This window comes from Rhodopirellula sp. UH5 (genome assembly GCF_056839225.1).
This window is the reverse complement of sequence record NZ_CM166390.1, coordinates 3,573,701-3,631,371: the sequence shown is the minus strand read 5'-3', so window position 1 is coordinate 3,631,371 and position 57,671 is coordinate 3,573,701. Positions and strand designations below refer to the sequence as shown.

At 57.4% G+C, this 57,671-nt stretch carries 38 protein-coding genes, 5 tRNA genes and 1 pseudogene (2 of these 44 running past the window's edge); 20 read left to right on the top strand and 24 right to left on the bottom strand.

Features of this window, described 5'->3' with window-relative positions; translation table 11 throughout:
• Positions 1–165, bottom strand: partial view of a hypothetical protein gene (locus tag UH5x_RS12950; RefSeq protein WP_482635874.1) — the start only. 447 nt of this gene lie to the left of the window's left edge; the window shows 165 of its 612 coding nt (coding positions 1–165); it begins with the start codon at positions 163–165; its stop codon lies beyond the left edge, outside the window.
• 341 nt (positions 166–506) lie between these two features.
• Positions 507–977 (bottom strand): hypothetical protein, encoded by a 471-nt coding sequence (locus UH5x_RS12945; protein ID WP_482635873.1) that lies wholly within the window; start codon positions 975–977, stop codon positions 507–509.
• Positions 978–1,288: 311 nt separating this feature from the next.
• Here UH5x_RS12945 and UH5x_RS12940 point away from each other — a divergent pair, with 311 nt between their 5' ends.
• Positions 1,289–5,239, top strand: a complete 3,951-nt coding sequence (locus UH5x_RS12940) for a PVC-type heme-binding CxxCH protein (RefSeq protein ID WP_482635872.1) — start codon at positions 1,289–1,291, stop codon at positions 5,237–5,239.
• A 610-nt stretch (positions 5,240–5,849) separates the two neighbouring features.
• Here UH5x_RS12940 and UH5x_RS12935 read toward each other — a convergent pair.
• The gene (locus tag UH5x_RS12935; RefSeq protein WP_482635871.1) at positions 5,850–6,341 is read right to left on the bottom strand and encodes a DUF2314 domain-containing protein; all 492 of its coding nucleotides are present in this window, start codon (positions 6,339–6,341) and stop codon (positions 5,850–5,852) included.
• Positions 6,342–6,552: 211 nt separating this feature from the next.
• The gene (trpE, locus tag UH5x_RS12930; protein ID WP_482635870.1) at positions 6,553–8,088 is read right to left on the bottom strand and encodes an anthranilate synthase component I; all 1,536 of its coding nucleotides are present in this window, start codon (positions 8,086–8,088) and stop codon (positions 6,553–6,555) included.
• Positions 8,089–8,328: 240 nt separating this feature from the next.
• On the opposite strand from trpE, the gene UH5x_RS12925 reads away from it, so the two are divergent.
• The 12 genes and pseudogenes from UH5x_RS12925 (at position 8,329) to UH5x_RS12870 (ending at position 30,639) form a co-directional block, all read left to right on the top strand.
• Complete coding sequence (locus tag UH5x_RS12925) at positions 8,329–8,850, top strand: UvrB/UvrC motif-containing protein (protein ID WP_047812882.1); 522 nt, start codon at positions 8,329–8,331, stop codon at positions 8,848–8,850.
• Entirely contained in the window at positions 8,847–9,938 is a 1,092-nt protein-coding gene (locus UH5x_RS12920) for a protein arginine kinase (RefSeq protein ID WP_047812881.1), read from the top strand. Before UH5x_RS12925 ends, UH5x_RS12920 begins: the two co-directional genes overlap by 4 nt.
• 53 nt (positions 9,939–9,991) lie before the next feature.
• Positions 9,992–16,627, top strand: a complete 6,636-nt coding sequence (gene uvrA, locus UH5x_RS12915) for an excinuclease ABC subunit UvrA (RefSeq protein WP_482635869.1) — start codon at positions 9,992–9,994, stop codon at positions 16,625–16,627.
• A 93-nt stretch (positions 16,628–16,720) separates the two neighbouring features.
• Positions 16,721–19,258: pseudogene (gene topA / locus UH5x_RS12910) on the top strand (type I DNA topoisomerase); the annotation flags it as partial.
• A gap of 1,135 nt (positions 19,259–20,393) precedes the next feature.
• Positions 20,394–21,668: a tetratricopeptide repeat protein gene (locus UH5x_RS12905; protein ID WP_047815974.1), complete on the top strand. Its 1,275-nt coding sequence runs from the start codon at positions 20,394–20,396 to the stop codon at positions 21,666–21,668.
• Positions 21,669–21,850: 182 nt separating this feature from the next.
• Positions 21,851–22,546, top strand: coding sequence for a 16S rRNA (guanine(527)-N(7))-methyltransferase RsmG (gene rsmG, locus UH5x_RS12900; RefSeq protein ID WP_047815973.1), 696 nt, complete (start codon positions 21,851–21,853; stop codon positions 22,544–22,546).
• Between the two features lie 106 nt (positions 22,547–22,652).
• Positions 22,653–23,564 (top strand): sulfate adenylyltransferase subunit CysD, encoded by a 912-nt coding sequence (gene cysD, locus UH5x_RS12895; RefSeq protein ID WP_047815972.1) that lies wholly within the window; start codon positions 22,653–22,655, stop codon positions 23,562–23,564.
• A gap of 155 nt (positions 23,565–23,719) precedes the next feature.
• A complete protein-coding gene (gene cysN / locus UH5x_RS12890) occupies positions 23,720–25,663 on the top strand; it encodes a sulfate adenylyltransferase subunit CysN (protein WP_047815971.1) in 1,944 nt (647 codons plus the stop codon).
• A complete protein-coding gene (locus tag UH5x_RS12885) occupies positions 25,660–27,852 on the top strand; it encodes a M3 family metallopeptidase (RefSeq protein WP_482635868.1) in 2,193 nt (730 codons plus the stop codon). Before cysN ends, UH5x_RS12885 begins: the two co-directional genes overlap by 4 nt.
• A complete protein-coding gene (locus UH5x_RS12880) occupies positions 27,849–28,655 on the top strand; it encodes a glycoside hydrolase family 16 protein (RefSeq protein WP_482635867.1) in 807 nt (268 codons plus the stop codon). Before UH5x_RS12885 ends, UH5x_RS12880 begins: the two co-directional genes overlap by 4 nt.
• A 196-nt stretch (positions 28,656–28,851) precedes the next feature.
• A complete protein-coding gene (locus UH5x_RS12875; protein WP_482635866.1) occupies positions 28,852–30,012 on the top strand; it encodes a transposase in 1,161 nt (386 codons plus the stop codon).
• A 408-nt stretch (positions 30,013–30,420) separates the two neighbouring features.
• Positions 30,421–30,639, top strand: coding sequence for an addiction module protein (locus UH5x_RS12870; RefSeq protein WP_083434710.1), 219 nt, complete (start codon positions 30,421–30,423; stop codon positions 30,637–30,639).
• A gap of 357 nt (positions 30,640–30,996) precedes the next feature.
• Here the strand turns inward: UH5x_RS12870 and UH5x_RS12865 are convergent, their stop codons facing one another.
• On the bottom strand, positions 30,997–31,650 hold the full coding sequence (locus tag UH5x_RS12865; protein ID WP_047812363.1) for an RNA polymerase sigma factor: 654 nt from the start codon (positions 31,648–31,650) through the stop codon (positions 30,997–30,999).
• Between the two features lie 148 nt (positions 31,651–31,798).
• Between UH5x_RS12865 and UH5x_RS12860 the strand changes: the two genes are divergently transcribed.
• Positions 31,799–34,078 (top strand): serine/threonine protein kinase, encoded by a 2,280-nt coding sequence (locus UH5x_RS12860; protein WP_482635865.1) that lies wholly within the window; start codon positions 31,799–31,801, stop codon positions 34,076–34,078.
• A gap of 40 nt (positions 34,079–34,118) precedes the next feature.
• Here UH5x_RS12860 and UH5x_RS12855 read toward each other — a convergent pair whose 3' ends face one another.
• Positions 34,119–34,832, bottom strand: a complete 714-nt coding sequence (locus UH5x_RS12855; protein ID WP_482635864.1) for a hypothetical protein — start codon at positions 34,830–34,832, stop codon at positions 34,119–34,121.
• 128 nt (positions 34,833–34,960) lie between these two features.
• Positions 34,961–35,395, bottom strand: coding sequence for a hypothetical protein (locus tag UH5x_RS12850; protein ID WP_047812366.1), 435 nt, complete (start codon positions 35,393–35,395; stop codon positions 34,961–34,963).
• 247 nt (positions 35,396–35,642) lie between these two features.
• Between UH5x_RS12850 and UH5x_RS12845 the strand changes: the two genes are divergently transcribed.
• From UH5x_RS12845 to UH5x_RS12830, 4 genes are all read left to right on the top strand, one after another.
• The gene (locus UH5x_RS12845; protein ID WP_482635863.1) at positions 35,643–36,572 is read left to right on the top strand and encodes a hypothetical protein; all 930 of its coding nucleotides are present in this window, start codon (positions 35,643–35,645) and stop codon (positions 36,570–36,572) included.
• A gap of 82 nt (positions 36,573–36,654) precedes the next feature.
• On the top strand, positions 36,655–37,881 hold the full coding sequence (locus UH5x_RS12840) for a S1 family peptidase (RefSeq protein WP_047812367.1): 1,227 nt from the start codon (positions 36,655–36,657) through the stop codon (positions 37,879–37,881).
• 128 nt (positions 37,882–38,009) lie between these two features.
• Positions 38,010–39,011 (top strand): hypothetical protein, encoded by a 1,002-nt coding sequence (locus tag UH5x_RS12835; protein ID WP_482635862.1) that lies wholly within the window; start codon positions 38,010–38,012, stop codon positions 39,009–39,011.
• A 56-nt stretch (positions 39,012–39,067) separates the two neighbouring features.
• Positions 39,068–39,910, top strand: coding sequence for an alpha/beta hydrolase (locus UH5x_RS12830; protein WP_482635861.1), 843 nt, complete (start codon positions 39,068–39,070; stop codon positions 39,908–39,910).
• Here UH5x_RS12830 and UH5x_RS12825 read toward each other — a convergent pair.
• On the bottom strand, positions 39,885–40,583 hold the full coding sequence (locus UH5x_RS12825) for an RsmD family RNA methyltransferase (RefSeq protein ID WP_047812370.1): 699 nt from the start codon (positions 40,581–40,583) through the stop codon (positions 39,885–39,887). The two genes, UH5x_RS12830 and UH5x_RS12825, sit on opposite strands and share 26 nt — an antisense overlap.
• A 192-nt stretch (positions 40,584–40,775) precedes the next feature.
• Positions 40,776–41,912, bottom strand: coding sequence for an ABC transporter ATP-binding protein (locus UH5x_RS12820; RefSeq protein ID WP_482635860.1), 1,137 nt, complete (start codon positions 41,910–41,912; stop codon positions 40,776–40,778).
• Between the two features lie 1,213 nt (positions 41,913–43,125).
• On the opposite strand from UH5x_RS12820, the gene msrB reads away from it, so the two are divergent.
• A complete protein-coding gene (gene msrB, locus UH5x_RS12815; RefSeq protein ID WP_482635859.1) occupies positions 43,126–43,707 on the top strand; it encodes a peptide-methionine (R)-S-oxide reductase MsrB in 582 nt (193 codons plus the stop codon).
• Between the two features lie 122 nt (positions 43,708–43,829).
• Here msrB and rplK read toward each other — a convergent pair whose 3' ends face one another.
• From rplK to UH5x_RS12740, 15 genes are all read right to left on the bottom strand, one after another.
• Positions 43,830–44,255, bottom strand: a complete 426-nt coding sequence (gene rplK, locus UH5x_RS12810; RefSeq protein ID WP_007324993.1) for a 50S ribosomal protein L11 — start codon at positions 44,253–44,255, stop codon at positions 43,830–43,832.
• A 148-nt stretch (positions 44,256–44,403) separates the two neighbouring features.
• Complete coding sequence (gene nusG / locus UH5x_RS12805; RefSeq protein WP_047812373.1) at positions 44,404–45,081, bottom strand: transcription termination/antitermination protein NusG; 678 nt, start codon at positions 45,079–45,081, stop codon at positions 44,404–44,406.
• Complete coding sequence (gene secE, locus UH5x_RS12800; protein WP_047812374.1) at positions 45,078–45,536, bottom strand: preprotein translocase subunit SecE; 459 nt, start codon at positions 45,534–45,536, stop codon at positions 45,078–45,080. The genes nusG and secE overlap by 4 nt, the downstream gene beginning before the upstream one ends.
• Positions 45,537–45,657: 121 nt before the next feature.
• Positions 45,658–45,730, bottom strand: a tRNA-Trp gene (locus tag UH5x_RS12795).
• A gap of 70 nt (positions 45,731–45,800) precedes the next feature.
• On the bottom strand, positions 45,801–46,997 hold the full coding sequence (gene tuf / locus UH5x_RS12790) for an elongation factor Tu (protein ID WP_047812375.1): 1,197 nt from the start codon (positions 46,995–46,997) through the stop codon (positions 45,801–45,803).
• A 217-nt stretch (positions 46,998–47,214) separates the two neighbouring features.
• Positions 47,215–47,286 (bottom strand) — tRNA-Thr (locus tag UH5x_RS12785).
• 2 nt (positions 47,287–47,288) lie between these two features.
• Positions 47,289–47,359: transfer RNA gene (locus tag UH5x_RS12780), tRNA-Gly, on the bottom strand.
• A 106-nt stretch (positions 47,360–47,465) separates the two neighbouring features.
• A tRNA-Tyr gene (locus tag UH5x_RS12775) sits at positions 47,466–47,547 on the bottom strand.
• A gap of 163 nt (positions 47,548–47,710) precedes the next feature.
• Positions 47,711–47,783: transfer RNA gene (locus UH5x_RS12770), tRNA-Thr, on the bottom strand.
• A 164-nt stretch (positions 47,784–47,947) separates the two neighbouring features.
• Positions 47,948–49,723 carry a DUF6798 domain-containing protein gene (locus UH5x_RS12765; protein WP_482635978.1) on the bottom strand — a complete coding sequence of 592 codons (1,776 nt, stop codon included), beginning with the start codon at positions 49,721–49,723 and terminating at the stop codon, positions 47,948–47,950.
• Positions 49,708–50,778: a 4-hydroxythreonine-4-phosphate dehydrogenase PdxA gene (pdxA, locus tag UH5x_RS12760; protein WP_482635858.1), complete on the bottom strand. Its 1,071-nt coding sequence runs from the start codon at positions 50,776–50,778 to the stop codon at positions 49,708–49,710. Before pdxA ends, UH5x_RS12765 begins: the two co-directional genes overlap by 16 nt.
• Positions 50,775–52,889, bottom strand: coding sequence for a DNA mismatch repair endonuclease MutL (mutL, locus tag UH5x_RS12755; protein WP_482635857.1), 2,115 nt, complete (start codon positions 52,887–52,889; stop codon positions 50,775–50,777). Before mutL ends, pdxA begins: the two co-directional genes overlap by 4 nt.
• 170 nt (positions 52,890–53,059) lie before the next feature.
• The gene (locus tag UH5x_RS12750) at positions 53,060–53,575 is read right to left on the bottom strand and encodes a hypothetical protein (protein WP_482635856.1); all 516 of its coding nucleotides are present in this window, start codon (positions 53,573–53,575) and stop codon (positions 53,060–53,062) included.
• Between the two features lie 264 nt (positions 53,576–53,839).
• Positions 53,840–55,279 carry a sulfatase family protein gene (locus UH5x_RS12745; RefSeq protein ID WP_482635855.1) on the bottom strand — a complete coding sequence of 480 codons (1,440 nt, stop codon included), beginning with the start codon at positions 55,277–55,279 and terminating at the stop codon, positions 53,840–53,842.
• Between the two features lie 38 nt (positions 55,280–55,317).
• Positions 55,318–56,784, bottom strand: coding sequence for a neutral/alkaline non-lysosomal ceramidase N-terminal domain-containing protein (locus UH5x_RS12740; protein ID WP_482635854.1), 1,467 nt, complete (start codon positions 56,782–56,784; stop codon positions 55,318–55,320).
• A 109-nt stretch (positions 56,785–56,893) separates the two neighbouring features.
• Between UH5x_RS12740 and UH5x_RS12735 the strand changes: the two genes are divergently transcribed.
• On the top strand, positions 56,894–57,671 hold the 5' portion of the coding sequence (locus tag UH5x_RS12735; protein ID WP_482635853.1) for a GDSL-type esterase/lipase family protein. The gene runs 251 nt beyond the window's last position; the window shows 778 of its 1,029 coding nt (coding positions 1–778); it begins with the start codon at positions 56,894–56,896; the stop codon falls past the right edge of the window.

The window sequence follows — 57,671 nt, the reverse complement described above, 5'->3', positions numbered from 1 at the left end:
GATTTTCTTGTCGCATGATTCAAGCCAGCGAAGTGGCCCGGCTTCTCCACGAGAGATCGCGATGGTCTGAGATTCGTGGACTGCAGCTTGAATCGTGTTGCACGATTCGATGAGTTTGTCCAAAGCCAAGTCGTTTTGGGGAGAGTCCACTCGTGTCAACTTCATGCGTTTTGTTCCTGATCCACGTGGGCCTGATTTTCAGAGAAACGGCTTCATTGCCGAACTCTCTCTCCGTCGCATGAAGAGATCTTTGCACCTGAAATCGCGCGGCGAGCAGGAGTCAAGACGAGAAGCAGGGAAACTTCCGCCTCGAAGGGGCACGCGTGTGATCTGGAACGATTATCAGGACGCGTGGGATTGGGGCATGCAGAGAGAAGGAGACGCGGTCGCTCTCGAACGCTCCTTCCGTGGACTTTCGATCGAATCGCATTCCCGTGCGTTCGGCGGTTGCGAAGCCAGGATCGGAATGAGTGGGCTTCACTGATCGCGTGGTCGATGCTGCCCAGCTATTCCAGGATGATCTGGGTGAAGTCGGCGAATTTGGTTCCAGCAAGATCGGCAGCGATGACCCGTTTGGCGATTTCAAAGTCCACGACGATGCAACATGTTTCCATTGTTCCTGAGCCAATGCTCCCGCCGTCGCAGTGTCCCAATCCAGTCCAGCCGAGAGTCTCGTTCATGCGATCCTCGAGAGCATGGCGTTTGCTGAGATCTTTTTTGCTTCCCATCCCTTCGATCGCGTATTCGATCAGCAGGACGTCGAAGTCGTCTTCATCGAGGGGGGCGTAGCCATGGCCCAGCGGCTTGGCGAGAACGGACAGAAGATTGTCGCTTTCAGACTGGTTCTTGTCGCATTTGTGTATTTTTGTTTCGCCACGTTCGCCGACGAGCCCCCAATGCTCCGTGATTTTTGGCCCGTGAACCCAAGCTTCGTGGTACCGGAGTTCCGTATCTGAGCGAAGGTAGAGTTTGAGCATGGCAGTGGGCGTTTGAGTTGCGTCGTCGCATGATTGGGATCTCAAGGCACGCCCCATGCTAAGCCATTGCATCTGCGTGGCAGCGGCAACATCCTCGGAAATCCCGTGCATGTTCCTTCGCTTCTCGTTACGATGCTTCGTTTTGAACCTGTTTCGCTGGCTTGTTGCTAGGCAGGTGGACAGGAATGATCGGACACACCCCTGTGAGCCGTTTGGGCGTTCGCCCCGGTTGTACGTGGGAGCAACTCCTGCCGACCTGCTTAGCCCCGCTGAAATTGCACATCAAGAATCGACAACCGAGAAAGAAAACTATGCTACGACGCATCCTGACAGTCTTCCTTTTATGCGGCGGTATTTTGCCGAGCCTGATGCCGCAAGCTGGTGCCGAGGAGGCGATTGAGTTCCAGGCCAACGACGTGGTCGCCATCTACGGCAACGGCCTGGCCGATCGAATGCAGCATGACCCCTGGGTCGAGACCTTTCTCCAGCATCAATTGAAAGGGCTTGATGTCAGTTTCCGAAACATGAGTTTTTCGGGTGACAAAGTCAATCAACGTCCAAGGAACAAGGGCTTCACCAACGACATCGAGTATTTGAAACACGTGGCGCCGGATGTTGTTTTCTCTTTCTATGGTTTCAATGAGTCGTTTGCTGGACCGGAAAAAGCGGGCGAGTATCGCGATGAATTGATCCAACTGGTGCAGCGGTACACCCAGGCCCGAAAGGACCAAGGGGAGGACTTGCGGTTTGTTTTGTTCAGCCCGATCGCCTACGAGAACACCGGCGACCCGAACCTGCCCGACGGCACAGAGTTGAACGCGAACTTGGCGGCCTACACCGAGGCGACTCGTGAGGCAGCCGAAAAGACCGGTGTGGAATTCGTGGATTTGTTTTCGCCAACCTTGCAATTGTTTCAATCGAGTTCCAAGCAACTCACGCTCAACGGCATTCACCTCAATGCGACCGGTTACAAGGAGCTTGCTGGGATCATTTCTCGGGCCTTGTTCGATGAGGCGCCTGCTGCTGATGCGGATTTGGAACCCTTGTATGACGCGATCAAGGACAAGAACTGGCATTGGCACAATCGTTACCGGGCAACCGACGGCAACGACATTTGGGGCTCTCGGTCCACATTGACCTTCGTGGACGGGCAAAGCAACGCCGACGTGCTGAAGCACGAGTTGGTGATGCTCGATGTGATGACGGCCAATCGCGACAAAGTGATTTGGGCAGCTGCTCAGGGGCGAACCTTGCAAGCGGACGACAGCAATGTGCCACCGCCGGTCAAGGTGATCTCGAACATTGGTGGTGGGAGTGCCAGTTCCAGTGCGAGGAAAGAGGGCAGCATTGAGTACCTCAGCCCCGAGGAGTCGATGGCAAAGATCAATGTGCCAGAAGGCTACGAACTGAATGTCTTCGCCTCGGAGGAGCAGTTTCCTGATCTGGCAAACCCGGTCCAGATGCAAGTCGACGCCAAAGGTCGCCTTTGGGTTGCGAGTTGGAACACTTACCCCAAGTGGGAACCAGGCAAGGAAATGAATGACAGCCTGATGATCTTGGAGGACACCGACAACGATGGGAAAGCGGATGTCCGGAAGATCTTTGCTCATGTTCACAATCCACTCGGTTTCGAGTTTTGGAACGGGGGCGTGGTCGTCACGTCTGGTCCCGATTTGTGGTTCTTGAAGGACACGGATGGCGATGACAAGGCCGACGTGCGATATCCCATTCTGCAAGGGCTCGGCACCTCGGACACCCACCACGCCGCCAACAATTTGATTTACGGGCCTGACGGCGGGATCTATTGGCAAAGTGGTATTTTTCTCGTCCACAACCACGAGACGCCTTGGAAGCAGAACCTGAACATCGGGGCGTCGGGCATGTACCGCTTTGACCCGCAAACATTTGCGATCACCCCTCACGCGGGTAACTCGCCCAATCCGCACGGAACCAGCTTTGACTCTTGGGGCTACTGCTACGCCAGCGATGGAACCGGTGGGCGTTGTTACCAAGTGCGGCCCGAAGGCAACGGTTTCAAGATGCACCAATTGCTGGAGAAAGAGTTTCGTCCGGTGGCCGCCAATGCCATTTTGTCATCGGAGCATTTCCCCGACGAATTGCAGGACGACATCCTGATCTGCAACACGATCGGTTTCTTGGGAGTCAAGCAGTACAAACTGGACCGAGAAGGTGATGTCGTCGAGGAAGACCTGGCAGAGAAGACCCTGGAGGAACCGGGGTACGTCAAAATCACACAGGGTGGTGGGCTGATCACGGTCGATCATCCCGCGCTGAAGGACGCCAAGATCACGGGGTTCAAACTCAGTGTGAATGGACGCCAGCAGATGAATCTCTCGGAAGTGGAGGTCATCAGCGGTGGCCAAAACATTGCGGCGACTGCCAAGCTGAAGCAATCCAGCGAGTACAGCAACGGAACCTTTCCCGTGCAACGGCTCGTCGATGGTGACAAGGGAAACTTTGCTCACACATCGCAACAGAAAGACCCTTGGATGCGAGGTGACTTCCCGTCGCCCGTGCAGATCTCCGAGTTCAAAGTTTGGAATCGCAAAGGATTCGAAGATCGTTTCAACAACGGCAAAATTGAGTTCCTCAACGGCAAGGATGTTGTCGCGGCAGTGGACATCCAAATCGCTTCGGTTGCTCCGGAAGAGAAGCGACGAGAGGTCGGTGAAGTTTGGGGAACGCCCGGGTTGGAACTGCTCAACAGCGATGACCGGAACTTCCGTCCCACCGATGCGGTTGTTGGCGAGGATGGTGCTCTGTATGTCTCGGATTGGCACAACGCGATCATCGGCCACATGCAGCACAACATTCGCGACCCCAATCGTGATCACGCTCACGGTCGGATTTTTCGATTGACGGTCAAAGATCGTCCCCTGCAAAAACCCGTCAAAATCGCGGGCCAGCCCATCGAGGCTCTGCTCGAAAATCTGAAGCACCCCGTCAATGGTGTTCGGCATCGGACTCGAATCGAGCTCACCGAGCATGACTCCGATCAAGTCATCGCAGCAACGCAAAAGTGGATGGCGAACTTTGATCCCAATGACGAAACGGAAGCTCATCACCTGTTGGAAGCACTCTGGTTGCATCAGCAAAACGGGGTCAAGAACCAGGCTTTGCTGAACCAATTGTTGGAGTCCGATGTCCGCCACGCTGTGGTCGCAGCCAAGACGGTTCGGCACTTTTGGGAAAAGGTTGATACGACCGGTGGAAGCGAGTTTGCCGCGCCTGCGGAACTTGAATTCGTGAAGTACGATCCACCCAAGCACCTCAGCCCGGCAGACCGCAAGACGTACGAGTTGGGCGCGACGATCTATCAGCGTGAATCGCACTGTGCGACCTGTCACATGACTCACGGCAAGGGAACGCCCAATGTCTACCCCCCATTGGTCGGCAGCCCCTGGGTCAACGGGAGCGAGGATCGGCTGATCAAGATGGCCCTGCATGGCGTGTGGGGCAAAATGACTGTGGCCGGGAAGACTTACGACCCTGCCCGAGGCGTGCCGCCCATGACCGCGTTCCGATCTTTGTTGAAGGACGATGAAATGGCCGCGGTTCTGACCTTCGTGCGGAACACTTGGGGGAATGAATCCTCGGTCGTCAGTCCGCAGTCCGTCACGCGTGTTCGGGAAGAAACCAAAGACCGGACGACGTTCTACAAACCCGAAGAAATTCTCCGTGTTCATCCGCTGGAGAAGGATCTGATCGATGAGAACGCCGCACCCGAGGCGGAGGTGTTCTCCAACGAGGAACTGGAACAGCAGCTCCTCACCGCTTCACCTTCCAAGCTGGCGCAGGTTGCCTTGGCGAAGGGGAATTTTCAACGCGGCAAACGGTTGTTCCACGAATCGTCTGCAGCCTGCTTCGCTTGTCACTCGCCACCCGCGGGCACCGTGCGAATGGGACCGGACTTGGAAAAGGCAACGACCAAACGCACGAATGAAGAACTGGTCGATGCCCTGCTCCGCCCGTCCAAGTTGATCGACAAGGACTACGCGCAGGTGAGCGTGCTGACGGTGGATGGTCAGATCTTCACTGGCATTCGTGTGAGTGAAAACGACGACGAGATTGTGTTGCGGAATCTCGCTCAACCGGAACCCATCACGATTGCGCAGGACGATGTCGAGGATGTGATCGAGTCGGAGGTGTCTTTGATGCCTGAGAACTTGATGCGGCAGATGAAGAACCGCAAAGAGTTCAACGATCTGTTGAAGTACATCATCGAAGTCCGCGAGAAGTGAGTCTGCGTTGAGGCCGGCTGGATGATCCATCTTGGTGGTTCCCCACGAGGATCCCGGCGGGATCACAGATGGTAGCCGGGGGGTGCTGCGTAGCAGTGCACCCCCGGAATTCGAGCCCCAATAACACACTCTCCATCCCTCCGTGGCCGAGGCCACGGAGGGATGGAGAGTGGAGACGTGGGTTTACATGTCCGTCGGTGGCGCTATCGCTTACCGACGGCTACTCTCTGCCATCCCTACCGGGATGAAAACCTACGCGGGCGACCAGTCTGCGACACCCTTCGGGGTCGAATGAATGGTCGCGTTTTTGATCCGGGGGTGTTCGCTGTCGCTCAAACCCCCGGCTACTTTCTTTCATCCCTCCGGGATGGGGCTTTTGTGGGGTGAGCAAAGGAAGTGAGTGAAAAACTCATGACACGAGCGACTTGCCGGCAGCTGTGGTCTGCGCAAAAGATCCCGACGGGATCACAGATGGTAGCCGTGGGTCGCGATAGCGCACCTACGGTCAGCAGTCACTCGCGAACACCGACCCCGAAGGGTGTCGCAGAGAACGATTTGGCCAGCGTGTATTGTTGCCTCGTCTTTTGGGAGGCTCCTCTTTGGGCCAAGCCTAGTTCGTTGGCGGGTCAACGAACTCGAGTGGTGGAGCGACGTCAGGTTCTCGCTCTGAAAGGACTCGGATCGTGTAGCCTCCGTAGCACTTTGGGCCGACGATAATCATCCAATCGGTGATATCGCTACGAGTAACCGTGCGGGCATCGCCAAGCTTCAGGTTTGGAATGTTCTCTGGGTCATTTGCACACTCGCCGGTAATCTCATCGCCTTCGATTTTGATGGGAGTGAACCAGATGTGTTCCAATTCGCCATCTGACGTTGGCATTGCGAATTTGAGACTGTAGGCATCGCTACCCATCGTCTTCCAGTTGTTCTCAAAGAACGAAAGCGTTTCCTGTGCCTTGGCGATCGCAGCATTCATTTCTGAGTCGTCGTCTTCAACGTTGACGACCGAGGAGACCGAAGAGTTCGGTGTCGGTGACTCGCTGCATCCGCAGAAGGCGATGAGCGTTGATGAGACGAACCCGACTAGCAATTTGTGGATCAATGCCGTTTCCTTCGGTGAGTTGAATGTTGCCGCCGCAGGCCGATATCAGGCAATGCGTGAGGCGATTGTAATCTCACTTGGCAGTTCTGACCGAACCGCTGGAGCAATGGATCGGTCGCCGCAAACGCACGTATTGTCATTTGTCCAGACTTGGGCGCGGGAACGCTCTTGCGATCAACACTCGCTAGAAGCCGATGCCGCGGAAGGTGGTTCAGGCGTTGCGGGCTTCTCGGGCGATGGTCCACTCGATGGCGGCGATCAGGGCGCGGGCCTTGTTGAGGGTTTCTTCGTATTCTGAGTCGGGGTTGCTGTCGGCGACGACTCCGCAACCGGCTTGCACGTGATACGCCCCGTTTTGATGCACGATCGTGCGGAGCGCCAAGCAGGTGTCCATGTTGCCTCGGTAGTCGATGTAGCCGACTGCGCCCCCATACGGGCCGCGACGATGCGGTTCGATCTCGTCGATGACCTGCATCGCACGGACTTTGGGGGCACCCGAAACGGTTCCCGCGGGCAAGCATGATTTCAAAGCGTCAAACGCGTCCAGCCCTTCTCGCAGTTTGCCTCGCACTTCGCTGCTGATATGCATCACGTGGCTGTAACGCTCGATGACCATGATCTCGGTCAGGTCCACGGTGCCGAACTCGGCGATCCGGCCGATGTCGTTGCGACCCAGGTCGACCAGCATCACGTGTTCAGCACGCTCCTTGGGGTCGGCCAGCAATTCTTGTTCGAGGGCTTTGTCCTCTTTTTCGGTCGCGCCGCGAGGGCGGGTGCCCGCGAGCGGACGCACCGTGACCTCGCGGTCTTTGACTCGGCACATGATCTCGGGCGAGCAACCGACCAAGACACATTCGGGATTGCGGACAAAGAACATGAACGGCGACGGATTGACGACACGCAGCGAACGGTAGACGGCGAAGGGATCGACATCGCTTTTGACGGTCAGACGTTGGCTGGGAACGACCTGGAAGATATCGCCGGCGCGGATGTATTCAACGCAGTGGCGGACCGCGTCACAGAAGGATTCCCGGGTGAAGTTGGACTCGACCGGAAGTGGTTGGCGTTGGTCTTCTTCGATGATTTCGTCCACGCGAAGATCCGGTGGGCTGGTCATCAGACGCTTGATCGTTTGGTCGACTTCTGCGGCGGCGGATTGCCGGGCGGCGGCGATGGTCGCGGAGTCCGAGTCTTCGTCGATGCCGCGGCAATCGGCCAGGGAGACCACCGTGATGGTCTTGTCGACGTGATCGAACACGCACAGGGTGTGATAAAAAGCGAAGTTCAGATCGGGAAGTTCGCGGTCATCTTCGGTGGTGTCCGGCAAATTCTCGACATAGCGGACAACGTCATAGCCCGCGTAGCCGATGGCTCCTCCGATGAACGGCGGCAGTCCATCCAGGGTCGCGGTGCGGTCTTGGAAGCGTTGGCGAAACGCGTCCAGAGGATCGTCGCAATGGGATTCAACGACTTCGCCGGTGGACATGTTTGTCTGCCGAACCGTGTTGCCTTTGGCGGTGAATCGGGCCAGGGGTCGGGAGCCCAAAAAGCTGAAACGCCCCACCTTTTCGCCTCCAATCACGCTTTCGATCAGAAAAGCAGGGCCGCCATCGTCCAGGTGCATGAACGCCGTGACGGGGGTCAACGTATCAGACAGCAGGCGTCGGTAGACGGGGACAAAGTCGAACCGACGGGCCAGCGATTCGAACGACGAAAGCGGCGGTTGGTGCATGAGGTTTCCAGTCATGAAGTTTCGGCACGTTGGGGCGTTGCGATAGTGTGAAGTGCGACGGCGGGCTTGGAAACCGGGTTGGCCAGCGATAGAATTCCAAGGCGTGAACGAGTCCGCCTCCTCGGGCGGTCATCACGGAGCCGTGATGCCGACCATGACAGCAATCGTGCCGCGAAGTTCGCTTCGGACCGCGAATTCCGCATCGTGCCACGGAACCTGTGTCACGAATTTAGCGAGCCATCCTGCGAGACTCTCATGAAATGCCAGTACTGCGATAAACCGGCGACTTTTCACATCACCGAATTGACCGAACCCGATGGGCCGCAAGTGCTGCATTTGTGCGAGCAGCACGCTCGGAACGTGTTGCAAAAGGGCGAACCAACGCCGGTTTCCAGCGTCGCAGGGGCGTTGGCCAAGCAGTTGCAATTGGGCCAGACCAAGGAAGAATTGCGGAAGTTGGATCAAAAAGAGTGCCCCGTTTGTGGGATCACCTTCTTTGAATTCCGTAATTCAGGACGGTTGGGTTGCCCCCTGGACTATGACTTCTTCGAAGCCGACCTCAAACCTTTGTTGCTGAATATTCACGACTCATTGGAACACACCGGAAAACGGCCCACCCGAGCGGCTGCCACAGCCGATTCACAAGCGGACTTGATCCGGTTGCGAAAAGAAATGGAAGCCGCGGTGGACCGGGAAGAATACGAACGAGCGTCCGAATTGCGAGATCAAATCAACGCGATCCAAGGCGAGCCCAAACGTCGAGGAAACGCGATATGAAAGAAGCCACCGACCTGTCGGTGTTGGTCCAAAAAAGCGGTGAATGGTTGCGTGGCACGGGCCCCGAATCCGACATTGTGATCAGCAGCCGCATCCGTTTGGCCCGCAATTTGGCGGGATTCCCCTTCATTCGAAAATGCAGTCCCGAGGACCGCGAAAAAATCGAACGCCAGGTTCGTTCCCGGCTGGAAAATCTGCCTGAATGGGACGAGATCCCTTACGTCGACATCGCGACACTGAGTGAAGTGGATCGCCAGTTCTTGGTCGAACGCCAGCTCATCAGCCGAGAAATCGCGGATTCCGAAGGCAGTCGTGCCGTCGCGATCGATCCCAGCGAACAGTACTCGGTGATGATCAACGAGGAGGACCACTTGCGCATCCAGGTGATGCACAGCGGTTTGGATTTGCTCAGTGCCTGGGAACAAATTGATCGAATCGACGATGCGATTGAAGGGGAGGTGCTGTACGCATTCCACAGCAAATTCGGCTACCTGACGGCTTGTCCAACCAATGTTGGCACGGGGCTGCGGGTCAGTGTGATGCTGCACTTGCCCGGTTTGGTGATCACTCAGCAGATCGAAAAGGTGTTCCGCAGCATGCAGCGGATCAACGTCACGGTCCGTGGTCTGTACGGCGAAGGGTCGCAGTACACCGGCGATTTTTACCAGGTCAGCAACCAGGTGACGCTCGGGCACACCGAACAAGAATTGTTGGAAATGGTTGGCCAAGAGGTGGTTCCACGGATCATCGATTACGAACGCAAGGCTCGCGAATTCCTGATCGACAAGGGCCAGCAAGACCTGCATGACGACGTCAGCCGGGCGTTGGGGATTCTCAGCACGGCCCGCAAAATCAGCAGCGAAGAAACCATGCACTACTTGTCCAAGGTTCGGATGGGCGTGAACCTGGGGCTGATCGACGACGTGCAATTGGCAACGATCAACAAGCTGTTCATCCACACCCAGCCGGCTCACTTGCAAAAACTGCACGGGCGAGTGTTGACGACCAGCGACCGGAACGTCCAGCGAGCCAGCTACTTGCAACGCCATTTGTGCGGGCCCGCTGACCGCACCGACGAACTGAACTGACTTTCTCGAAGATGCGTCTGACTGAATGGATGTATCAAACGCCGACCCAATGAGTGGACAAGTTGCAACGGGAAATCATCGTCAAAGGCGCTCGCGAACACAACTTGCGCGACGTCGATTTGACGCTCACGCGAGGTGAGCTGATATGTTTCTCGGGTGTTTCGGGAAGTGGGAAGAGCTCGCTCGCGTTTGACACGCTGTACGCCGAAGGTCAACGCCGGTATGTCGAGAGCCTGAGCAATTCGGCTCGGCAATTCATGGGCCAGATGCCCAAGCCCGACGTCGATTTGGTGACCGGGCTGAGTCCCTCGATTTCGATCAGCCAAAAGTCGACGGGCAACAACCCTCGCAGTACGGTTGGCACGATCACGGAGATCTACGATTTCCTGCGAGTGCTGTACGCTCGCGTTGGCACCGGGCACTGCCCAGCCTGTGATGTCGAAATCGCGGCGCAAACGACCGATGTCATCGTCAATCGATTGGTGCAGTTGGCCGCCGATGGTTGGCAGGACGACCAATCGTCCGAGGAGTCTGGAACGGAAGCTGCGATCGAAGACGGAACGCTGTGGGTGATGGCGCCGTTGGTTCGCGGTCAAAAAGGTGAATTCCGCGACCTGTTCGAAGACCTTCGCAAACAAGGGTTCAATCGCGCTCGTGTCGACGGGGAAACGTTTCGGCTGAGCGATCCACCGCCGCTGGATCGAACCCGGCGTCACGATGTGGAAGTCGTGATTGATCGCATTGTCGCGGGGCAAATTGACCGGCCACGATTGGTCGAAGCGGTGGAGTTGGCGCTGAAACTGGGCGAGTCGTCCTTGATCACTTCGGTCGGGCCGCCCAACGGGGAGGACGTGCCTCCGGTCCGTCACGACCAACTGTTCTCTTCGAAGTATTCGTGCGGCAATTGCGGACGAAGTTTCCGGCCGCCGACGCCGCAGCTGTTCAGTTTCAACAGCCCGCAAGGGATGTGCACGTCCTGCGATGGAATCGGCCGGCTGTACACGTTTGTGCCCGAGTTGTTGATCCCCGACGAGTCGCTGTCGATTCGCAAAGGTGCGATCGCATTGCTCGGCAAATGGGGCGACCTGGGGCGCTACCGACGTCATATCTATCGCGGTGTTGCCGATGCGATGGACGCCGAACTGGAGCTCGAACCCGGCACGATGCTGGAAACTCGCTGGGACAAACTGCCAGAGATCGCTCGCCACATTTGGTTGTGGGGCGCCGACGACTCGATGCAGTTCACTTGGCGAGGCGGACGCCAAGCCAAGAAGTATGTCGGCAACTTCGAGGGTTTTATTCCCGAGTTGCTTGATCGCTATCGAACCAGCCGCAACAAAATGCAGTTGCGTCAGTTCGAAAAGTACATGAACACGATGGATTGTCCGGATTGCCATGGCAAACGGCTGAACGATCAGGCGTGTGCGGTTCGTCTCTCGACAGGCTCGGAGGACTTTGCCGGCTCGAAGAGCCAATCGCTTCCCGATTTGTGTGAGCTTTCCATCGATTCGCTGATGGAGTTCTTCAGTGACATCCCGCTTTCAAAGACCAACGCCCAAATCGCCGGCGAGGCTCTCAAAGAAATTCGCGGGCGGATTGGGTTTTTGCTCGGCGTGGGCTTGGAATACCTGACGCTGGGCCGGACCGCGCCGACGTTGTCCGGCGGTGAGTCCCAGCGGATTCGACTTGCCGGCCAGATCGGTTCGGGGTTGTCGGGTGTGCTTTACATCTTGGACGAGCCATCGATTGGTTTGCACCCGCGTGACAACGACCGTTTGATCACAACGTTGACTCGTTTGCGAGATGCGGGCAACACGTTGATCGTGGTCGAGCACGACGAAGACACGATGCGAGCGGCGGACACGATCGTGGACTTTGGGCCTGGTCCCGGTGTCAAAGGCGGTCACATCGTGGCGGCCGGTTCGATGGAGGACCTGTGTCGATCCCAGGAAAGCGTCACGGGAGCGTTCTTGTCGGGGGCTCGCGCGATCACGCCGAGAGAAAAGCTGCGACCGGTTGATCCCGCAAAACAGCTGACGATTCGCGGGGCGCGTTTTCACAACCTGAAAGACATTGACGTCTCCATTCCGCTGGGCGTGGTGACTTGCGTCACCGGGGTCTCGGGCAGCGGCAAGAGTTCGCTGATTGGCGGGATCGTCGAACCCGCGCTTCGCAATGCGCTCAATGGTGCCGAAGCGGATGTTGGCGACCACGATTCCATCGAAGGCCTGGAGCATCTCGACAAAACGATCGCGATCGATCAGTCACCGATTGGCCGGACGCCTCGCAGCAATCCCGCGACGTATGTGAAGGTCTTCGACGAGATTCGCAATCTGTTTGCGAAATTACCTGAAGCGAAGGCTCGTGGGTACACGGTCGGTCGATTCAGTTTCAACGTGGACGGAGGTCGTTGTGCCGCTTGCGATGGCAACGGTGCGACCAAATTGGAAATGGATTTCTTGGCGGACATCTGGGTGACGTGCCCGGTTTGCCAAGGGTATCGGTACAACCGAGAAACGTTGTCGGTTCAGTTCAAGGGCAAGTCGATCGCCGACGTTCTGAACATGGACATCTCGGAAGCCTTGGATTTGTTCCAGAACATTCCCAAGATCGCCGAGAAGTTGCAGACGTTGGTCGATGTGGGGTTGGAGTATTTGAAGCTCGGTCAACCTTCACCGACCTTGTCCGGCGGCGAAGCCCAGCGAATCAAACTTTCGCGAGAATTGAGCCGAAGGGACACCGGCCGCACGCTGTACGTGCTGGATGAACCGACGACGGGGTTGCACTTCGCCGACATTGATTTGTTGTTGGGGGTGATCAATCGATTGGCCGATCGCGGCAACACGATCGTGATCGTTGAGCACAACTTGGACGTGATCAAAACAGCGGACTGGGTGATCGACATCGGCGTCGAAGGTGGTGCCGGTGGCGGTCGGGTGGTCGGCGAAGGTCGGCCGACAGAAGTCGCCAAAGTGGATGACAGCTACACCGGTGCGGCGCTGGCCGAGGTGTTGGGAATCAAACGCCGCCAAGCCAAAAAACGCGGCCAAGCGATCCGTGACATCGTTGCTCCGCCGGCCAAGTCTCGGACCCATGTGGTGGTCGAAGGTGCATGTGAACACAACTTGAAATCCGTCGATTTGGCGATTCCACGTGACGCGATGACAGTCTTCTGTGGTCCCAGTGGCAGCGGCAAAAGTTCGCTGGCGATGGACACGATTTACGCCGAGGGCCAGCGGCGGTATGTCGAGTCGTTGTCCAGTTACGCGCGGCAGTTCATTGGGCAGGTGCAAAAGCCCAAAGCGGAACGCATCGAAGGGCTGTCACCCGCGGTGGCGCTGGAGCAAAAGAACCTCGGTCATTCTCCACGCAGTACCGTCGGAACGGTCACCGAGGTCTATGACTACTTGCGGATTTTGTACAGCAAACTCGGCACGATGCACTGCCCGGACTGTTCGGTGCCCGTGGGAACGCAAACGCCCGATCAAATCATCGACAAGGTGATGGGATTGCCAAAGGGCACGCGAGCTTTGTTGCTCGCGCCGATCGAGGTGCAGTCTGGCGAAGCATCGCTGACGACTTGGCAGAGCTATCGTGCGATGGGGTACTCCCGCGTCCGCATCGATGGCGAGACGGTTGAACTGGATGACGCGAAAGCACTCGACCCGCGGCGGGTCCATCTGGTGCAGATCGTCGTCGACCGAATCAAGATCACTCCAGAGGAACAATCCCGGATCAGTGACAGTGTGGAGCAAGCGTTGTCGTTGGGCGTTGGCGTGATGGACGTGGCGATCGCGGATTCGGATCAACCCGAACGCGATTGGCATGTGCTTCGGCACAGTCAGCACTTGGTTTGTGAATCCTGCGGTCGGTCGTTCTCGCAGTTGACCCCGCACCATTTTTCGTTCAACTCCGGCATCGGTTGGTGCCCTGGTTGCGAAGGTTTGGGAACCCAAACGGGGACCAATCCCGCGGCTTTGATGGGGACGCCTCAAACGACATTGGCCGATGGGGCAGCGTTGCTTTGGCCGTCCGTCGATCATGCGGTCAGTCGCTGGATGTTGCGAGCCCTTTCGCGAACAACGGGCATTCCGATTCATCAACCGATCGATTCGTTGACCGTGTCGCAGCGACGGATTCTGTTTCATGGTTTGGGGCCGCGGTGGGTCGAGGTCCGGCATGGCGACACGACCGATGACAACGCGTCCGCCGAAAAAGAACGCGTCGAAGAGGTTCGTGATCACTTTGGGGAAGGCAATGTCCTGTTCCGGTTCCAGTTCAAAGGGTTTTACCCGGCTCTGGAAGAAGCCTCGCGTTTGACGCCGGGATTGCGGATGCGGTTGGAGGCCTTTGTGGCTGAAATCGACTGCTCGGTCTGCGATGGTTCGCGTCTGCGGGATGATTCCGCGGCGGTTCGATTCCGGGACTTCACGATTGGCGACTTGGTGCACATGCCGCTGGATCGATTGTCACGAGAGATCGATTCGTGGGACCTCGATCGCCGCGAATGGAAGATCGCAGGCGAGCTGATTCGCGAAGTTCAATCTCGCGTCCGGTTCTTGCGAGACGTGGGACTGGACTACCTGACTCTGCACCGTGGTGCACCGACACTTTCAGGTGGCGAGGCTCAACGAATTCGTTTGGCGTCACAGCTTGGCAGTGGTTTGTGTGGCGTTTTGTATGTGTTGGATGAGCCGACCATTGGTTTGCACCCACGAGACAACCGGCGATTGCTGGCGGCGCTGCATCGATTGCGAGACCAAGGCAACACGTTGTTGGTGGTCGAGCACGATTACGATGTGATCTCTGGAAGCGATTACCTGTGCGACTTCGGGCCTCGGGCCGGTCGGCACGGTGGTCGGGTGGTGGCCCAAGGCAAGCCCGATGCGGTCGAACCTGCCAGCGAGTCCGTCACCGCGCCGTACTTGCTCGGCGAAAAGCAAATAGAGTTGCCTGCGGTTCGCCGCCCGGTGATTTCTGAATCGGGCAAGCCGATGGTCGAATACCTGTCGATCAAAGGGGCGCGTGAGAACAACTTGCAGGACGTGGACGTTGACATTCCGTTGGGAGTTTTGACTGCGATCACGGGCCCCAGCGGCAGCGGGAAAAGCTCGCTGATCAATGACATCGTTTACCCTGTTTTGGCGAGACGATTGCACCGGGCCAAGGTCAAACCGGGGCAGCATGATGGCATCGATGGTTTGCGTTACGTCAACAAAGTCATTCAAGTCGACCAGTCTCCGCTGGGGAATTCCCCGAGCAGCAACCCGGCGACCTACACCGGTGTGTTTGATCTGATTCGGGCTGTGTTTGCGGAGATCCCCGCTGCACGCGAGCGGCGTTTCACACCCCGGACATTCAGTTTCAATGTGTCGGGGGGACGCTGCGAATCTTGTGAAGGCAGCGGCCAACGCAAGATTGAAATGCATTTCTTGCCTGACGTTTGGGTGCCCTGCGAAGATTGTGGCGCCCGGCGTTACAACGACGACGTGCTGGAAGTCAAACTGCATGGCCAGTCGATTGCCGATGTTCTGGAAATGCCGTGTGGTGAAGCGGTCGAGTTGTTCTCATCGCATTCCCGGATCGCACGTGTCATTCAGACACTTTGTGATGTTGGATTGGAATACGTCACGCTGGGCCAGTCCGCCCCGACTCTCTCGGGTGGAGAAGCTCAGCGAGTGAAATTGGCGGCGGAGTTGGCTCGTCCTGCAACGGGGCACACGATTTATCTGTTGGACGAACCGACGACCGGTTTGCACTTCGGTGACATTGAGAAGTTGTTGGTCGTGATGCAGCGGTTGGTCGAATTGGGGAATTCGGTGATCGTGATTGAACACAATTTGGACGTGATCAAGTGTTGCGATTGGTTGATCGACATTGGGCCCGGGGCAGGCGTCCACGGTGGGCAAGTCGTGTTTGCGGGAACGCCGGAAGGCTTGGCGGCGAAGGCGGATCCTGCCAATTGTGAAGCGGACGAATGGGTGTCTTCGACCGCGCCGTTCTTGGCCGATGCGATCTCGGGAACGCGTACCGCTGAGCCGCGAGAAATCTTGGATTGGCAGCCGACGGTCAACGGTCGAGTGGCGGAAACGAACACGGGGAATTTGCCGACGCCGACGATCGTTGCGAAGCCTGCGCCCGTTCTGCGAGTCGATTCTGAGACGCAGATTCCGGTTGCCGAAATGGTTTCGGAATCCGATTCCAACGGCGACGAGCCGGCGGATTCCATGCAACCGTGGCGAGTGTTGGGGCGTCGTTGGCACACGTTGCCGAAGGGGTTCCCCGAGAACACTCCACCTCAGTGGCCGCTGGAATTGGTGGAAGCGTTGCTGGACATGTTGTCGAATGTCGCGGGCGAAGGTGCGGTGGAGTACCCTGCCCCGGACCGTGTCTCCGTTCGGTTAGAATCGGGCGAGGAAGAAACTCCGTTGCCGCATTGGGCAGAGCTTGAAACCAAGGTCAGCGATTGTGTTCGGTTGAAATTGAGGGGGCCTCAGTCCGCGATTGATTTGGAGCAATTGTTGGCATTGGACGTGCTCCAATCTCGTTCCGACACTGGCACGTTGGACCTCAGTGATGCCGAGCGAGTGACCCTGACATTTCATTTGACCGACGTGGATCATGCACGCAGTCGCAAGCTGAAAACGTTCTTGAAAACGCACTTGGATCGGACCCGGTCCTCCACTTGACGTGTTGACGAGGCGACGGGTTTGAGCGACAAACCCGAGTCACGCACATCCGAAACCCCCCTCTTTCCACCTTGAATCGGTTCGTTCTTGCTCATGGCCAAATCGACCAGCAAAAGTTTGGTGATCGTCGAATCGCCCGCGAAAGCCCGGACGATCTCGAAGTTTTTGGGAAGTGGTTACCAGGTCGAAGCCAGCGTCGGGCACGTTCGCGATTTGCCTGGCGGAGCCAAGGACATCCCCAAAAAGTTCAAGAAAGAACCGTGGGCCTATCTGGGGGTGAACGTCGAAAAAGACTTTGAGCCGGTCTACATCGTGCCGGCGGACAAGAAGAAACAAGTCGACAAATTGAAGGCCGCGCTCAAGGATGCAGACAGCCTGTATCTCGCGACGGATGAAGACCGTGAGGGAGAGGCGATCAGCTGGCACCTCTTCGAATTGCTCAAGCCCAAGGTGCCTGTTCACCGTTTGGTCTTCCACGAAATCACGAAGGAGGCGATCCAGCACGCGCTGGAAGACCCTCGCGAGATTGACGATGGTTTGGTCCGAGCCCAAGAAACACGCCGGATTCTGGACCGTTTGTACGGTTACGACGTTTCGCAGTTGCTGTGGAAAAAAGTCGGCCGTGGTTTGTCGGCCGGACGCGTTCAGAGCGTCGCGGTCCGGTTGATCGTCCAACGTGAGCGGGAACGGATCGCGTTCAACGATGCGACCTACTGGGATTTGGAAGCGATTTTCACGACCGAGAACGGTGACTCGCTGCCCGCGATGTTGGCGACCGTGGAGGGCCGGAAAATCCCCAGCGGGAAAGATTTTGATTCGACCAATGGGAAGCTGATCAATCCGCAAATGTTGCAAATGGATGAGCAGCAGGCCAACGAATTGAAGCAGAAACTCCAGCAGGAAAGTTTTCGAGTCGCCAAGGTCGAAGTCAAGCCGTTTGCTGAACGACCCAAAGCACCGTTCACGACCAGCACGCTGCAACAAGAAGCCAACCGGAAGCTTGGCTTCACCGCACGCCGCTGCATGCAAGCGGCCCAGCGATTGTACGAGAACGGTTACATCACCTACATGCGTACTGACTCGACCACACTGTCGAAGGAAGCCATCAACGCGGCGCGTGATTTGGTTCGCAGTGAGTATGGCGAGAAATTCTTGCACGAAACGGTGCGAGTCTACAAAGGCAAAGTTAAAAACGCGCAAGAGGCTCACGAAGCCATTCGACCCGCCGGGACGCCGTTCCGTGTTCCTGCCGCCGTGCAGAACGAACTGGATCGCGATCAGTTTCGATTGTTCGAACTGATTTGGAAACGAACCGTTGCCTGCCAAATGGCCGACGCGAAAAAGCAACGCATCGGTGTCACGATCGAAGGTGGTGGAACCACGTTCACCGCCAGTGGCACGAGCATTCTGTTCGAAGGTTTCTTGCGAGCCTATGTCGAAGGCAGCGATGATCCCGAGGCCGAGTTGGCTGACAAGGAACGCTTGCTGCCCGCGGTCAATGAAAACGATGGTTTGTCTGTCGCGACGTTGGATCCCAAGAGTCACACGACTCAGCCACCCTCGCGTTTCAGCGAAGCGTCGTTGACTCGCACGCTGGAAGAAAAGGGAATTGGTCGACCCAGTACCTACGCGTCGATCATCGACACGATCCAGCGTCGCGATTACGTGTACAAAAAGGGCAACGCGTTGGTCCCCAGTTGGACGGCGTTCAGTGTCATTCGTTTGATGGAAACCCACTTCGAGCCGCTCGTTGACTACGACTTCACGGCTCAGATGGAGGATTTTCTGGACACGATCAGTCGGCAAGAAGCCGAGTCGCTTGAGTATTTGAAACGTTTCTACTTTGGCGATGACAACGAACCGGTCGTCGGTCAAAAAGCTGCGATCGGGTTGAAGCCCCGATTGGAAAGCAAGATCGAAGAGATCGATCCTCGAGTGACGGCAAAGTTTTCACTGGGGATTCCAACCGAGGGCGAGAACCGTGAAGAGGTGTTCGTGCGAGTTGGGAAGTACGGACCCTTTTTGGAGCAAGGCGAACGCAAAGCTCCGATCTTGGAAGGCATGGCGCCCGATGAGATGACACTCGCTCGAGCGATGGAGTTGTTCGAGGACGCCGCTCGGGAAGACGAGCCTTTGGGCACGCACCCGGACACCGGCAAGCCGATTTACATCAAGGCCGGTCGCTTTGGCCCCTATGTTCAAATGGGTGAGAAGGACGATGAAGAAAAGAAGAACGCATCGATTCTGAAAACGATCGCGGTCGAAGACGTCGATCTGGCGATGGCTTGCAAACTGCTTTCGTTGCCGCGTGACTTGGGCGAGCATCCCGAAATGAAGGAGCCGATCCAGGCTCACGATGGACGCTACGGGCCGTATGTGAAATGTGGCAAGGAGACCCGTTCCTTGCCGGCTGAGAAGTCACCCTTGGACGTGACATTTGAGGAAGCGATTGAGTTGCTCAAGCAACCCAAGACCCGTGGGCGTGCGGCACCCAAGGAACCGATCAAAAAGTTCGAAAAGCCAAGCCCGATCACGGAAAACGAGATCAAGATTTTGGAAGGTCGCTTTGGTCCCTACGCGACCGATGGCGAAACCAATGCGTCGATCCCACGCGGGACGGACCCGCAAGAGATGACGTTCGAAGGAGTCTTGGATCTGTTGGCAGAACGCGCTGCCAAGGGCCCGACCAAGAAGAAGAAAAAGAAGAAGGCCGCGAAGAAGAAAACAGCGAAGAAGGCTGCGAAAAAGAAAACAGCCAAGAAGAAGGCCGCCAAAAAGAAGACTGCCAAAGCCGCGACGAAGAAAAAAGGCATCATCAAAAAGTCCTCTTGAGATGCCCTGTCATGAAGACACCCCGGCCCCGGACGGGGCCTTCGTGGGAGAGGCGATGCGGTCCCTCGCTCACCGGCTTGTTGATCTAGTGCGTTTCGCAGATTGAGCGATCAGCCGATGGACGCTGGCCTGGACTGCTAAATCTTTGCCATTGCCGCTTTGATAGCGGATGTAAATTTTCTTCCGGCTTCCATCTTTCTCCATCCCGGTAGGGATGTCAGATGGTAGCCGGGGGTCGCTGCGTAGCAGCACACCCCCGGTCAACGAGCCCCCGAAAAACTCACCATCCCGCCGTGGCCAATGGCCACGGCGGGATGGTGAGTGGTGGCGTGGGGGGCATGTCCATCGGTGGCGCTATCGCTTACCGACGGCTACCATCTGACATCCCTACCGGGATGAAAACTTGCGCAAACGAATACGCTCCATCGCACCAAACATTTCGCAGTCCATCGCTAGCCCACGGTTACCGGAGACGAACCGGACGCGATCGCGTTCCGGCTGATTGAATCAACAGCCCGTCACGCGTCGGGTTGTGATTGATGGACTTGGAAGTCCGTCGCCCAAGTTTCACTGCGAGGAGAAAGATCGCCGCGTTGTCGTCAAATTGGGATCGAATCCGGTGCGGATCCTGACCGATAAGAATGCAACAGCGGCTTCACGATTCGTGCAGACGAATCGAATTGGCAGGGCAATGGGTAGGTGTGTGAACAGGGGCTGCCGCGAGCATCACGGAGCTCACATGTGTTTGAAAACCGATTTTCAGAAAAATCGTTGCACGCCCTAAAGTCGATCAAGCGAATGGTCGATCAAAGCCAATGGAATGATCCGTTGTGATCTGATTTTCCAACGAAAGGCCCGTTTCACACATGTGTGAGAGACGGGCGGTGCCGGTTGCAATGATCGGCCACAAATGCTCCTTAACGAAGTGTGAAACATGGACGCCACACGTCAGCCAAACGCAACTCGCAAGACTCATCCAGCCAAACGCGAATGGATTTTCACGTTGGTGGTGGGTGGTTGCCTCACGTTGACTTCCACTGGATGTGCCTCTCGATCAATGTCGTTGGCATCCATGAATCCCTTCGCAGGCAAGGGAACAGCCACGGTCAGCGAGCCCAACAAGGGCCCTAGTTTCATCGCTTCTGCGGGGGACTCGGTCGGGAAAGCGGCAGGGGGTGTCGGCAATGCAACCAAGAGCGCGTGGGGAAAAACCACCGGAACGGTTGCCAGCTGGTTTGGTCGTGATTCGAAAGAAAACGACTACAACAGTGATCCGTTGTCGTTGGAGAACGAGCCTGGTCAATTGGAACCGGATGTGTTGGTTGCCAACGGACAGCTTTGGGAATCGACCGGCAATCTGACCAAGGCCATGGAAAGCTATTCCAAGGCACTCGAGGAATCACCGAGTCACGCTTCCGCGTTGACCAGCGTGGCACGGCTGCATTTTCGAGAAGGCAATCATTCGAAGGCTGCGGAGTTCTTTCAAAAAGCAATCGCACAAAGCCCAAACGACGCGGCGTTGTACAACGACCTGGGTTTGACGCTCGGGAAATTGAATCAGCACGGGATGGCAGTGCAAACCTTGGCTCGCGCCTTGGAACTGGCACCCGGCACATCTCGCTATGCCAACAACCTGGCCAGCGTGCACTTCGAATCGGGGCAGAGCGAAGAGGCCTACAAGGTCTTGGCGGCCAACAACAAACCCGCCGTGGCTCACTTCAACATGGCGTTTTTGCACTACAAAAAAGGGCAGAACGCGGACGCTCAAATCCACCTGCAGCAGGCTGTCACTCATGAAGCCTCCGCCGCAGGCGATCCGGCTACCAAGCGTGCCATCGATCGCTCTCGTGAGATGTTGGCTCAGTTGAACCCTGGAATGGGAACGTCGCCGGCTGCCAACATCGCTTCGGCGGGATCGACTGGCAGAGCGATTGGTGCCGCGGCGGGACCCGTGGCCACCGTGGCTTCGGCACCTGCCCACATGGCAAACCAGACACCGCCTAGCTATGCCGCTCCGCCCAGCTACGCCATTCCTGGTGCGATTCAGCCCACTGCGACCCAGCCAGTTGTTCCTGGCAGCAATTCCGCGGTGAGCTTCCAGGAATCCAGTGCGGGCCAGACTGCTGGCTCGCCGAAGGCGGACCCAGCAGCGGCTTCGACAGAAGCCACGGGCTCCACTCCACCGGTGAACTTCAGTTTGCCGGAGTGATCGGGTGTGTTGGGGAGCGTTCTCTCAGGGGAACCAAACCGTCGCGGGAAGCCTGCGACCAGCGTTCATCCGGGCATTTTGGCTCGCGAAGTCCGTCTGACGGTCGTTTTTGTGGTCTTTCGGCCATTCTGGGGCACTGTTCCGCTACCCAGGTTCGGTCGCCCCTGGTATGACCTGCGGGCATGATTGACGCAGAATTCAAAACGGCCTTGGAACAATTCGGACTCGAGCTCGACGAGCCTCTGGGCATGTCGCTGCAGCAATACGCGCAGTCGCTGTGGCGGTACAACGAGCAGATCAACCTGACCCGGCACACGACGTGGGATTTGTTCGTCACCCGCGACTTACGTGATTGCCTGCAATTGGCTCAGTTGATCCAGCCCGGCGAGGAGGTCCTCGACATGGGCAGCGGAAACGGCGTGCCCGGCATTCCATTGGCGATGTTGCGGCCCGACATCGAAGTCGCTCTGGCCGAATCGGTTGGCAAACGAGCCAAGGTGCTCGACGAATTGGTGACCGAGTTGAATCTGCCCGTGCCGGTTTACGCGGCTCGCGGCGAAGATTTACTGGAAGATTTTCGCTTCACCACGATCGTCAGCCGAGCGGTTGGCAGCCTGTTAAAGTTCTGCCGTTGGGTGGAGCCGCATTGGAGTCAGTTTGACCGGCTGTTGCTGATCAAAGGCCCCAAGTGGGTCGACGAACGGGGGGAGGCCCGTCATCACGGCGTGCTCAAAGGTCTGGATCTTCGCGTTGTGGCCACCTACCCCTTGGGGAATTTGGCTCCTGAGGTCACCGAGGCGGAAGCGGATGACTCGTCCGAGGCAGCCGATGTCAGCCGAGGCGTGATCTTGGAATTGACGAAGAAAAAGAAGGGCTGAGCCTGCTGGAAGACCTTCCGGCTGGATCGATTCTGCACCCCGTCTATACTGCCAGGCTTGATGCCGCGGCGAACCCGATTCGTTTCACTCTTTCTCCAAAGATCGCATGTCCGATTACAGCCTCACTCACCTGAAACAGCTCGAGGCCGAGAGCATTCACATTTTCCGAGAAGTGGTCTCGGAGTTCCAAAAACCTGTGATGCTGTACTCGATCGGCAAAGACTCCGCGGTGCTGCTTCACTTGGCCCTGAAAGCATTTTACCCTGCGAAGTTGCCCTTCCCGTTGTTGCACGTCGACACGACGTACAAGTTCAAGGACATGATCGAGCACCGCGAAAAATATGTTCGTGGCACGTTGGGTTTGGATGTGCTGGTGCACATCAACGAAGAGGGCTTGAAAGCCAACATCCCTCCGTGGGAAGACAGCGAGCGACACACTGAATTGATGAAAACCGACGCGCTCAAGGCCGCGTTGGACATGTACCAATTTGACGCCGCGTTTGGTGGTGCCCGTCGCGACGAAGAAAAAAGCCGCGCCAAAGAACGCGTGTTCAGCTTCCGCGATAAATCGCACCGCTGGGACCCCAAGAATCAACGCCCCGAACTTTGGAACCTGTACAACGGTCGGGTCAACAAAGGCGAGTCGATTCGCGTCTTTCCGATGAGCAACTGGACCGAATTGGATGTGTGGCAGTACATCCACATGGAAAACATCCCCATCGTGCCGCTGTATCTGTCGGAACCTCGCCAAGTCGTCAATCGCGATGGAATGTTGTTGATGCGTGATGACGATCGCATGCCCTTGTTGCCGGGCGAGAAAGAAGAGACCCGGATGGTGCGATTCCGAACCCTGGGTTGTTACCCGCTTTCCGGAGCGGTCGAGAGCGAAGCGACGACACTGCCCGAGGTCATCCAAGAGATGCTGCTGACCCGCACCAGTGAACGCCAGGGTCGAATCATTGACCAAGACGAAGGCGGCGTCGGCATGCAAAAGAAAAAAGAACGCGGCTACTTTTGATCGCTTTGCGATCCGCTGCTGGCTACTAGCAGCTAGCGGCTAGCTCGTCGGTAGCGGTGCCGCCCAAGCGGCATTCGCGCCCGTCTCAACGTAATCTGTACCTCCGATCGGCTGTTGCTAGAAGCTAACGGCTAACTGCTAAAAGCTGTCCTCCTATGTCTCATCAATCTGATCTGATCGCCTCCGACATCGATGCTTATCTGAAGCAGCATGAGCAAAAGCAATTGTTGCGTTTCATCACCTGCGGCAGCGTGGATGATGGCAAGAGCACGTTGATCGGCCGCCTGCTCTACGATTCCAAGTTGGTCTACGAAGACGAATTGGCGAAGGTCCAAAGTGACTCCGTTCGTCAAGGCAGCGTGGCAGGTGGATTCGACCCCTCGTTGTTCATGGACGGTTTGAAAGAAGAACGCGAGCAGGGCATCACGATCGATGTCGCCTACCGCTACTTCAGCACAGCGAAACGCAAATTCATCATCGCGGACACGCCCGGTCACGAACAATACACGCGGAACATGGCGACCGGTGCCAGCAGCGCGGACCTGGCGATCATCCTGATCGACGCGCGGCACGGGGTGCTGACCCAAACCCGTCGCCACTCGTTCATCGTTTCGTTGTTGGGCATCCGTCACGTGGTCGTGGCGGTCAACAAGATGGACATCGACGGTGTCGAATACAGCGAAGAACGCTTCAACGAGATCTGCGAAGACTATCGCAATTTCGCCACCCGCTTGGACTTGCCTGACCTGCACTTCATTCCGATCAGTGCTCTCAACGGCGACAACTTGGTTGACCGCAGCGAGAACATGCCGTGGTACACCGGCAGCACGTTGATGAATTTCTTGGAAACCGTTTACATCGGTTCGGATCGCAACCTGCAAGATTTCCGATTGCCGGTTCAATACGTCAATCGTCCCAACCTCAACTTCCGTGGGTTCTGTGGGACGATCGCGTCCGGGATCATTCGCACAGGCGAAGAGGTCACCGTCCTGCCAAGTCGTCAGAAGTCCAAGGTCAAAGAAATCGTCACCTACGACGGCAACTTGGATGAAGCCTACGCTCCATTGGCGGTGACGCTGACATTGGAAGATGAAATCGATGCCAGTCGCGGTGACATGATCGTTCGCAGTGGCAACATGCCACGAAGCGGTTCCGACGTCGAAGCGATGTTGGTTTGGATGAATGAAGAGGCGATGGTTCCTGGCAAGACGTACCTCGTCAAACACACCACTCAAACGGTCCCAGGGAATGTCGAAACGTTGGCTTACAAAGTCGATGTGAACGACCTGCATCGCTTGCCAGCACCGACTCTGGAACTGAACGAAATCGGACGTGTTCGATTGTCTTTGTCGGCACCGATTCACTACGACCCATACCGTCGCAACCGAACCACGGGAGCGATCATCCTGGTCGATCGGATCACGAATGCGACCGTTGCCGCGGGCATGATCCTGGATCGCGGGACCACCGGAAGTCACAAGTCGGTTTGGGACGACGAAGCTTCATCGGATGATTCCGGCGACACTCTCTCGGCCGTGACCGCGGAAGAGCGTTTGGCACGATTCGGACAGAAACCAGCCACGGTGCTGCTGACGGGGCTGACCGGGAGCGGCAAGACTTCGATCGCGCAAGCCGTGGAACGCAAGTTGTTTGACGCGGGCCGATCAGTTGCTGTGGTCGATGGCGAGTATGTTCGTCGCGGGCTGAGCCGTGATTTGGGCTTCAGCGCGGATGATCGCAGTGAAAATTTGCGTCGCAGCGGGCACTTGGCTCACACGCTGAATGATGCTGGGCTGATCTGCTTGGCATCCTTGGTGGCACCGTCCGATGATGTGCGTCAGAAAGTCAGCAAGCTGATTGGCGAAGATCAGTTCTTGGTCGTTCACGTCGCGACTCCATTGGAAGTTTGCCGGGAACGGGATACCAAGGGGCAGTACGCGAAAGCGGATGCTGGCGAGCTGGCGAACTTCCCCGGTGTGACTGCCACCTACGACGTTCCAAGCGATCCTGACTTGGCCGTCGACGCCTCCACCACTTCCATCGCTGACTGTGCGGATGCGGTGGTGGAACTTCTGAAATCCAAAGGGTTCATCAAATGAGATGGTGTGTTGTTCCGGCAAGCTTCCTTGCCGCGATCGTGTTGGTCCAGCCTTCCTATTCACAAGAAACTTCCGTGAACAGCTCGCAATCTCTCCTTTCAAATTCACCGCTTTTGAAACCCTGGCCGGGGCCTCATGGCGGGGTGCCGCCGTGGAACGAAGTCCGTGTCGATGAATTTGGTCCCGCCTTTGACGCTGCGATCGTGCAGGCTGAAAAGGAAATCGATCAAATTGCCAATCAGTCGGCGGCGCCCACGTTTGAGAACACCTTGCTCGCGATGGAAACCGCGGGTGAAGCCCTGCACCGAGTCGAGGTGTTGTTCGACGTGCACGCGGGGAACCTGAACCTGGGGCCGATCCCGGATTTGGAACGCAGCGTCACACCCAAGTTGGCTGCTTACTCGGACTCAGTCACGCAGAATGTGGCTTTGTTTGCTCGCATCGAAGCGATTCATGACGACGTTTTCGAGAAGAAGACCGTCACTCTGGATGATGATGCGAAGCGTTTGCTGGATGAAACATTCAAGAGCTTTGTCCGTCGTGGGGCTCGGTTGAGCCCAGAGGACAAATCCAAGCTGTCGCAGATCAACACGCGATTGGCTCGGTTGTTCACCGACTTCAACCAAAACGTTTTGGAAGAAGAGAAGGGCCACGTCACTTGGATTGACGATGAGTCGCGATTGTCTGGTGTGCCGCAGTCGAGTCGCGATGCGATGGCGGTCGCTGCGAAAGAAAAAGGCGGCAAGGCCAAATGGGCTGTGACCAACACGCGTTCGTCGATGGACCCGTTTTTGACAAACGCGGATGATCGTGAGCTTCGCGAACAGGTTTGGCGGAACTACTACTTCCGCGGCGACAACAACGATGCCCACGACAACAAAGCCATCATTCGCGAAATCTTGAATCTGCGTGCGGCCCGCGCCAAGTTGCTTGGCTATCCCACACACGCTCATTGGCGAATGGAATCCACGATGGCGGGCACCCCCGATCGTGCGATGGAATTGATGATGAAGGTCTGGCCTCACGCCGTGCAGCGTGTCGCGACGGAAGTGGCGGACATGCAAGCCATCGCCGACGCAGAAATGCAAGCGGCTGGTAAACCGAAAATCAAGATCGAACCGTGGGATTACCGCTACTACGCCGAAAAGGTCCGGGCTGAAAAGTACGACTTGGACATGGCGGAAGTGCGTCCTTATCTGCAACTCGATCGCTTGGTCGAAGCCATGATGTGGTGTGCGGAGGAACTGTTCGGGTTCCAGTTCCGGCCCATCGGCAACTTGCCTGTGTTCCATCCCGATGTCACCGTTTACGAAGTGGTGCAGAAGTCCGACGGAAGCCACGTGGGACTGTTCTACCTGGACCCATTCGCTCGCGAAGGCAAACGCAGCGGTGCATGGATGATGGATTACCGAGGCCAATCAGGATGGGATCTTGATCCCGCCTCCGCGGACGTTCCCGTGCGAACACCAATCGTGTCCAACAACAGCAACTTCGTTCCCGCTGCGGACGGCAAGCCGGTTTTGATTTCCTGGGACGACGCGACCACGTTGTTCCACGAGTTCGGCCACGCCCTGCACGGACTTTCCAGTCGTGTGCACTATCCATCGCAGTCCGGCACCAACGTCGCTCGCGACTTTGTCGAGTTCCCCTCGCAGGTGTTGGAGCATTGGTTGTCGACGCCCGAAGTGTTGACTCGCTACGCGACGCACTACGAAACCGGCGAGCCAATGCCGAAAGAGCTGCTCGACAAGATCGAAGCTTCGTCGAAGTTCAACAGCGGGTTTGAAACCGTCGAGTACTTGGCCTGTGCGATCCTGGACATGCAGCTGCACCAGTTGCAGGCCGGCGACATTGACGTCAGTGAGTTTGAAAAGTCGGCGTTGGCGGAGATCGGCATGCCAGACGAATTGCCGATGCGTCACCGCTTGCCTCACTTCAGTCACCTGTTCAGCAGCGACGCGTACTCAGCCGGTTACTACAGCTACCTGTGGAGCGACGCGCTGACGGCAGACGCGGCGGAGATGTTCGTCGAGGCAGGAAGCTTCTTCGATGAGGAAACCGCTTCGAAGCTGTTCGATCACATTCTCAGTGTCGGCGACACAATCGATCCCGTCGAAACCTACCGCAATTTCCGCGGTCGTGATGTCGACACAGAAGCCCTGCTCCGCAAACGCGGTTTCGCAGAATGATCCGACTCGCGGTCGCTGTCGGAATGGCGATCACGATGTTTGGATGCAGTTTCCGCCACGCAAACGCTCAGACGTTTGACCGATTGGTTTGGCAAGACGATTTCAGCGGGGACTCGTTGGACTATTCCAAGTGGGAGGTCGAGGTCAACGCGTTCGGCGGTGGCAACCACGAGCTTCAGATCTACACCGACCGCCCTGAGAACGTGCGAGTCGAGGATGGCTGTCTGGTTCTGGAGGCTCGGCGTGACAACGCGGCCATCAGCGGAACGTCGCGAGAGTACTCGTCGGGGCGAGTTCGAACCAAGCACCGAGGGGATTGGAAGTACGGTCGCATCGAAGTGCGAGCGAAGTTGCCCCAAGGACAAGGCATCTGGCCGGCGATTTGGATGTTACCAACCAAGGACGAATACGGTGGTTGGGCGGCCAGCGGCGAGATTGACATCATGGAGATGCGAGGCCAGCAACCCAATGTCGTGTTGGGGACGCTGCATCACGGCGCACCCTGGCCGAGCAACATTCACACGGGCGATGAATACACGCTGGAGCAAGGAACCTTCGCCGATGACTTTCACACGTTTGCCGTGAACTGGCGAGCGAACGAAATCGAATGGTTGATCGATGGAAAATCAGTGCAAAAGCAAACGAGATGGGAAAGCTCTGGCGGCAAGTACCCTGCCCCGTTTGATCAACCGTTTCATCTGTTGATGAACGTCGCCGTCGGAGGAGGATTTCTGGGCCCGCCGGATGCCACCACCGAATTTCCGGTGCAGATGTTGGTTGATTCGGTGAAGATCTACCAGTAGCGGACGAGAATCCTCTCGATGTTTTCCCACCCCGTAGCCGGATTCGCCAAGAATTCGGATCACCACCGCCCCTCCGTCCCAACCCACCGCGTCAGTTTTGAACCGGATGGTGCCACCCACCAAACATTGACTCCCAACCGCCGCTGCGTAGGATCCAGTTGTCTTGTCAGTCGGTTCCGAGAGGGAGAGCTTTGCCATGCCGCGACCTCAGCGATGTGAACAGTTTGATGCAAGCGAAGTTGGGATCGTGCATGTTGTTCAGCGGTGTGTGCGGCGAGCTTTCCTCGCAGGTGTCGATCACGCGACAGGCAAGGACTACTCGTTCCGCAAGGAATGGATTCGCCGGCGGATGGAAGCCCTCGCCTCGGTGTTCGCCGTCGATGTCCTTTCCTACGCGGTGATGAGCAATCACCTTCATCAGATTCTCCGCAATCGCCCGGACGTCTGCGCCCAGTGGAGCGATGAGGAAGTGGCGATTCGCTGGCTGCGTGTCTTCCCTGGCCGACGACTTGAAGAACACTTGGCCGAGCCCACTGAAAACGACGTTCAGATGCTGGTCCGGAACAAAGAACGATTGGCCGAAGTTCGCCTTCGACTGTCGGACATCTCTTGGTTCATGAGAGCCTTGGCGGAACCGATTGCCAGGATGGCGAACAAACAAGACGAGTGCACCGGCAGGTTTTGGGAGGGGCGTTTCAAGGCTCAAAAAATTGTCGATGAAGCAGGCTTGCTGGCGTGCAGTATGTACGTCGATTTGAATCCAGTCCGTGCGGCAATGACAGCGTCCCCTGAGTCCAGTCTGCACACCAGTGCCTACGACCGAATCGAAGCACGCAAGGGCGAACAAATCCCTTCCGCCGCGTTTGATCTCAAGCCGATTCCAACGGAAGAAGCCGGACGCAACATTCGAGAAACGCCGCTCGAAGTCCTCCAGCAAAAACGCAAGACGAAGCGTCGCAATCCGACAGGGAAACGAATCCGGCGTGATGGATGGTTGAGCCCCCTGACACTGGGCGAAGCTCAACTGTCCACTGAACCGCAAGTCCACACGAAAGGATTTCGCAGCAGTGACCGTGGGTTCTTGAACATTCGTTGGTGCGACTACAAGCGTCTGCTGGACTGGACAGCAGCCCAATCGGTTGCCGGTCAGGTTGCGGAGTTACCCAAGCGTCTCGCGAAGACGCTTTCCGAAGTCGGGATCGACGCATCCATGTGGCGAGACTTGGTGTGGGATTGGCAGAAGTACTTCGGCAAGTCGAGTTGCGTCGGTCGCCCAGAATCGCTGAAAGCCGACGCTGAACGCACCGGCCGTCACCACCATCGCGGTCAAGTCCAAGCGGCCGCCTGCTTCAGCTAAGCAGTCTCGAAGCAACCGCCGAACTCGCGTTCGTGCTTGATCCGACAGGACAGTTGAGACCAACTGTTCTTCTCTGCTGCGCTTGTACGGCAACACCACCAGGCCAATGTCCTCGACGTCGTCAGCCAGGCCTGTGGGAAAGATCGAAAACCGGGGCAACCGCTTCCAATCCATCGTCCGCCCAACGAAGTGTCCGCCCCGGCCCACTTCACAAAGTGGCTGGCACCTTACGAGTTCGTTACGAGTTCGTTACGAGTTCGTGCGAGCGAGAATTAGACGCGAAGCGTTTTCGCGACGTGCTGGTGAAGCGTTTGGAGCGATGTTCGCCTGGTCCTTATCCGGTTGAAATTGGGCTTGATTGCGATCTCGCGAGGTCCTGGCTAAAATGGCGCGACAGGGAGAACTGAAATGGGAATTGAAACTCTCGTCGACAGCATGTCGCGAACTGAGCAAATTGCAGCATTGCAGCTGATCTGGGACCGCTTGTCTTCGGTTCCGGGGGGGACGGAGCCGCCCGGTTGGCATGGTGATGTGCTCGCCGAGCGGCGAGCGTCACTGGAGGATGGGACGGCAAAGCTCGTTGACTGGGCTGATGCTAAGAAGCGATTGCGGGAGCGGCACGGTTGAGAATCCGACTGCACGAACAGGCGGAATTTGACCTGGAGCGTGGAGCAGATTTCTCCGCGGCTTGTCGAGCAAGGGGGGAGGAATCGAGACCTCGGGTTGAAACCCGAGGCTGACAACTGTCACCGCTCCGCGGTTGTTCGATCACCCCGGCACCCAAAAAAACAAGTCGCGGCGCGACGACAAGTGCTTGCCGCCCAATCGCCGAACGATCCCCCCGGCTCGCGTCCCCGTACGATGGGCTTCCAAGCCCGTCGAAGCCCCTAGCCCTCTCCACAAAGTGACTGGCACTTTATGAGTTCAAAGGGACTCGTGGCCTCATCCATTACGACAGCCCGACACGGATGGATCGAGCGTTGCTTAGCGTGTGGGGCGGTTGGCTTCGAGTTGTTTTTCGAGTTGTCGCATGCTACGTGACAGCAGGACTCGGATGGAAACGTCGGTTTTGCCGAGTTGTTCCGCGATCTGTTTGGTCGGCATGCCGTCGACGTAACGTAGCCGGATCACGGTTTGCTGCTCTTCGCTCAGTTGCCCGATGGCTTGAGACATCGCGTTGAGTCGAATGTTTTGGCTGACCACGGCGCTCGGCGAGGTCATGCTGGCGGCGAGCATTTGTTCCATGCCCATGGCTCCGTCATCACCACCCGACGCACCGCCGCCATGAATGGATTGTTGCCGACCCGCGTCGCGGCGTTTGGCATCGAAGTGGAATCGGTGGGCGTCGACCACGCGTCTGCGAGCGAGTTGTTGCAACCACTGCATCACGGAGTATTGGTCCAGCGGTGCGGTCGGCAAACCTGAAATGGCGGCCGTGGCGATTTCTTGGATCAAATCGTCGACTTCGACCATCGCCAACAGGTGTTCGCCGGTGATGGATTTCACAAACCGGAACAACGACTCGCGGTGCTGAGCGATGTATTCGCCCAACGCGTCCACGTCTCGCTGGCGGATTCGCTGGACCAGCGGATCGTCCGTCTGGGAGCTGGATGGGTCGGGAGAGCTTTCGTCGTTCATCGTGGGAACCGAAGGAGAACCAGCGAGTGGCGGGCGGGCGAGAAAGGGCAACCTGATCGGTGCATGCCATCTTACCGGGGGGATCGCTATCATGGGCGTGCCGTCATGTCTTCCAGTTCGATGAATCTCGAAACACCCCTTCCGCGTCATGACGTCTCGACTGTCTTCCAAACGCCGTGCCTCAACGACCGCGGAGGATTCCACGCTGGATTTGGATGAAATCCTGCTGGAGTGCTTGGAACGCTTGGCGGAACACGATGACGGTGGGACTCCCCAGCGAGTTTGGGAGTTGCTCCCGGAACGCGTTCAGAGCGATGCCGAGGCGGGCGATCGATCGGGCCGTTTCGTCTTGGTGGAAATGGTGAAGATGAGCATGGCGATCGCTGTTCAGAACGAATGCCCGCGATGGCTGGACGACTACTTTGAGGCGTTTCCCGAATGGTTCACAGCGGAGTCAGCGCCATTTGACTTGGTGATGGAAGAGATTCAGCTCCGCCGCGAATGTGGGCAAACCCCAGAGCACGAGGACTACCAAGATCGGTTCCCGCATTTGGAGCGGGTGTTGAAACCGCTGTTTGATTCGTCGCCGGAGCAGCACGCGTCGATTGCGAAAACGCCTCGCCGTGGGCCGCCGACGGAATTGAAGGTGGGAGCGGTGGTGGATGATTTTGAGATCATTCAGAAACTGGGAGAGGGTGCGTTCGCTCATGTGTACCTGGCTCGCCAGAATTCGATGTCGCGATTGGTCGCTTTGAAAGTTGCCAACGACACGGGGGACGAGCCTCAAGCACTCGCGCAGTTCGATCATCCCAACATCGTGCGAGTCTTTGATCAGCGGCAGGTGGCGGTCCGTGATGACGAAGCGCATGGCAACTTGTCCGAGTTGTACTTGCTCTACATGCAGTTCCATCCCGGCGGCACGTTGTCGGAAGTTGTCCGTTTGGCTCGCTCGGTTCCGCTGGTCAACCGCGATGGCGACGTTTATCTGCAGTCGGTGGATCAGGCGTTGCTCGAATCGGCACAGGTGGTGCCGGATCGTTCGACCACGCGGACGTGGTTGTCGGGTTGCGAATGGTCCAAGGTGGTCGCCTGGGTTGGTTTGCAGTTGGCTGACTCGTTGCACACGGCGCATGAAGCCGGTGTCCTGCATCGCGATGTCAAACCGGCGAACGTTTTGTTGACCGCGGAAGGTTTGCCACAGCTCGCTGATTTCAATGTGTCGATGGCTGGGACCTCCGGTCGTGCCGGAGCCGCCTCCTCGCTGGGTGGTTCGGTCGGTTACATGGCTCCCGAGCATCTTGATGCGATGAGCATCACGCGAAAGGGGATTCCTGAAGACGTGGGTGAGGCGGCGGATTTGTATTCGTTGGCGGTGTTGTTGTGGGAATTGTGGCAAGGCAAACGACCCTTTGATTGTTCTGGCGGGACGCCGTCCTGGACGGAGTTGTTGGAAGAACAGCACGCCGCCCGCCAGCGAGAGTTTTTGATTCCCGAGCGATTGGACACACCGTCGGAACGCGTCTTGGAAAGCGTGTTGCGATCCGCGTTGTCGGTGGATCCCGCGGGGCGTCCTGAAAACGGCACGGCGATGGGCGGTAGCCTGCGATTGGCAATGCATCCGGAAGCCGCTCGTTTGTTTGATCCCAAGGCGGGCTCGTGGACGCACGTGTTGGGAAGGATTTCTCCGTGGTGGCTTTCCGTGGTTTCGATCTTGCTGCCCAACATTGCGGCCGGATTCATCAATTACTTTTACAATCACAGCGAGATCATGCCGGAGGGAATGCGGCCGAGCCTGGATGAGTTTGCCATTTGGGTCAATTCAGTTGCGTTTCCGTTGGGGGTGGGATTGATCGTCGTTTACACGCGCGCGTCCGCGAGAGCGTTGAAGGCATCGCAGCAAGGTGATTCTGTCGGCGAAGACGAACTCAATTCCATGTTGCGGTTGGGGTATCGAGCCGCATCGATTGGAGGCACCTGTTGGTTGATCGCTGGCATTGTTTACCCCCTGTTGTTGAAAGCCAGGTTCGACGAGTTCACGGATGGGCAGGCCATTCACTTCTTTGCGTCTCTGATGATTTGTGGTGGCGTGGCGATGGCGTACCCGCTGTTTGCGTTGAACGTGGTCGCCACCTGTGTGCACTACCCGAGGATGATTCGACCGACGATGCGGGATCCCAACTTCGAACGTCATGCTCAACAGATGATCGGTGATAGCGAATCCTTTTTGTTGATCGCGGCGGTCATCCCGTTGATGGGAGCGGCCTTGATCGCGTTTGGGGAAGGTCAAGCGAAGGAGTATCTGTTGATCGCAATCATCGCGGGCATGATTGGGCTGCTTGGTGCGTTTGCCAGTTACCGGATCATCGTTCGGACTTGGGCCGTGCTGGCGGAGGTGTTGTCCAACGAAACAACGGCCACGCCGCGTTGAGGCCTGACCGTTGGCTCGAGGGAGGTTCGGTTGAAACAATTCACTGCGAAAGGATGTTCGCGTTGGGTGTGATTTGTTCGATGGCCGAACGCAGTGGGTCTTGGGGATTCACGGCGGCGTTGGCGGGTGCGGGGGGACCAATTTCGCCAGCCTGCGGTGCAACATTCGCCGGAATTCCAGCGTTGGGTTGCACGGTCGTTTCGAGGGTTGCTGCTGCGGGAGCGATTTCCATCGTTGTTTCGACCGCCACAGCCTCGATGGTTTCGATTGGCAAGGAATCCAATGGGAAGCATTTGCGATTGTTGAATTCGTCGCATTCGAAGAATTCGTCCCAGCTGTCGATGTGCACGGTCAGGTGTTGCAGCCCAATGATCAGCCCACCGCGGTTGCCCATGGCAAGTGTCTCGATGGGCAGTGCGACTTCCACCTGCAGAGCTCCGTTGGCGGGAATGTGTTTGGCGATCACGGTGACGCGTGGTGAATGTGGCATCGCGTGGCCAAGCGATCCGATGGCGGTGACGTGAAAGTTCTCGACGCAGCGGTTGCTCTGGTTGGCGATCACGATTCCGAAACGGGGGCCGCAGGAAGGATCGATGACCGGGAGTTGTTTGACTTCGACGATTTCCAAGTCGCCAATTTCGTCATCTGGAACGAGGAAGCCTTGGCCTTGGCACGCGACGATGCCGATGGTCACGAATGCGATGAACAGGATGGCCGTGTTGAGTGCCTTCACGGAAAAGGTTGTGCGATACATGGGATTGTGCCTTGGAGACGTTTTAAATGATTCATGAAAAAGCCCGGCAATCCACTGGTGGGATGTGCCGGGCATGCCGTGCGTTGGTGGTGATCCGGTGTGGCGAGACAATCACCAGGTGAAATGGTTCACCAGCATCCCCAGTAGCTGGTGTAGACGGGGGTGTAGTAGTGGTGCACAACAGGTTTGTAGTGCACGACTGGGGCATAGCTGTAAGAGGCGTAGCTGTAAGGGCTGTAGTACGAGCTGTAGTGGTTGTGGTAGCCGTAGCCACGGTGACCATAGCTGCGGTGGCCGTAGCTGCCACGGAAGCGGCGATAGCAGGCAGCGACCGCTTCTTCCGAATCCACTCCCTCTTCGCCATCGTTGAGCAGCGATTCGACGTCTGCCAATCCGAGTTGCATGTCGTCCGCCGAGGCTGCGTCGGCGGTTTCCATGTCGGTTGTGTTGTTGCTCTCGGCGGCGGCCAAGCGAGCGAGCAGGTTGTCGTCGGCTTGGACGGCGGTGCCAGCCAAGCAGAAGGTCAGGGCCAAAGCAGCGGTGATCAGGGTTCGTGTGGACATCGTTCTGTTTCCAGTCAGGAAGTTTGTTTTGCGGCGGTGAAGAAAGTCGCCAGCGAGTTTGCCGCGTCGGTTCGCTGTCGTTCGTCTTGTGACTGAACGGCTAAGCGGTCGAGGGCCGAAGTTGTTACTGGAAAAAACGAATTTGTTTTTGAAACTCCAATCGGTAACAACTCGCCCGAGGTTTCGCTTGGAAAGCATCGCCCACACGCGTGCGTGATCCTTTTCCCTTTTTAAAACGAGCGAACCCATGCGTCTCACACACCACAGTCTCTGTCTGGCTCTGTTGTTCGTTGTTCTGCCCGCCGCCCGCGGTTTGACGGATGATGAACTGTTCTCAAAGGTTGCGATCGACTCGGTTTTCACCACCGCGTCTTCGAAATTGACCACCGCGTCCGAAAAGCCCACGCTCACGATCCAGGCCGAAGCTGCGAAAGTCGACGCGATCGAGGACCTGGACGAACTCTTCCCGCTCGCGAAAGCGATCGATGAAGATGCCGTTCGTGAATTGGGAGCGATTCGGTTGGTCAGCCAATCGGACAAGTGGAGTCTTTCGACTCGCATGACCATCCAAGGCGAATCGCCGCAGGTGGTCTTCGAAATGGCTTTGGTCACACTTGGCGAAACGCCTGTCGAAGGCGAACGAGCGATCTGGCTGTCGCTGATGGAAGTCGGGCAAGCGACCCCGGCAACCTTCTTTGGTGTCAACCGCGAATCGGCGGAGGCTGGCAAACCGGGGCAGTTGGTGCTGCGTTCAACGCTGTCCGCTGTGGGGCTGACCACCGAGTCGCTGCGGGCCAAGCTGCAATCGCTCAGCCAATTCGCGGTGGAAAAATCACCTGCCTGGTCGCAATTTCAAGCGGAAGCATCGGAAAGCCCGGTGAAGACGGCAGCCGCTGAGTTCTCTCTGGTCGGGCAATGGCTGGCGACTCCAGTTTCCGGCGAGGCCTACGCCATGGGGTTGAAGGCGACTTCGGATGGTTCGGGGCCGTTTCAGTTGGTGCACGTCAAAGATTCCAAGTCGACGGTGTCGTCCGGGAAATACTCCCTGAAAGAAGGCCAGTTCTCGCTGCAAGCCGATACGGGGGCACCGTTGGTCTTTCCACTGACCTGGAGCGATGCCGACCAGTTCGAACTGGAAATTGGAGCCGTCCAAGTGAATTTCAAGCGTCAAAAATGATTTTCGGTAACACCCGGCGACAGAATCCGCTGGGTCTCTTGTTCCCTGTTCCGCACACACCTGATTTGATGGGGTGATTCCAATGTTCCGCTGCCGCCTGACTCGAATGCTTCGAATTGCCTTTCACCGTTGGATGTCACTGCTCTGCCCTGCCCTCGTGCTGGTCATCTCACTGCAATCCACGAGCGCCATGGCGGGCGGCGAAACCTACCAAAAAGCCCTGCCATCGACCGTTTGGATCATCACCGCCAACGGGGAAGACCAAACCTCGACCGGAACGGGCGTCTTCATCGACGCCGACAAAAAATTGGTTCTGACCAACGCTCACGTGGTCGGTGACAGTCGCACCGCGGTGGTTTTCTTCCCTGAGAAGAAGAACGGCGAAACCATGGTCAAACGCAAGCAATACCTGGATTCGGTCCTGAAATTGGCTCAGCCCGGCCGGATCGTCGCCGTCGATCGCAAGCGTGACTTGGCCCTGATCGAGTTGGCTGAGGTGCCCGAGCGTGCCGAAGCGATCACGTTGGCTGAAGCGAGCGTCACAACCGGCGAATCGGTGGATTTGATTGGCAACCCAGGTGGTTCCGATGTCCTGTGGGTCTACACGAGCGGAACCGTCCGGTCGGTCTACCAAAAGAAATTCAAATCGGACCATGGTGAGCACGATTTTCGCGTCGTCGAAACCCAGACGCCAATCAAACCCGGCGACAGCGGCGGGCCGGTCGTCAACCAAGCCGGCGAGTTGATCGCGATTGCTCAGTCGTTTTCACCCTCCCAGAATTTGGTCAGCTACTGCGTGGACGTTCAGGAGATCAAGGCTTTCGTCAAAAGCCCTTGGAAATCAGCTCCTTTGGGCAGCCGCGTCGTCCTGAAGAACGCCGAGGTGGCGTTTGAGTTGCACTCCACCGGCCACTACGAGGTCAAGCAGAAGCTCTCATCGGGTTCCACGCAGTCCGTCTTCGTCGCCAAGGACACCGAATACTTCCAGCGTGCCGACGTGCGAAAGATCTGGTCGTTGGTTTCGGTCAGCGGTGAACAGCCCTCCGCGGAGCTGATGATGCGACTGATGCGTCAAAACTCTGCCACGAAAATTGGCGGTTGGGTCGTGGAAAAGAACGGGGCCGACGAGTTTCTGATCCTCTATGTCGCGAAATTGGATGCGACCGCTCCGGACGAAGCCGTGGCGGCCTCGATCGACTATGTCGCCCGGATTGCCGGAGCGATGAGCAAACAACTGGAATCCAAGACGCCGGAAGAAACCAAGACCGAGACGTCGACCCAGACACTCGCATCGTGGTTGGCCAAGTGAATCCGACGTCATTCGAAAAACTCGAAGTTTCTCTGTAACGCATCCTGAGGTCTGCCGCTTGGCAGTTTGTAAGGCGAAGACATCGCCGCGACGCAAATCCAAACTTTCCAAAGACCGGAGACAGAACGATGAAAATTCAAGCTCAAAAATGGATCTTGGCCGCTTCCGTGATCAGCACCGTGGCAGGGCCAGCCCTCGAAGCCCAAGCCTGTGGTGGGGCCCGTCGCAGCGGAGTTTCGCGGGTTGTGGCGCAGATCCACTCGGCTCGCACATCGAATCGCTACTCCGCCCCGACACCTTCCTACCGTTCGATTCAACCGACTTACCGGCAAGCTCCGGTTTATCACAATGCTCCTGTCAACGTTCAGCCTTCGCCCGTTGCTTCGCAGTCGTTCTCGAACCAACCGATTGCTGGTCAGACCGTCTCCGGTCAATCCTTTGCACCGCAACAGCCTGTCCAACAACCATTCAATCAGCAACCTGCCCAGGGCAACTTCGCTGGTCAGCAGGTGCCAGCCCAGCAGGTGCAGCAGCAAGCCGCATCCGTTCAGCAGCCTGCCAGGCAACCAAGTGCTCTCGCACAACAGCCAGCATCCATTCAGCAGCAGTCAACTGTGCAGCAGCAGGCACCTGTGCAACAGCAAGCTCAGCCCGCTGTCCAACCTGCACCTGCGACTCAGCCCGCTGCCTCGGCGGAAGCATCCGCACTCGCTATGTTGGCTTCGGTCAACCAACGTGCTGTCACGCCAACTCAGGCCTCCGCACCGACTCAAGCCGCGGCCCCAGCACCGACCCCCTCGCAGATTCCGACGTTTGGAACGGCGACTTCGGCTTCCAGTGTCAGTTCGCCTGCTCAGCCTCATGTTGGATCGTGGAACGTTTCCTTGCCCGGTGAGCAGTCGGTGTCGCTGAAGTTGGATTCCGACGGATCGTTTGTCTGGGTGGCATCGAAGTCGGGAAGCACCAGCCAATTCTCTGGCCAGTATCGATTGGATGGCGGCAGCCTGACTTTGGTTCGCTCGGAAGACCTGCAGAAAATGGAAGGCACTTGGACGCCCAGCCAAAACGGTGGTTTTGTCTTCCGAGTGGGTGGCGGCACGAACGGTGGCCTGAGCTTCACCCGCTCGTGAGCCTTCGATCGACTATCATGCAGCGGTTCCTTTGTCCCGCTGCATGAGGTTTTGAAGTGCAAAGAATTGTTGATTCGCGAATCGCACTGGTTGCGATTCTTTTCGTTTGGGGCGGCGTGGTGGCAGCCCAAGATTCAATCACGACCAAGCCCGGCACTCAAACGCACCAGGACGTGCTGTATCGGACCGGGGATGGATTGACGGATTACCAGCAGGAACGCTGCCGCCTCGATCTGATTCATCCAACCGATGAGAAAGGTTTCGCAACGGTGGTCTGGTTTCATGGTGGCGGACTGACCGGAGGAAACAAATCCTTTCCCGATGGTTTGCTCAATCAGGGAATTGCCGTTGCAGCGGTGAACTATCGCTTGCACCCCAAGGTCAAATCACCTGCGTATGTGGAAGACGCCGCGGCCGCCGTGGCTTGGGTCTTCCAAAACATCGAGCAATACGGTGGTGATCCCAAACGCATTTACGTCAGCGGTCATTCGGCCGGCGGGTATTTGACCAGCATGGTTGGATTGGATCAGCGTTGGCTCGCAGAGCATGACATCGACGCGAATCAGATCGCGGGTTTGATCCCTTACAGCGGCCACACCATCACACACTTCACGGTTCGCAAAGAGCAAGGCATCGGTGGTCGTCAGCCGGTCGTCGACGACATGGCACCGCTGTTCCATGTTCGCAAGGACGCTCCGCCGTTGCTATTGATCACCGGCGACCGCGAACTGGAAATGCTCGGACGCTATGAGGAGAACGCGTACCTTTGGCGGATGATGCAAGTCGTCGGTCACCCTCATACCAAGTTGATGGAACTCGACGGATACAACCACGGTCAGATGGCTGAGCCCTCACACCCGTTGTTGCTGCGGTTCATTCAGGAACTGGAAAAGGAGTGACCAAGCCGCACACGTTGCCGGGTTCCAAGAAGGCCAGATGCGTGATGCCATAGGTCCGGACGTCCCAGTCGCCCAGCGGCAGTTGTTCTAGGTCAAACGTGTTGTCGGTCTCAACGACCAGGACGCTGCCGGGAGGGGCGTATTGCTGGACTCGGACGATGATCGACTTCAGCTTGGGGTAGAACTCGGGGTCGGTCCACATGCGATACGGAGGGCTGAGGAAGACGATCCAAGCCGTGTCGTCTTCCGGCCCGGATGGCTGCAACAATTGATCCGCCAGAGCGAAGGCGTCGCCCATCACCAAGCGGACTTTGTCTTCAATCCCCAGTCGCTCGGTTGTGTCGCGAATTTGGGCGATTGCTTTCCGCATCGGTTCGACCAAGACCGCTCGAGTGGAACCACGGCTGATCGATTCCAGGCCCAGCACACCAGTGCCGGCGAACAAGTCAAACGCGATCGTGCCGCGACAGGCTCGGCCCAGGATGTTGAACAGATTTTCACGGACGCTGTCACGCATCGGCCGAGTGAACTCCTCGCCGTGATACGTCACCGGACGGCCACGCATGTCACCGCCGATAATTCTCAGCTTGGTGGGCTTGCCGTCGTCCGTCCCGCCTTTGAGATTTCGTTGCTTGGGCTTGCCGCGTCGATTGTTGGTGCGTTTCGATTTCATCGAGACATCGTAACCTACGATTCCGTCCTGCCACAGGTCTCAAGCAGGTCGGCAGGAATGATCGGGCACAACGGTGTGAGCCGTTTGGGCATTCGCACCAATTGTACATGGGAACAGCAAAACAGCTCAAATGCCGAAAGACTCCTGCCGACCTGTTGAGGAGTGCCGGGGACTGAGTGTGCAAGTGCAGAGTCAAATGCTGTGTGAGCGGGAGTTCCGGGCCGACCCAGCGACGATTCGCAGATCCGAGATGGAGACTTGGCAAATCCACCGAGTCCCCACCTCTGCCGAAATCGAGTTTTGAAAGACGGTTGCGGAGAGCGGTGGTGAGTTTTCGGAGTCGGTGGGTTGCAGTCGAAAGAGAAAGCGGCCGCCCAGATCACGTCGTTCCAAGAGGGTCACGGGGAATTGCCACAGGCCCGATTCGGTCACGGTGGAGGCGTGCTCTTGGTTGAGGTCGGGGGCAACCAGTTGAATTGCCTCCGGGCGAAGCATGATCGCGTGGTCAGCGTTCGGCTGACCCTCCGGCAGTGCGAGTGCCTCGCCAAGTGCTGGGCAACTTGCGAGCACTTCATCGATCGCCAGCAAATTGCAGGACGGCGACCCGAGTGCGAGAGCAACCTCCGCCGAGTTGGGTGATTGATAGATCTCACTCGGAGATCCAATCTGCAGGATGCGTCCGCCTGACATCACGACGATCTGGTCGGCCAAACGCATCGCTTCTTCGCCGTCGTGGGTGACGTGCACAAACGTCGTCGAATCGGATTGCTTGGAAACGTCGGCCAAGCGTTCCAGCAACCTCTCGGATGCCAGCCGATCGATCGCTGCCATCGGTTCGTCCAGCAAGCAGACGGAAGGCTGGCGAATCAATGTTTTGGCAATCGCCACCCGGCGTCGTTGTCCACCGCTGAGTGTCTCCGGGCGTCGAGGCAGCCAGGCGGGGTCCAGGTTCATCGTTTCCGTGATGGAATGGATTCGTTGGTCCATTTCGGCCGCCGTCAGACGGCGTTTGGGATTGGCCCGGACCGCGATCTGAAGCGTTTGTTCAACGGTCAGATGCGGGTACATCGTGTCATGCTGGAACAACAGGCCGACGTCTCGTTTGCGAGCCGCCGTGTGCGTCACGTCTTGGCCATCGATCACGATCGAACCTTCGGCAGTTTCGATGAGACCAGCGATGCCGTGGAGCAGCGTGCTCTTTCCACAGCCGCTGGGCCCCAAGACGACGCAGTATTCGCCGGGGAAAAGCGACAAGTTGAATTGGTCGACGACCCTGTTCCCCCCGCGGTCCATCGCGAGCGAGGTGATATCGAGTGACTGGATGGGCATCGGGAAACGTCATGGCTTGGCGTGGAGAGCGTGAGCCAAGCATTGTAGTGACCCGCGTCTCCAGGTTGCATCGCGGCGGAGTGAACGGAAGGCGGTGGTGTGGACGGAGATGCGAACAGGCAATGCCGGGTCGGTGTCTCGCGGAACGCTCGATCTCCGACCGCTCCCGTTACCGCGGTCATGCCGTTATAGGTGCTGCGTTCGTAGCCTCTTGCGAGCCCCTCGCGTTGAAAGAGGCCGTGCAGTTTCAAATGCTGTGCCAATAGCGTCTTGAGAACCCCGCCCGCGTAGCGGGAGGGGTCGGAAAGCGAGCGTTCAGTGAGATTTCCGGGGGAGGGCACGCGAACCCGCACCTAGCCAACAGCGAACTCCTATTCCGCGACAGCTCAAGTTTTCAGTAGCGAAACTCGTCAAGAGTTTCGACTTGCACAACGGTTCGTCGAAAGTCTTGACGACTTTCGCTACCAATCGCACTTCAAATCCAAGCAGTGTGAAAGATGCAATCGGGGCGAACGTCTCCTAACCCATTTCAAATTGACAATTGTCAATGGAACTTTCTCAATGACGCCATCCGATGCGAGCGCCGCCGTACGATGGGCTTCCAAGCCCGCCGAAATGGAAACCCGAAGCGTGAGCAAGGCTCCCCTCATCCCCACGACGGCCCCATCCGGGGCGAACTTCTGCTCGCCGTCAACAGTCTCGGGGCTTCCGCCCCGAGCTACTGACGCCAGCCCCATCCGGGGCGATGCGATGAACCCCGCCCGTGCAGCGGGAGGGGGCGGAAAGCGAGCGTTCAGCGAGATTTCCGGGGGAGGGCAATCCGCGCTGCTTCCCATGCTCGGCCCCCTCCCTCGCGTACGCCTGAATGGCGTCGCTCGACCTCCGCCCCAAACTGCGCTTCCGGGGAGGAACGACATGTGAAGATCTGCCGAAACGCGGTACCAGAAAACGGCATGACCTCTGAACCGGGAGGGAGGTTCAAGTCATTGCTGGGTAGGGATTTAGAGGCTGTGCGGCGGATGCGAAGAGGGGGCTCGCAAGGCGTCATCAGCCAGCCATTTGGATACTGCAGGAAGCATTTTCAGGCAGGGTCGGTTCGCTTGGGGCCGGGGGTCTGACCGAGGGATTTGGCGGTCGGAACAGGTGCCGGCTCATTACAATGGAGGTGTTTCGGAAATCTTTTGGCACGCATTTCGATCTTGGAGACCAGACAATGCATCCTCTTTCATCGCAATTCAAACCTCTGCGGCGCCTGGTGTTCGGTCTGATCGGCGCAAGCGGCTTGCTGCTTGGGGGATTGGCTCTGCAGGCCGACGAATCGGATTCTCTGGGGCGATCGTCGTCACCGCTGAAGGTCACCCAGGAAGGCTCGGTTGAACCAGATGAGGCATCTGAGGAAGAGTACGTTCCGGCAACCAAGGACGAACTCCGGCAACGTCTGAATCGGATTCAGTACGACGTGACCCAGAATGCTGCCACTGAACCCGCGTTCCGAAATGCCTATTGGAACAACAAGAAGAAAGGCGAGTATCAGTGCATCGTCTGTGACAAGCCGCTGTTCGATAGCAAGACCAAGTTCAAATCAGGAACGGGGTGGCCGAGCTTCTACTTGCCGATTGCGAAAGATGCGGTCGGCTACCAGACGGACTACAAGATGCTGTACCCGCGAACGGAAGTTCACTGCAAGCGTTGCGAAGCACACTTGGGGCACTTGTTTGACGATGGTCCCGCACCGACCGGCAAACGCTTTTGCTTGAACAGTGCCTCGATGAAATTCGTCGAAGCAAAGCAGTAGCGAAAGTCGTCAAGACTTTCGGCGAATCGCGCGGCAGGCCGAAGCTTCAACGGGCTGTCGATGAAGACGCTCACTCCATCGAAACTCTTGACGAGTTCCGCAACAGGTGGCTGCAACGTTGATCAACCGTCGACGATGATGCCCATGCTGCGAGCGGTGCCTTCGATCATGCGAGTCGCTTGATCGATGTCGCGCGCGTTCAGATCTTCCATCTTCTTCTGAGCGATTTCTTCGCACTGGGCACGGGTGACCGTCGCGACTTTGTCCTTGTTGGGGACGCCGCTGCCTTTGGCGATCCCAGCGGATTGCATCAACATCGATGCCGCTGGTGGGCTCTTGGTGATGAAATCAAAGCTGCGATCGTTGTAGACCGTCACGATCACAGGAATCGGCGTGCCGTTGTATTCCTTGGTGCGATCGTTGAACTGTTGAACAAACTGTCCCAAGTTCACGCCGTACTTACCCAGCGAAGTACCGACAGGAGGTGCAGGAGTGGCTTGACCGCCGGGGACTTGAAACTTGGCTTGGCCGGTGACTTGTTTTGCCATGGGTAAACAGCTTTTAGCGATTAGTGATTAGCGGTGAGCTCTTGAGGTTGCAGCGTTTCGCTGAAAGGCCAACGCAATCGGAGGTGTTTGAAGTGGGATGGATGAAGATAATAAGCCGAGCGGCTAATAGCTAGCAGCTAGAGGCTTTTTACAAAGGCTCGACTTGCCAGTGATCCAATTCCATCGGGACGCTGCGTCCAAAGATGTTGATGATCACTGTCACGCGGCCGTTGGCTTCGTCGACCACGTCGACTTCGCCTTCTTGGTTCTCGAAGTTGCCTTCTTTGACGCGAACACGGTCGCCAACCTTGAACGGAATGGCCGTCTTGATCGGTGTTTCGTCTTCGTCGCTGACTTCGGGTCGATTGACGAAACGTTCGACGTCTTCGGGTTCCATTGGCTGGGGCTTGCCCGCCGAACCGGTAAAATCGCTGATCCCGCCGACTTCACGAACCAGGAACCAGGTGTCGTCGTTGATCGACATGTACACCATGATGTAACCGGGCAGCAGTTTGCGTTTGCTGACGCGGCGTTTGCCGTCACGGGTGAACGTGGCAACGTCTTCGGATGGGACCACGATGTCGCCAAAGTACTCACCCATGTCTTCCATGCGAACCTTCTTGCGAAGAGCTTCAGCGATGGAATCTTCGCGGTTGAAGGCGACTTTGAGGATGTACCAATCCATCGGGGACTCTTCGTCCACTTCTGGTTTGGGAGGCGCGTTGGGGTCAACGGGGGCCGGAGGTGGGGGCGCGGGAGCTTCCGAAGCGGCAGGAGCGACTTCGGTTTCTGGCGAGTCGACGTCTTTCACGTCATCATCACTCACGATGTTACCCCGATGAAGTTAAAGATGGCTTGCCAGAGAACATCGAACAAAAACAATGTGATGGCAAGGAAGAAAATGGTGAAAATCACGACCACGGAAGCACGGATCAGCTCATCCTTGCTGGGCCACGTGACCTTGTTCATTTCCGCTTCGACAGCGATCAGGAAGTCGGCGAACCGTGGCCAGTTGACGACCCGGAACCCGAACCACAGGCCAGCGGCCAGCAACACAGCCGGGATTGCCCGAGCAGCGAGAGACGAATCTCCCATGGCAGCGGGGAGGAACGAATACAAACGCCAGCAACCCAACGTCACGATCACCCAAACGGCGAGAGCCGTCAGTTGGCGAACGATCCGGCCTTGGTTGGCTTTGTACACACCAGCATGAAACAATTCGCTGCTCAGCGAACTGCCTCCGGCGCCGGCCGTGCCGGATTGGGTTAGATCTTTGGACACCCGTGGACTCCTTCGTGAATTGATTCTGGTGTTGAGCCAAATTGGTCATGGGCCAGTTTGCTCAAACCTTGTCCACGATCACATCCTGTTGATCGTCAGGGCAAACCAGAATTCTGGACAGCAGGGGCGGCGAGAGTCGAACTCACAACCGCTGGTTTTGGAAACCAGTGCTCTGCCAATTGAGCTACGCCCCTGAAACAGCGATAAGCTACTAGCTATCAGCTACCAGCTTATCGCTTACAGACAACTTTCTGCAAACGCAGATTATTCGAGGATCTTCGTCACAACGCCTGAACCAACGGTGCGTCCGCCTTCGCGAATAGCGAAGCGAACTCCGTCATCCATTGCGATGGGTTTGTGCAGTTCGACTTCAACCTTGACGTTATCGCCAGGCATGCACATGTCGGCACCGACCAAGTTGGCCGTTCCGGTGACGTCAGTCGTGCGGAAGTAGAACTGGGGACGATAACCGCTGAAGAATGGCGTGTGACGGCCACCTTCATCTTTGCTCAAGCAGTAAACTTCTGCTTCGAACTTGGTGTGAGGCGTGATGCTGCCTGGTTTGGCGAGCACTTGGCCACGTTGGATGTCTTCGCGTTTGACACCACGAAGCAAGCAACCGACGTTGTCGCCCGAACGGCCTTCGGTCATTTCCTTGCGGAACATTTCGACGCCGGTGCAGGTGGTCTTGGTCGAGTCGGGACCCAAACCAATGATTTCGACTTCTTCGCCGACTTTCACAACACCGCGTTCGATCCGTCCGGTTGCAACTGTTCCACGACCTTCGATCGAGAAGACGTCTTCGATTGCCATCAGGAATGGCTTGTCGTCTTCACGGGTGGGTTCTGGAATGTTTGCATCCAGTGCATCCATCAATTCGCTGATGCACTTGCTGGCTTCTGGGTCAGCAGGATTGTTGTAAGCGGGCAGCGAGCTACCGCGAACGACAGGAACGTCGTCGCCTGGGTAGTCGTACTTGCTCAGCAATTCGCGAACTTCGAGTTCGACGAGTTCGAGCAATTCTTCGTCATCGACCAAGTCACACTTGTTCAAGTACACGACGATGTAAGGAACGCCAACCTGGCGACCGAGCAACACGTGTTCTTTGGTTTGTGGCATCGGGCCGTCAGCGGCCGACACAACCAAGATCGCACCGTCCATCTGGGCGGCACCGGTGATCATGTTCTTCACAAAGTCAGCGTGGCCGGGGCAGTCGATGTGAGCGTAGTGACGATTTTCAGTCTCGTACTCAACGTGGGCAACTGCGATCGTCACGGTCTTCGTGGCGTCACGAACCGTACCGCCCTTGGCGATGTCAGAGTAACCCTTCGCTTGTGCCAAGCCCTTCGCTGCTTGAACAGCGAGGATCGCACCCGTGGTCGTCGTTTTACCATGGTCAATGTGACCGATCGTACCTACGTTGACGTGGGGCTTGGTACGTTCAAATTTGTCCTTAGCCATTCTGGTTCACCTGCATTCGCGATCCGCACCACTGTTCTCGGGGAGATACGCTCCTCGAAAACCCTTGCTGCCGTCGACCGCGTTCACACCCACGGTTACTCGCCGGCAATTCGGCCGTGTTGATCGCATTCGATCTACTTGAAAATCGAAACGAAACAAAAACGATGTTGCACTCAAAATCAGCTCCCAAAGGGGAGCCCAACTTTGAGCGACTTGAAGCTGCTGATGGGATTTGAACCCATGACCTCATCCTTACCAAGGAGGCGCTCTACCCCTGAGCTACAGCAGCGAAGCGGGTGAAGGGAATCGAACCCTCGTATTCAGCTTGGAAGGCTGCTGCTCTACCATTGAGCTACACCCGCGTCTCTAGCCACTCGCAATGAGCCACTGGCTGCTAGTTTTCCGGATGTTCCCGCAGGCGGGCAGGAAAACTAGCAGCCAATAGCTCGCAGCTAACAGCTTCTTCCATGGGGGCTACAGGATTCGAACCTGTGTAGGCATAGCCAGCGGATTTACAGTCCGCCCCCTTTAACCACTCGGGCAAACCCCCAAATCTTGTTTTTGAATCAAAATTGTGGCTTCTGATTCAAAAGATTTCTTGTTGCGATGCATTCGCACCGTGTTCTGTGTTGTTCCCTGAACTTGATTGGCAAACTGTTTCGGTTGTCTGTTGTTCGGTTCAAACGCCGTCGGCGCTGAATCGATTTTGCAAGAGCCAACGGAGGGATTCGAACCCACGACCGGCTGATTACAAATCAGCTGCTCTGCCAACTGAGCTACGTTGGCCAGCTCAAGTTCACCCCATGCGACAACCGATCGACCGGCCTTGCGATGGGGAAGGCAGAGTGTACCGATCCGCGAACGGGCGACAAGATGGAATTGGGCCAAAATTGGCCTCCCCACAAAATTCTTGGCCGAATTTCGTCGCAAAAAGCCAAAAGGCCGGCTGGTCAAGGGAGTTCGTACACGGCGTAAGTCGAATTCCGCTGATTCGCCGCCGGATAAATCTGTACCAAAGGCAGTTCAGCTCCCACGACGCGGCGGTCCACCACAATCCAATCGCATCCGTATTGGGCCCGCATGGACCGCAATTCGTCGTACCGAATGGTGACTCGCATGGTCGAAAGTCGATTTGGGTAGACCTCGAGAAATCGTTTGGCCCATTCCCGCAGCGCGACCGCATCCTGGGGAGTGTCTTTCCAGTTCACCACTTCGGCCCGATGCGCGTACCACTTGAACGTTTGTTGGTGCCGCGGTGTCAACAAAATGGCGTCTTCCGGTGTGCTGGCACGCACGAATTGGCAAACGGCGATCCAGTCTTCCATGGTTTGACGCTGCTCGGCGTACCCCGCGTCCGCGTTCAGCCCCAGCAACCGATTGCTGACCGAAACCGGAACGCCGGTCTGAATGCGTTCCCAGCAAGCCTGAGCGAACATCCCGATCACAACCACGGTTCCCAACCTGGCAAGCCAAACGGTGGGCCGGCCGGTCTCTTGGGAGTCGGCGGAGTCTCTTCCAGAAAAAATTCGTTTCGACAAGCAAAAATGGACCACCAGGAATGCCAAGGTGAGCGGCGTGCAGGCGTCAGCCAACCGAAACCAGTAGAACCGGAGCCACTTTGCGGCTTGATCGGGGTACACCGCCGGAAGTGTTCCAATCAGCAAGCCAAGCAGGCTGATGCCCATCGCACCGGCAGCAAAGCAGCCCAAAATGCGGAAACCAATGGCTCGCTGAATGTCGCCGCTGAGGGAGTTGGTTGGGGCCAAGTTTCGCTTGGAAGCACCGTCGGTTGCAGGCGGGGGAGTTTGCCGCCAAACGGTGAGCAGGCCAGCCAAGCAAGCAAGCGTCAGCGCGGCGTGGCGGAAATACCAATCCAAATGGAACGCCGCGGGCATCAAGTGGTGTGAGATCCGGAAATAGGCGTATATCCGGGCCGCGGAAATCTGCTCGGCCTCGGTGGCTCCCCAAGACATCGCCGCAGCGGGCACCAGCCCGAACAGTGCCAAGGCTCCTCCAAGGAACAAACCTCGGCTGAAGAAGTTGGGAACCGATCGGGCATCCTCGCTCGCTGGTCCGTCCGCCAATTCCGAAACCCGCCAACGTTTGGGGCCACGCTCGGTGATCCAGAACGCGAACGCGGCAGCGACCACCGACCAGCCTCCGGTCAGCACATGAAATCCAGCGGCAGCACCCAGCCAAACCCAGCCCCGTGACCATCGACGCTGGACGATTTCGGACAAGCCGAAGAGAACCAGCCCATAGGCGGGGACCTTTGCTTCGATCCCACCCACGACCCATTCACCGGCCAAGTTGCCATGTTGGATTCCCAGGATCCAAAGGATCAGGACCCACACGCTGCTCATCGGTGGCATCTGCATCGCTCGCGTCAGTCGAAGCAGACCCGCGGCCAAGATCGACCAACCAACAATTCGCCCGATCCAGGCGGTCGCGTTGAGCGAGACGAATTGAGTCGGCCACCCGAACAGCCAGTAGTAGGTCGTGTGGGCTTTGCCCGACGATGCGAACAGATCGTTGACGCACCAATCGGGTTGCCAGAAGTTTTTGGCCTTCACCAAATAGTGAGCTTCGTTGACGCCGGGAGCAGCGTCGCCAGCGTACAGAAAACACACGCCCATCAACGCCAGCCAACTCCATCCCCCTGCTGATCGCGAGGGTTGTTCGGGCCTCTCCAAAGTAGGCGTTGGCTTCGTCACGGAACCGCCCAGCGGATCGCAGCCAACATGCTGTTGACGCTGGCTTTGCTTTGCCAAGCCAGGTCCATGGCCGTCCCGTGGTCGACGCTGGTTCGAATGATGGGCAGTCCCAGGGTCACGTTGACCGCATCGTCAAACGACAATGCTTTCAACGGAATCAATCCTTGGTCGTGATACATGCAAACGTAAATGTCGATTCGCTCTCGCATCGCGGGCGTGAAGGCGGTGTCGGGCGACAGTGGCCCTTCGATGGTCCATCCGGATTGCCTGGCAGTTTCAATCGCAGGCAGGATGATCCGTTCTTCTTCTTGGTGGCTGAACAGTCCGTTTTCGCCGGCATGCGGGTTCAGTCCACAAACGGCGATGCGAGGTGGTAACAAACTGCCGCGACGTTGGTTGCGACGTTGGACCGTTTCGCCGGCGAGGTGGATCGTGCGAACCAGCGATTCGCTGTTCAGTTGCGAGGCCACATCGGCCAGCGGAATGTGAATGGTTTCTAAGACGCAGGCGATCGTGTCGCTGGCCAACATCATGCGAACATCGGCGGGTTTGCCTTGCACTGCCCTGCCCGCTCGATCGGCCAGCAGCTCCGTGTGGCCGGGGAAATCGATCCCCGCTTGATGCCAGGCTTCCTTTTGAATGGGGCCCGTCACGATGGCATCAACGTGGTCCGAGACCGCCGCATCAATGGCGTCAGTGACGGATCGATAGGAGGCTCGCCCGGTCGCGGCGCTGAACTTGCCAGGAGTGAAGCCCACGAGTTCTTCCGCGGTGAGCTTCCCGCAATCGACGATTCGTCCCTGTGGTGCATCACCGGGCGTCGCGAGCGTTGGCGGGGCCAGGAAATTAGCCAGCGAAATCACGTCCGGACAATCGCAGCCGATTTGATCGGCGGCACGCTGGTAGATCTCTGCGTCGCCAAACAGCAGTGGGAAACCGAGCGATTGGACTTCCGGCGAATCCCAGACCCGCAGGGCGAGTTCGGGGCCGATGCCAGCGGCGTCTCCCATCGTGATCGCCAAGTGAGGCGTTGAGCGTTTCGCTTGGGGAGGTGGGGTGGAGTTCATGGCGACACCGAGGCTCGACCTCGCGGGCCCAGTCGACCAAACATTCGGTCCAGTTCATCGCGGCTGAAGAACAACGCCGTTGGCCGACCGTGTGGGCAATGGTGCGTTTCTTGGTACAAGTCCTTCTGCTCCAGCAGGCTGGTGATCTCTTCGGGGGAAAGAGGATCGCCCGCTTTCACGGCGGCTTTGCAAGCGACGGTGCTGAGCAAATGATTCAGCAAATCCTTCGGGTTGGGGTCTCGGCCAGCACCCATCACCGATTCCAAGACCGTTCGCAGCATGTCGGCAGGCGGCTTGTTCGGCAGCATCGCTGGGTACGACTGGATCAAAATCGTTTCGCCGCCGAAGTCTTCGATTTCCAAACCGATGCGGCGGAGCGTGTCTTTGGCCTCCAGAGCGGCGGCTCGCTCGGCGGGTGTCAGCGACACGGGTTCCGGAACCAGTAACTGCTGGGCTTCCAACGAAGCGTTCTCCTGCAGCACTTTTTGGCAGACACGTTCATACAGCACTCGTTCGTGCAACGCGTGTTGGTCGATCACGACCATGCCTTTCTCGTCCTGTGTGACGAGATAACGTTGGTGCACTTGGAACCCGAGGTGGCTCACGCTGGGAGTCGGCACGCCGGATGCCTGGGCTGCGTGTTCATGGGAGCCGTTTTCGTGGGCACCGACTTGGCCGGAATCATTCGTGGAGGCGTCCCCATCCCAGGGTGTCATCTCGATGCCTTCGGCCGCGGTCGATGGTCGCTGGGAATCGACGACACCGCCCGGTGACCAAGTGTTCGAGGGAGCGAGCGGCGGGGAATGTCCGGTCGCGCCCAGCGAGGATGGAGGGGCGTGGCCCGGTGAATTGGATTCGCCAAAGGGGCGGAAGTTGGGGGTGCCGCTCGCGCCGCCCAGCAGTTGAGTGTTTGAGTTGGCGGAAGGTCCCGCAGGAGGCCCGCCGGTTCGGGCCCATTCGATCACGGACTGACGCTGCTGGTCGACTTCGTTGGGACGCATGCCCATGACCGATTCGGGAGCGGTCTGGCGTTGTTCCTCTTCGCTCATCGGGGCGGGGACAGGATTGGATCCCACGCGATGGGTCATGTCGGTTGCCAGAAATCGCTGGCGAAGCGTTTGCAGCAACCGGCTGTACACACGTCCGCTGTCGGTGAAGCGAACCTCCAGTTTCGCGGGGTGCACGTTGACGTCGATCATGTCCGCCGGCATTCGCATTCGCAGAAAGCAAACCGGATGGCGACCGACCATCAACATGCCCCGGTAGGCTTCTCCCAGAGCATGTTGCAGGGCGCGGTCGCGAATGTGTCGGCCGTTGAGAAACAGGTACTGCATGCGGTTGTTGCCGCGACTGACCGACGGGTCACAGGCGTAACCGGTGATCTGAACGGTTTCGTCCTGGTTCTCGATCGAGATCAACGATTCGGAAATTTCAGTTCCGAAGAACGATTCGATCCGATCCGCCCAGCGCGTCGTCGGCAACAGGTCGAACATCTCTTTGTCGCCGTTGCGAAGGACAAAGTGAACCTTTGGATTGGCGAGCGCCAGGCGTGTGAAGGCTTCGACGATGTGGCCGCGTTCGGTTTGCGGGGTCTTCAGGAATTTTCGGCGAACCGGTGTGTTGAAAAACAGGTTTCGGACTTCGATCACGGTCCCGACAGGGCAGCCGCACGGTCCCGGTGTTTCGATCACGCCGCCGCGAATGTCGATTTGGCAGCCGCCGTCTTGACCTTCGGCGCGGCTGCGGATGGTCATCTGAGAAACGCTGGCGATCGACGCCAGAGCTTCACCGCGAAAACCGAGGGTGCCGACGTGGAACAGGGATTCGTCGTCGGGCAGTTTGCTGGTCGCGTGACTGGTCACGGCCAGCGGCAATTGCTCCGCCGTCATCCCGCAGCCATCGTCGCTGATCCGGATCAGCTCGACGCCGCCCCCCTCGAGGCTCAATTCGATCCGAGTCGAGCCAGCATCGATGCTGTTTTCGAGCAATTCTTTGACCACCGAGGCGGGCCGTTCAATCACCTCGCCAGCGGCGATTTGATTGACCAAGTGGGCCGGCAATTGGCGGATGATGCGAGGTGGCTGGGCGGTCGTGGCGGTGGGCGTGTTCATGGCCCCAACTTACCGCGCGACGCGTGCATCGCACCAGGATCATCGTTCGGCGAAGCGGCAGATTGACCGGTTCTCGCCTCGGAGGAAACAATTCGCCAGGAAAGCCGGCAAAACCCCTCCAGTCGGCAGTGCCGCTGAATTTGCCAACCAGTTGGATTACCCGTTTGTTTTCAGCAGAGTCCTAGTGAGGGCCACCAGAATCCCCGTTCCACTCCAACGCACGATCTCCTCGGGCATGACGCGGTAGGTCGGCCGTTGTGGAACAGGTTGTAAGTGGCGACGGAGTCGAGGTCGTGGTAGTAATCCATTGCCCCGCCGATGCAACACAACGCCTCATCGTACCCGTGCATCATTGGTGAGAACTTGGCTTCGTACCCAAGATGCCACTTGCCGAATAATGCGGTCTCATAGCCGACGGAGGACAGTCGCTTCGCCAACGTCGGCCGGTCGGCGGGAAATCCCAGTTCGTTGACCAAGTGCAAGCGAATCGCATCGTCATAACGCCCGTCATTGCCATCGCAACCCAGGTCTCCATCGCCGAGGTCGTCGGCAAGGATCATCACAATGTTCGGACGGTCGTTGGAATCGGCTCTCAGCGAAGTGGGAACGCAGGCATGAAAGCACAGAGCAGCCATCACCCAAACGGTGAGTGGGACGACCCGTGGATGGAGGTGGATGAGAAACATGCTGGATCCTCTAGTGGTCTGTCAAAGTTAAAAGTTAGGGTTGTTCGTAGTGGACGAGGCCACGAGTCCTTGGATTTGGCGCCAGTTCAGGACTCGTGGCCTCGTCCACTACCCTAAAATTAGGCTTTGACGCACCACTAGGGAGTCAAATCGGTACGCAGGTGTCATCGAGTACCGGAGCCGTTTGGCGTTCGCCACGGTTTCCACGCACAACCGGGGCCAACGCCCAAACGGCTCACGAGATGGAACCCGAATCGTTCGAGATCACGAACCCGGTTGGACGGATTTGCTCGGCAGCGTTTCCAAGCGTCGAGGCGAAACGTCCGCGGTCTTTCCGACTGGGCGTTGGCCCTGGCCGGGGCGATCTTTGTCACCCAGATCCTGACGAGCTTGTTCGGCCAATGCAGTCAGTTGAGCAACGATCTCAGGACGCGTCTTGGCAACGTTGTGCTGGCAAGCAATGTCATCCACCACGTTGAACAACAGCGTTGTTGGTTTTTGCGAAGCGGTGAAGTGCGGGTGTCCGGGGGATGCGTCGATCGGCAGGAACATTTTCCAGGGACCAGAACGGACGGCTTGCAGTTGATCTTGATGGTAGTAGTAGAACGCTTCGTACCGCGTCTTGGCGTTGGGTTCACCAAACAGCAGCGGAGCGATGTCGTGGCCATCGAGTTTGCGATCCGACGGCAGTTCGCAGTCGGCTAGATTTGCAAACGTGGGCAATAAATCCATCGTGGTTGCCAGTTCGTCACATTGAGTTCCGGCGGGCACTTTGCCGGGTTGCCAGACGATCGTGGGAACACGAAAGGCACCTTCGCTGGTCGTGTACCCGCGACCGTGAAGCGGCAAGTTGGAACCTCGGCTCAAGTCATCAGGATCGCGGTTGATCGGGGCGCCGTTGTCGGAGGTCCAAATCACGAAGGTGTTTTCTGCGATGCCCAGTTCAGCGAGCTGGTCCAGCATCTGACCGATCGACCAATCCAATTCTTCGACCGAATCGCCCCAGGGACCGTTCTGGCTTTTGCCACGAAAAGCGTCGCTGGAAAACGGTGTCTTGGTGCTGCCAGGCATCGCTTGTGGAAAGTACAGGAAGAACGGTTCCTCCTTGTGTTCGGCAATCCACTGCATCGCCCGTTCGGTGTAACGCTTGGTCAATCCGTCTCGGTTGCACGGGGCTTCGATGACGGTCTCGTTTTCCATGAGAGGCAGAGGTGGCCAGTGTGATCCATCTCGCTGCCAAATTCGTTCGGTCATGTCGTCGGAGTAAGGCACTCCAAAGAACCAATCAAACCCCTGGCGGGTTGGCAGGAATTCCGGTTGATCACCCAGATGCCATTTTCCAACCAATGCGGTGGCGTAGTTCTGTTGCTGGAGGATCTCCGCGATCGTGATCTCATCGGGATGCAAGCCATAGGCAGAGACAGGTCGCAGAACCGGACCATCGCGATCGTTCAAATGCATTCCGACTCGTTGCGCATAGCATCCGGTCATGATGCTGGCACGCGATGGGGTGCAGACGCCAGTCGTGACGCAGAAGTGAGTGAACGTACGCCCTTCCCTTGCCATGCGGTTCAGGTTGGGCGTTCGATGCAACGTCGATCCGAAGGGCTCGATGTCGCCGTAACCGAGGTTGTCACAGTAGACGATGATGAAATTCAGTTTGGTTGGTTCGGCTGCCTTTCCGATGCCGAGCAACGTTGACATCGGAAGCAGCGTTATGATCCAACCAACAAGCCAACGCATCAGTTGGCCTCTTGTTGATTTTGAAACATCTCCAGCAACGCTGCGGCGATTTTGGTGGTTGCTTCCTTCTCGACGTAGTTGGTCCCCAACCATGTTTCGTAGCCGCCCAAACGATGTTGCTGCGGAGTCGGCAGGTACCCGAAGGAGCCGTTGGCGAGCTCGATTGTGAAGGTGTCTTGGAAGGGGCTGCGGTCTTTCAGTTCCAACCCCGTTTCGGTGAACGTTTCAAACGGGATCGCGGCGATTCCCAAATCGCCAATGCGCAGAGCCTGCAGTTGAATCTCCACTTCCTTGGGCGCCGCCAAGATTTTCGCGATTCGATCGGCATAGATCTCTTCGCGGCGATGGCCGCTTCTTGGATTGTCGTCGTCGCCACGTTTGATTTGTTCAAAGTGCGCGATCATCTCCTGTGTCGGCTGTCTGGTCTTCAGTGTCAGCGTCGTGTGCTCGGCGGAGAGTGGCACCCAATCGTGGAAATCGATCTGCTGATGGGCTTCGAAGACGCGGCTGGCGACCTTCTCCGCAACCTCCTGCATCTTCTCGTAGGGATCGTACTTTCGCGGCGATTTATCAGCGAAGTTGATGTTGTTCACATCGCCGCTGGTGCCATTGGAAAGGATGCCGACAAACGGTGGTGACTGTTCGGTTGCATCGAGCTTTTCGGCAATGAACTTGGCGAAGTAGCCGAAGTAATCGGCTGAGACTTCTCCGGATCGAACGCCGCCGACGTAGTGCAGCGAATAATTTGCCAGCAGGGCGATCGGCCGACCGTCAGGGCTCTGCACTGAGACGAAGCTGATTTCGGGATCGGTCGGACCCGCGGGGCGATCCAGTTTGGAGCTGCCGCGAGGTGGATTCATCCGGACTTGATCGGTGCCGCCGAATGGGTTGCTCAACAAGCTGGCGTCGGTGACAAACCAGCGACGGTTGAAGACTTCGGACGGTTCATCCGCGCTTCCCCAACCAATCTTGGCCGGTTCCAGATTCGCCATCGCTCGTCGGATGCCGTCCTCGATCCGATGGGCAACGAAGGTTTGGTAATCCGTCAGTTTGGTTTCGTTGGCGGTTTTCAGGTCCCCGCGAGCGGTGGTTGCCGAATGGGTGTGCGTGGATGCCAACAGCATGTTGGAGACCGGCAATCCGGTCGCGTCTGACGCCTGTTGCTTGGCGAGATCGAAGACTTCCACGGGGATGCCGACATTGTCGCAAAGGACGATGGCAAGCTTGGTCGTGCCGTCATCCAACACCAGGCAGCGAGCGTGAAGTTCGTCATGCACATTGGTGGCTGGGATTGGTTTCCATCCCCCGACAATCAGCTCACCCAGTGGCGGCGTGATGTTGCTGGTGGCAGCTCCAGCCCGAAAAACCGGTTTGGATTCCTTGGCAGTCAGAATAGGTCCGCCACGAAATAGAAGACAGGCGATGAATAGTGAGAGAAGGACTTTTTGAGCGGCAGGCCAGAGCATGCTTCGATCCTTTCGGTTCAGGGGATGGTGGAAATGCAAGGATCAGCGAGGTACCAGTAGTTGTCGTTATAATCGAGTCGAGAGGCGAAAGAAACAAACTGCGTGTGGTGTGATCTTGACTGACCTGAATAGCCCGACTCAGAGCGGCGACACGAATCCAAGAATAGGCAAGCGATCAAAGACGTCGCTCGCCGGCATGCTGAAGGTCTTTTGTATCGCCAGCATCTTTGCCTGGTCGTTGTTGGCATTCCCAAGTTTGCTCCCATACGTCATCTGCGGATGGATTATTTGGCATCTCGTTCTTGTTCAACGTGAGCGTCCAGCCTACTTGCCTCTTGTCGCGGCATCTGTCGTCTTGCTCGTGAAGTTTCTGCCTCGTACCCCGGCTTCGATAGCACTTGGGAGCTTGATGCTGGCTGTGGTTGTTTTTCGAATGCGTGCGAGCAGAAAGTTACAGCGGCGTTTGGCCCTCGGTACATCGCTCGTCCTGATCGCGACGTGGGGCTGGTTTTACAGCGAGTGGCAGGCAATTCAAACTTGCGGTCGTGATTTGACCTATGACCCATCTCGCTCAATCGTTTGTTTGGGAGACAGTTTAACGGACGGGATGTTGCCCGATCACGGGTTCCCCGATCCGCTTGGCGAAATGCTGGAAGCCAAAGTGGTCAACCTCGGAATGTCAGGGATCGCCACCTCGCAAGGGCTCGGTCAGATGCAGCGAGTCTTTTCTCATGATCCACAGCTCGTGATCGTTGAGCTGGGCGGTCATGACTTTTTGCAAGGAAAGAGTCGCGATCAGACCAAGGCAAATCTTTTGCAAATCATCCAGCAATGCCGTCTGCACGATGCAGAGGTGGTGTTGATGGAGATTCCGCGGGGATTCATGT

What these genes read in the sequence shown, in the direction of transcription:
- UH5x_RS12945 (WP_482635873.1), bottom strand. Translation starts at nt 977, where the DNA reads ATGCTCAAACTCTACCTTCGCTCAGATACGGAACTCCGGTACCACGAA.
- UH5x_RS12940 (WP_482635872.1), top strand. Translation starts at nt 1,289, where the DNA reads ATGCTACGACGCATCCTGACAGTCTTCCTTTTATGCGGCGGTATTTTG.
- trpE (WP_482635870.1), bottom strand. Translation starts at nt 8,088, where the DNA reads ATGACTGGAAACCTCATGCACCAACCGCCGCTTTCGTCGTTCGAATCG.
- UH5x_RS12925 (WP_047812882.1), top strand. Translation starts at nt 8,329, where the DNA reads ATGAAATGCCAGTACTGCGATAAACCGGCGACTTTTCACATCACCGAA.
- UH5x_RS12920 (WP_047812881.1), top strand. Translation starts at nt 8,847, where the DNA reads ATGAAAGAAGCCACCGACCTGTCGGTGTTGGTCCAAAAAAGCGGTGAA.
- UH5x_RS12905 (WP_047815974.1), top strand. Translation starts at nt 20,394, where the DNA reads ATGGACGCCACACGTCAGCCAAACGCAACTCGCAAGACTCATCCAGCC.
- rsmG (WP_047815973.1), top strand. Translation starts at nt 21,851, where the DNA reads ATGATTGACGCAGAATTCAAAACGGCCTTGGAACAATTCGGACTCGAG.
- cysD (WP_047815972.1), top strand. Translation starts at nt 22,653, where the DNA reads ATGTCCGATTACAGCCTCACTCACCTGAAACAGCTCGAGGCCGAGAGC.
- cysN (WP_047815971.1), top strand. Translation starts at nt 23,720, where the DNA reads ATGTCTCATCAATCTGATCTGATCGCCTCCGACATCGATGCTTATCTG.
- UH5x_RS12885 (WP_482635868.1), top strand. Translation starts at nt 25,660, where the DNA reads ATGAGATGGTGTGTTGTTCCGGCAAGCTTCCTTGCCGCGATCGTGTTG.
- UH5x_RS12880 (WP_482635867.1), top strand. Translation starts at nt 27,849, where the DNA reads ATGATCCGACTCGCGGTCGCTGTCGGAATGGCGATCACGATGTTTGGA.
- UH5x_RS12875 (WP_482635866.1), top strand. Translation starts at nt 28,852, where the DNA reads ATGCCGCGACCTCAGCGATGTGAACAGTTTGATGCAAGCGAAGTTGGG.
- UH5x_RS12870 (WP_083434710.1), top strand. Translation starts at nt 30,421, where the DNA reads ATGGGAATTGAAACTCTCGTCGACAGCATGTCGCGAACTGAGCAAATT.
- UH5x_RS12865 (WP_047812363.1), bottom strand. Translation starts at nt 31,650, where the DNA reads ATGAACGACGAAAGCTCTCCCGACCCATCCAGCTCCCAGACGGACGAT.
- UH5x_RS12860 (WP_482635865.1), top strand. Translation starts at nt 31,799, where the DNA reads ATGACGTCTCGACTGTCTTCCAAACGCCGTGCCTCAACGACCGCGGAG.
- UH5x_RS12855 (WP_482635864.1), bottom strand. Translation starts at nt 34,832, where the DNA reads ATGTATCGCACAACCTTTTCCGTGAAGGCACTCAACACGGCCATCCTG.
- UH5x_RS12850 (WP_047812366.1), bottom strand. Translation starts at nt 35,395, where the DNA reads ATGTCCACACGAACCCTGATCACCGCTGCTTTGGCCCTGACCTTCTGC.
- UH5x_RS12845 (WP_482635863.1), top strand. Translation starts at nt 35,643, where the DNA reads ATGCGTCTCACACACCACAGTCTCTGTCTGGCTCTGTTGTTCGTTGTT.
- UH5x_RS12840 (WP_047812367.1), top strand. Translation starts at nt 36,655, where the DNA reads ATGTTCCGCTGCCGCCTGACTCGAATGCTTCGAATTGCCTTTCACCGT.
- UH5x_RS12835 (WP_482635862.1), top strand. Translation starts at nt 38,010, where the DNA reads ATGAAAATTCAAGCTCAAAAATGGATCTTGGCCGCTTCCGTGATCAGC.
- UH5x_RS12825 (WP_047812370.1), bottom strand. Translation starts at nt 40,583, where the DNA reads ATGAAATCGAAACGCACCAACAATCGACGCGGCAAGCCCAAGCAACGA.
- UH5x_RS12820 (WP_482635860.1), bottom strand. Translation starts at nt 41,912, where the DNA reads ATGCCCATCCAGTCACTCGATATCACCTCGCTCGCGATGGACCGCGGG.
- msrB (WP_482635859.1), top strand. Translation starts at nt 43,126, where the DNA reads ATGCATCCTCTTTCATCGCAATTCAAACCTCTGCGGCGCCTGGTGTTC.
- rplK (WP_007324993.1), bottom strand. Translation starts at nt 44,255, where the DNA reads ATGGCAAAACAAGTCACCGGCCAAGCCAAGTTTCAAGTCCCCGGCGGT.
- tuf (WP_047812375.1), bottom strand. Translation starts at nt 46,997, where the DNA reads ATGGCTAAGGACAAATTTGAACGTACCAAGCCCCACGTCAACGTAGGT.
- pdxA (WP_482635858.1), bottom strand. Translation starts at nt 50,778, where the DNA reads ATGAACTCCACCCCACCTCCCCAAGCGAAACGCTCAACGCCTCACTTG.
- mutL (WP_482635857.1), bottom strand. Translation starts at nt 52,889, where the DNA reads ATGAACACGCCCACCGCCACGACCGCCCAGCCACCTCGCATCATCCGC.
- UH5x_RS12750 (WP_482635856.1), bottom strand. Translation starts at nt 53,575, where the DNA reads ATGTTTCTCATCCACCTCCATCCACGGGTCGTCCCACTCACCGTTTGG.
- UH5x_RS12745 (WP_482635855.1), bottom strand. Translation starts at nt 55,279, where the DNA reads ATGTCAACGTTGCTCGGCATCGGAAAGGCAGCCGAACCAACCAAACTG.
- UH5x_RS12740 (WP_482635854.1), bottom strand. Translation starts at nt 56,784, where the DNA reads ATGCTCTGGCCTGCCGCTCAAAAAGTCCTTCTCTCACTATTCATCGCC.